Origin of the sequence: Polyangium sp. y55x31 (genome assembly GCF_029946505.1) — a bacterium.
GTDB lineage: Bacteria > Myxococcota_A > Polyangia > Polyangiales > Polyangiaceae > Polyangium.
Genome location: NZ_JARZHG010000058.1, coordinates 1 through 55,052, shown reverse-complemented (window position 1 = coordinate 55,052; position 55,052 = coordinate 1). Strand labels below are relative to the sequence as shown.

Genomic DNA, 55,052 nt, shown 5'->3' with positions numbered 1-55,052 from the left:
CTGCATATGTCGTCAGCAATCAAAAATGTACCGACGACTGGACCGAGCCTCGTTCGATTGATCCTACAAAGTGGGATGTTGGAGCCGATGGACCTACTCGACGGTTTATGAGATGAGTTCTAGTCTTCGACAGCGAAATGCCCAGTGTTCTGATCAACGTCACGCCTGATGAGTGATCCCGATGCGTAATGTGAAAACGCACAACGAACTGCGTCTCCTCTGGGGACGCGACTTGGGTGAGCCAAGCTCCACAACGGACTACACCCTGCTTGCGGACTTGGGACACGCGTACGCAGCATGCTCGCGCGAAGGCTTCCCGACCCTGGTGGTCGAGCTCTCCGACATCCCCGCATTCGCGGCAGGTCGCCGGGCGGCTGGATTCGAGTTGGTGCCGCATCGAGCGCTCCAGTTCGCACACGCGGGGCGTCAGTGGACCGCCCCGGCCGCCGTGTTACTCTGCAAGGATCCCGAGTTGGTTGACGCCTTCACGGTGCTGGCAGCCGATGTGCACAGTCGACTCCTCGCATCGAGGCCGTCCTGGGCCAACATCGTATCAGTCGTGGAGGAATGGCAGTCGCTGATGGCGCCTCGCGGACGCCCGAGCGTCGAGGCCGAGGTCGGGCTCTGGGGGGAGCTTTGGCTCCTCGTGTCAAGCGCTGCGCCGGACCGGCTTCTCGCAGGCTGGCGCGGTCCCGATCGAGACGCATCGGACTTTTTCCTCGATGGCAGGGCGGCCGAAGTGAAGACCTCTCGGCACAGGCGGCAGCACCATGTATCCCTCTCGCAGGTATTGGAGCCCGTCGGTGACAAACGAGCATGGCTTCTATCCCTCTGGGTCGGGATCGATCCGATCCGCGGCCGAACCGTACCCGCGCTCGTCGACAAGATACTCGAGCGGGTTGCGGATCCGGCACTCGCGCTTCGGAGGCTGCTGACCGCCGGTTACTCGCCAGCCGATCGTAATGCCTACGAGGGCAGCTTCGTCGTGCTCGCCGAGCCGGAGTGGTACCGCGTCACCGACGTTCCCCGCGTCCGTGCGGCCGATCCCGAAGTCTCGCGCTTGCGCTACGTCGTCTCACTCGACGAGGGGCGCTGCGTTCCAGCCTCCGAGGCCAAGGAACTGTGGAACCACTTTCTTGGTCACGACTATGGAGCTCGCACATGAAACTGCTCGATCTTCTTGCCAGTAGCGGCACGGATGAACTCGAACGGCTCGCGCATGAGCACGCACGGACCGGGGATCATCTGTCGCGCCCCCATCTTCTGGATACCATCGAGAGCGTGCTTCGTAGCTACCGGTTCCAGCAGGAGTTCCTCCTCAACCGGCAGCCGCCGTCATTCGCGATCTTGACGCTGCTACTCGATGCGCCCGAGTTCGCCTTGCCCATGGAGGGCTTCTCCGATGCGGTGCAGGCGGAGACCACGCGCATTTGCGGGGCCATTGAATCTGGCGAAGTTCTGAAGCGCGACGATCAGTTTCGTGTTTATCGACGGGTGCTCTATCAGGCCCGCAGCAATGACATGCGACTCGACGAGTCCGAGCTTGCGATTCTCGGAGTTCTACGGCAGGAACTCAATGTCGCACAGGTCGAGCACTTCCTGATCGAGCATCACCCGGATCTGCGGGAGTTCTGGCATCGTGACGGCGCGATCGAACGCGAGCTGCGCGCCCTCTCCTCTGCTGGCATCGTGTTCGTGCGCGACAGCCAGGCCCTCATCCCGGAAGACCTTGCCCCGGTCATCCGTCGAGTGCTCGGCATCGACATGTCACGCTCCGGCGCCAAGCGGTTGTTCGGCCACCTCTCGGGGCAGGAGCTGCGTGATGCACTGGCTGATATCGGTGCAGCCACGAGCGGTTCAAAGGACGAGCGCATCGAGCGCTTGATTGCTCACATGGCGCAGCCACGCGTGGTTCTGCGGCGTGTCGGTTTGGATACACTCCGGACCACCTGTCGCGACGTGGGTGCAGCGGTGTCCGGCTCGAAGGACAACCTCGTCGATCGCATCGTGGCTCACGTCGGTGCTGGGCGGGATCTGGTGGGAGAACCCGAGCCCGAGCCGGTCATCGCCGAGCCTCGCCGTCTCGACGAGGTGCGGTTCGCTCTTCTCTTCGGCAAGCTCCGCGGTCACGAGATGGCGGGGATCCTCGGGGAGTTCAACCTGAGGCGCTGGGGGGGCAAGGATCTACAAATTCGCACGCTCTTGGAGTCTCAGCGCTCTGAAACGACTCTCCTCGGCCGTCTGTCGAATCTCGAACTGGAGACGGTTTTGCGGCGAGTGAACTTGAAGCCCGGGGGCTCGAAGGCGGAGCGCATTGAAAGGCTATTGGAGCACTTCGCAACCGTAAACGTGGATGTTCTGCGCGCTGCTGCTCAGGCTGGTTCGACCCCCGAGCCCACCGTGGCTCCCGACTTGGGCTGACGTCCGCTGCACAGCAGGCCCGAGCGCTCCATGGAACCGAGATCCCAGCGGGAAGTCGGTCCGGTATCCCGACCGGATTGATTTGGACAAACCCTGACCCAGGGTGTACGGGGAGTCGGCAGAGGGGCACCCGACCATGCGACCCCAGCTGAAGACGACCCAAGAGACCTCCGAGCGCATGAAGCGGATCCGTCAGGCGAACACCGAGCCTGAACTTCGGGTCCGCAAGTTTCTTGCCGACCACGGAGTACATTACCGCACATGCATGCGAAGCCTTCCTGGACGTCCGGACATCGCGAACCAGTCCAAGGGCTGGACGATCTTCGTTCACGGGTGCTTCTGGCACGGACACGAGGGCGGCTGCTCGCTGGCAACCCGGCCGAAGCGGAACGCGGAGTTCTGGGCCGAGAAGATCCGGCAGAACCAAGCGCGTGATCAACGCAAGGAGCAGGCCCTGCGCGACCGTGGCCTCATGGTCCTGACCATCTGGCAGTGCGAGGCCGAGGACGAGGAGCGGCTTCGGAAGAGGCTGGAGCCGATCCTTGCACTATCGGCCCCCAAGCCGAGGGATGCTGAGTAGCGGGGGGGCACGTCAACCAACAGAGAGCTGCACGACATTCCGACGAGTCGTCGAAGGCGCGCGCTCCATTCGACGAAGGTGCTTCTCGAGTATATCCAAAAACCCAGCTGGGAATCGGAGTGAACTCACTGCTGCACGTGAGAGGAACCCTGCGGTAGCCTTTGCTGAGAGGGGGGCTGGCTCGAACTGGAGCCATTCGTGCAAGGGTACCCCCTTATGCTGCACAGGAAATGCCGAGAGGTTCGCGCCGAACCGCCCTTCCCCGACGTTCCATGCTGCTTTGGGCCATGCGTTCGTCCGGCGTAGCGGACAATGATCTACTTCGCGTCCCACTGGCGACGGATCCCGTAACCTGTTGCCCACCCACTGCGCAACCTCCACGGTGACTGCGTTCCCGACGAGCTTCCAGCGGTGGCTCGCCCGTGTCACGGTGCTGGTTGGCTCGGTCCACGAAGGGTCGAATCCCTGCATCCGTTCGGCATCGCGAATATTCGGAGTCACCACCATCCCGTCAGGGAGAACGATTGCAGGTGGGGAGGGTATGCCAATGGTCGAGCCACCCTTCAATGTAGGCACTGCATCGACGGCCCAACCCAGCCCTCGGATTCCCTCGGTCCAGTAGAAGCCACATGCAAGGCGGCCTAGCACCGGTTCATGCGGCACTTCAGGCTCGCCTTCATCATCCGCAAAAAGTACCTCTCGAGGGTCACCTTCGAGGGAGGCCAGGAAGATCACTCGCTCCCGACGTTGCGGCAGACCGAACGCACGTGAATTGACGACGCGATATGCCCAACGATACCCGAGCCGTTCGAACTCCGAGACGATCACGTCCATGGCGCGGCCTCGCGCCAACTGGAGCATGAAGGGCACGTTCTCCAGAAGTACCCAAGGTATGGGCTGTCCACGCAGCAATCGGAAGACTTCGCCAACCAATCCGGAACGCGTGCCCTCGATTCCTACCGTCTTTCCCGCCTGACTCAGATCCTGGCACGGAAACCCTGCGGCGACCAACTCCGTTCCCGCTGGTAACGCTGGCAGACTGCAAATATCGTCGTGGAGCCGCACCTCGGGGAGGCGTGTCTGCAACACGGCACGAGCGCCCGGCTCGATTTCGCAGAGAAGCGACGCCTCGTGACCCGCCTTGGCGAGACCGAGTTCGAGGCCGCCTATTCCTGCAAATAGGCCGGCTACTCGCATGGGCGGCCCGAGTTTTTCGGCCCGGCCAGGCGATCGGAGGAATCTGGTTGGCTTGGCTACAACCAGCGGAAGTTCCAGATTTTGAGAGGGTCGACGACGCATGGACATCAACACTCCCCACCATGACAAACGTTCAGTGGGTGGTCAATGGCAACCAACAGGTCGCGATCTGGAGAAGCGGCGCAGACGGTGGTCATGACAACGTGTTCTGCAAGTGGTCGAGATCCGTGGACGTGGCGCCTTACGGCAAGGTTCGTGCTTGTCTACACGTGCAGGAAGCGAGTGCCGTAGAGGAGAGCGATCCGACGAATCATCATGTCGTAGCTGTCGATGTCGCTCGCGGTCGGGGCGGGACGCGCGGTGACGAGCTCGATTGCGCTGCCATCATTACGGCAAGAAACTGCCACGATGCCAACGGCATCGAATCCCTCCTCGCCCGTCTTGGCGCGCCGGGGAATTTCACGCACCTTGTCGATGGCTCGCTGGGCACATTCGGGTTGCCGATGACTCGACACCTTGGGCGCATGAGTGTCCAGCGCTACCTTGTTCTCGTCGGGGCTGATGAACGCATCTGCTACGTTCACCATGACGAAGCCCGCTGCTATTGCAGCATCGGTCGAGCCATGGATGGTGAGGTGGCTGGAGTTGAGCTCGTCGTAGAGCCGGGGGAGCGCCTTCAGATGCGCCGTCATGCAAGCCTTCGCTTCCAGTGCAACGAGCACGGCCCCCACCGGGGCCGCAGGGACATCGGGTAGTGAAAGCAACGCCTTTCGCTCAGCGGGTGAGAGGCGGATGCCCCACTTCTCGACGAGGCCGCGAAAAGACAAGGGCAGCTTCGAGGCGCTCGTCGGGGCGTTGCCCGGAGTGCAAAGCACGAGATCCAGCTTCTTCTTGCGGTTCTGTTTGAAGTCGCGCATCTCGTGATTGATGCCGAAAACCACGCGACCTTGTTCGATATGAGTGAGGAGCTGCGGACAATTCTGCATCAGATCGAACAGTATGCCCCAGCAAGCAATCTTCGAGTGGCGATCGCTTCGCGAGTGGTATTGCCAGCGGTTGCCACGTTCATCGGGCTTCCCCGGCTCACTGAGCGAACGGACGAGGATCTTCGGTCCAAACACCGGATCATCTTCGCGCACTTCAGGACATCCGCCAATAGCGCAACACGTCTTACATGTGCATACAGGGCGTACCGTTGTTTGGGTTACGCGTCGTTATTTGGGCCACATTCTCGGCTTGCAGACGGCACTCCGGTGCCGGTTTTTTCGCGTCGGTGGGCACGAAAAGGCTTGACAATCGGTTTGCTAATTCGGACGCGCCGGAGCGTCCCGATCGCGCGACCTCGCACCTCGAGCCGATAGCCGAAGGCAACACCGCGGAGCCTCACGAGGCGACTCACACCGGAACTCGCAGCTCGACGTGGGTGATCCCCTCGCGCAGGATCTCCGCCATCGGGTCCCCCGTCCTGGCCTGCACCAGCGTCACGACGCCCTGTTCTTCGAGGCGTACGAGCGCCGGGAGGATCGTGCGCTCATACGGAAGGTGCGGGAGCTTCTCGCGCAGCCGGGCGACTGAAACCCGGCCGTCCTTGTCAGGGCGCAGCCGTGAGATCGCCAGATGGGTGACGAAGTTCGTATAGGCGGCTTCCCCCTCACGCCGGGCAGCCAAAGCCTCGCGAGCCACCCTGATCGCCGCTCTCTGATACAGCGGGGCCGCGAGCACGACTTCGAGAAGTAGAAACTCGCCGTGCCAGTAATCGGCGATGTTTCCGAACGAGACGCCCGTCACCTCCCGCGAACGCGGCGGAGGAACGGGTGGGAGCCGTTCGGAGACACGCGGCGTGCCGAAGAAGGCATCCGCAACGGCACTCCAGAACGACGCCCATCCCGCCTTCAACCGCAACAACAGCGGCAGCGCCGGGGGCCCGACGACCGTGTCGCGGACAGCCACGACGTGATCGGTGAGCGTCTGCCGCTCGTGGACGACGGCGCCAGTCGGTGTGCTCGCCATCGCAGCCATCCCGGCGCCATCGTCCACGATCGGCGAGCCCTGCCACACGTGCGTCGCCTCGTCCTCATCGTCACCCATCGGAACGGGCGTGGGTCGGTCTTGCAGGGCGAGCATGACGCGATCTCCTTCCGAATGAAGGCTCATCGCCCGAGGACGAGGCGTGCGCGCACCATTCCGCTTCCACGCGGACCTGGCCATTGCCATGACGCAGTCAGGCGCGCGACGGCGCCCCGTCTTCGAGCGACGAACAACAAAAAAACCTCCCCCTCCCGGGCCGGCTCGCGGGTGCCTTTCCTGACTTGGTGCGCGAGCAGTCCGGCGTCGAAACCGGCCCGGGAAGGGTGAGGCTGGGGGCTACATGCCCAGACGCCCCCAGCGAACACGCCTGCACCAAAAGCGCATGCGGGCTCGCTGCGGGCGTCCGGTTGGACCGCCTCTCAGATAGATATTGGCCGCACGCCGATCGTGGTGACAGCGAAGCGCGAGATTTTTCTGGCGAGACCCCGGCGACCTGCTCGGCGCCGTGCGCGGTGGCGGACCACGTCGACCAACGACGCAACTTTTCGCGGGCTTCTGGTCGAACCTTCCCAGGACAAACCCGATGCGCTACCATCACCGGCGTGGACTCTCGCCTCGACACCGCCTCACTGCGCCTGGTGTGGACCGTCTTTCCAGGCGTGGACCTCGTTGCCTACCAACTCGCTGGCGTGACCGCGGTCTTCTACATGCTCGGTCCGCGCGACGTTCCGATCCGGACGTGGAACCTCGCCGAGGTTGTCGCCAAGCGCGACGCCACCGGGCTCGCCCTCACGGTCGGGCAGGCGTAGGGAATCCCGTGCCGTCGGCTCCGGCCCTTGTTCGGCGGCCGTCGGTCGAAGCGCTCATCGCTGAGAGGACGCTCTCCTCGTGAACATCTCCTGATCTCGTCGAGCGCGCTCGAGCTCGTCCTCGGCCTCGCAGAGTGTACCCCTACTCGACGATCCAGTTCGACCTTCGGCAACAGAACGTGATCGCGCTGCTCTTGTTCGGCGACGCCGATCCCTTCGGCGCCCCGCCGGAGCTCGAGCACGTGCCATGGAAGTACGTCACGTCCGTCACCGCCTTGGCTCCGATCGCGCGCCCGGGAGGCAGAATGTCGGTGCACTTCTCCCCGGTGGACGCAAGGCTGGCGTTCTCGAACTCCAACGAGCACGCGCCATCGGAGTAGAGCCGAAGCGATCCCATGCACCCGCTCCCCACGGGCGCCCCGCACTCGCACGCCTCGCAGCCGCGATCATCGATCGGCTCCTCGGGGTACATCTCGTGCCGCTCGAAGTTGTAGTTGTCCGGGCATGGCTCCATCACGCCCTTGCCGTGCACGCAGTAGAGCCACTCGGGGCCAGGATCAGCCACGCAGTACCTCTTGATCGCGCTCTCGCCGCACGTGTCGTCGTTCGTGTTCGCCATGCACGCGAGCGCGCCGAGCTTCCACTCTCTCTCCGTCGTGAACGAGGGCACGGCATTCGTCGGTGCGCAAGACTCACTCGTCGGACCGGGGAGCGCCGAGGCCCGCACCGACTGCGCGCAGAGCTCGCCGCCGCACGAAGCACCTGCCGGAAGCCCGTTCGAACTCGTGCACGATCCGTCCCATCCCGCGGGCCCGCTGAACGGCAGCGACACGGCTGCGCCCTCTGCACACGTCGCCGCGCGGATCTCGATCGTCTGCGGCGGCCCGCCTTCACACGTCCCTTCCGAGGGCTCGCACGCGCACGCGTCGCACTCGGCCGGGGGCGCGACGAGCTTGTCGAAGAGACGAAACTTCTCGTTCGGCACGCTGCCCGGGCAGAACTTGGGGAGCGCCTGCGGTTTGTCGAACCGGACCGAGACCGGAACTTCGCTCCAGTAGCCGGCGCCGCCGCTAGGCACGGGGACGCAAGCGTCCAGGCAGGTGCCCATGGACTGCGGCGTGGGGCCGGGAGCAGCCGCATCGCTTCCACCCCCATCGGCGCCCGCGTCTGCCAGTAGCCCTCGACAATACTCGTCGGGGAGCGGTGCATTAGGGTCGCAGTGGGATTGCACGAACGTGTCTGGCGCCGAACAGGCTGCGAGCGTTGGGAATAGAACCACCACAATGAAATGAATTGACATTCGCATGATTAAAACTCCCACCCTGCACCCGCCCCCACGCCGATCATGACGGGCGGCTGAGAGGAAACCACGGTATTGTCGACGAAAATTTTGACGCCGCTCGACAGGGCAAGGACCTCTGTCGCAGCGTGTACGCTGAGGGATGACGTGAGTCGAAACTTGGCGCCGATGCGGGCACCGCCGCCGGGCTTCACATCCACGACGGTCACCGGCTCGTAGCTCTCACGAGAAAAGGCCACCCTGATCATGCCCATGTGTCCGAGCGCGCACCCGAAGAACCATCGATAGTGGCCGCACGCGCTCACGATGCCGCCTGCGGTCATCGCATCGATCTGGAGCCCCTCGATTCCCGAAGTGAGCCAAGCCGCCCGCGCCTCCAACCCGAGCGACGCGTATTCGTGTACCTGCAAGCTTCCGCCGAGCACCGCCCCCACTGCGGGCGCCCACGTCGCCACGCCGAACAACACGACCGGCCCCGCGTTGATCGAACCGCGGACCCCACTCTTCTTCTCGTCACCGACGACACCACCGCGGATCGGCTCCCGCTTCGGAGGCTCGTCGTCGGGCGGTTCCTCGACATTCGTCGCCGGGTCGATCTGACGCCGCCGGAGAAGCCGCTCCGGCGGATCGATGGGTGCGAACGAGGGTAGCGGACGCAGGGCCAGCGTGTAACGCAAAGTCCCGCCCTTGATCGCTTTGAAATCGATGACCGCGTCCTCGAATCCCTTGAGCGTCGCCCGCAGCTCGTGCTCCCCTGGCGGAACAAAAAGAATGAATCCCGTATGGCCGTCCCGATTCTTGGGCAAACCATCCAATGTGACGCGCGAATGCGGCTCCGAGACGGTCACCTCGACGCGACAAACCTGCGAGATCGCGACGTCGTACGCCGTGAGCCAGGCATGCCGTTCCTCCGGCGACACGTCCGGACCACGTCCGCGCTCGATCGCGTCGAGCAGCAGATCCGCGGCCTGCACGGGATTACGCAGCTCGACGAGCAGAGCGCCGAGGCGACCGCCTACAATCGGATCTTCCTTGATCTTGAAGGCTTCGGCGTACCCCATCGCGGCCTCGGGCAGCCTGCCTGCAGCCCGTTCGCGATCTGCCTTGGCGACCAACGCTGTGAATCGTGCGGTCTCTACGGCCTCGTCCACTGCGGGCGGCGGTGAGGCTTCGGCGAGCGCAGGCGCCCCGAGAACGAGAATAGCGGTGATGACGATGCCGGACCGCAGCATGCGGTCGAGGGTACACGATCCGCGACAAACCGGTCAAGATGGACCAGACAAACCGGACGCCAGGAATGTAACAGCTACCGGTTGCCCTTCGGGAGGAACGAGAGGCCTGAAAGATCGACCACGACCGCGGGGCGGGTAACGGTCGGCGCACGCGGAGCCCGCCCGAGAGCAGACGCTTTCGCAGGCTTGGCCGCGGAATCGTGCACGGGTTCCGCGGGGACTACCGGTGGCGTGGTCGGCTGCTGGGGCGCCTCCTGCACGGTGGCCACGATGGGCGCGCGGTACCGGAGCCCGGCGCGCGCGACGGCTCGCTCGGGCCCTGGGGAGAGCACCAGCAGACCGATGATCACGCCGAGCGCGTTTCCTGCCGGATGGGCGAAGCCGAGGAGCTTGCGGAGCCGTTCGAGGCGAGACGAGTGCCCCTCCCCGACGAGCCACAGAAGGGGCATGAAGGCGCGCAGATCATCGCGCGAAAGACCGCTCTTCTTGAGAAGAAACCTCCGAGCCCGTTCGAGACGCTTCTTCGCCAAGTCCTCCGAGATCCCGAGCTCCTCGGCGACCTCCTTGTGCGACCAGCCCTCGATGCCAACGAGCATGAGCACCTGGAAATACTCGGCAGGCATCTCCTCCATGGCCTTCACGACCTTCCGCTGCACGTCACGCAAGTGCGCGAGGCGCTCGGGGGAAGCAGTCGGCGCGGGCGTGGATTCCTCTTCGCCGTCCTCCGGCGAGAACCGCGCGTCGTAGCGCCGCTTGGCGCGGTCGTCTTCGCGCACGACGTTCGCGGCGATCCCGAGCGTCCAGGCGCGGACATCGCCGGACTCGGGATCGTAGTTGTCGCGGCTCTCGACGGCAGTGGTGAGAACGTTCTGCGCCTTGTCCTCGTTGCCATCGTTGCCGTTGGCTCGTTTTAGGCCCTCGCTCGCGAGGAAGCGCTCGATGTCTGCGCGTACCTCGACGAGCCGGGCGAGGAAGCCTGGACGGTCCCCTGGCTTGTCCTTCGGTTTGTTGCCCATGTCTACTATTGGCCGCTGGGCCGAAGAGGTGACAGACAATTTTCACCGGACGCACGGCGGAGGGACGCGAAGCGTATTTCCCCCTACTCCGACGCCGATTCCACGAGCTCTCGCATCTCCTGATTGACGTGCTCCGTCCCGCTCGCCGCCCGATCCCAAGCGTTCCGCCCGTCGAGTAGCCCCGCGCGTCACGTTTCAGAGTATGCGTCCTGCCAGAGCTGATCCTAGGATGCGCGGCATGAACATCCGTCGCGCTTCTTGCTGTTGTGGTCAGCTCGTCGTCACCTGCAAAGGTGATCCCGTTCGCGTTTCGATGTGTCACTGCTTCGCCTGCCAAAAGCGCACAGGAAGCGTCTTCGGTGCCCAGGCCCGCTTCAAGACGGAGGAGGTCACCGTCGAAGGACGGTCCACCGATTACCTTCGCATCGGCGATGAAGGCAATCGCGTCCATTTCCACTTCTGTCCGGACTGCGGCTCGACGGTCTACTACCGGTTCGAGAGCGCCCCGGAGTTCACCGCGGTCACCGTCGGAGCGTTCGCCGATCCGAAGTTTCCCGCGCCCGTCTTCTCCGTGTACGAAGATCGAAAGCACGCGTGGGTCGTCGTGCCCGAAGGTGCCGAGCACATGGCTTGATCGAGTCGCCGCTACGAGCACGCCCGAGTGCGTGCGTGAGGGCATGCGCGAGACGCTGGGGGCGGCTCGTGCTGAGAGATGCGCGTGACGTGCTCTTCCCGAGCCACGTCTACGGTGCCCCGCCGTGCAAAGGGCGCACGCATTGGGTTCTGCATACCTTGGGGCTACCGAGTTCGCCGGGGCACCGGTTCTACGAGAAGCTGAACGAGCTTCTGCGTGAGAACGGGTTTGACCGGGCCATGGAGGGGGCGTGCGCGAAGTATTTCGAGGCCGACGGGACGGCGGGCAGGCCGTCGATCCCGCCGGGACTTTACTTCCGGATGCTGGGTTTTTTCGAGGGGATCGAGTCCGAGCGCGCTCCCTGGTGAAGCTGCCACTCGTCGAACGTAAGCGGATACATCGCATACACATCGACCAACCTGCCCGACGGGGTCCGAAACGCCGCGTGCTCCCCGAGCTGCTTCGAGGCCGCGACGAGTGGCGGCCCGCCGGGAGGGGGGCCCCTCGGAGATACGAGGGGGCCGCTTTGGGTCACCGCCGTTTCATGGTCCGGAGAAGCTTGGCGACGGCCTGCCCCTCCGAGACGCTCGCGCGCGGCCGTGTCGCCCGGCGCGCGCTGATCAAAAAACGCAAGGCTGATCGATAAACGCAAGGATTTCGCCCTGGCTCCGAGACGGACATCGCCGGAGCGAGCGCTCTTGGGTATCGATTCGTCCCCCATGACACACGTCTCTCCATCGCCGGGACCCCGGAACCCTCCGCGAGGGGCAACTTGTACCGATTGACCTTGCAATGGAGCGGCGTGTGAGCGTGGCACGGCTGAACCTTACAGCGTCAACTGCACGCCACATACCTCGGTGCTACCGGGGATCATCAACACCACACAATCAACGGAGACTACGATGAACGAAGCGCAATTTTCTACCGGCGAGGACGTAGAGATCACCAACGTCAAATTGACCGCCAGCCCAGCGCCGGTCGTCTTCGACAAGACGCTCTACGTCTTCCACCAGAGCGCAGGCAATAGCGGCAAGCTCCTGTACACCACCACCGATGGGGCGACCTGGACCGACGACCAGGAGATCCGCAACGTTGGCATGAGCGCGAGCCCGTCGGCGGTCGTCTTCAATGGGAAGCTCTACGTCTTCCACCAGGGCTCGGGCAACAGCGGCGCCCTCTGGTACATCACCTCCCCCAATGGTAGGGATTGGACCAACGACCAGGAGATCCGCGACGTTGGTATGAGCGCGAGCCCGTCGGCGGTCGTCTTCAACGGGAAGCTCTACGTCTTCCACCAGGGTAGAGGCGACAGCGGCGAGCTCTGGTATACGAGTTCCTCCAATGGTACGGATTGGGGCCCCGCCCAGCGGGTCGAGGTCGCCGGCATTACCGCGAGCCCGTCGGCGGTCGTCTTCAAGAACAAGCTTTATGTCTTGTACCAGGGCAGTGGCAAGAGCGGCCATCTGTTCTGCAGTGCCTTCGACGGCACGAGCTGGGCTCCCCCCATGCAGGTGCTCAGCAAGGTCATGAGCTGGAGTCCCTCGGCGGTCGCGTGCGGCGAAGACCTGCTCTCCGTCTTCTACCAGCGCGCGGGCGAGGACGGCCAGCTTTGCTACATTACCTTCGATGGCACCAACTGGAGCCCCAATTACAACACCCGTGCCATGCTGACGGATAGTCCAGCGGCGATCTGGTTCATGCACGAACTCAACGTCTATCACCAGGGCGCGGGCAGGAGCGGCCAGTTCTGGGAATACACCCATGACACCCTGGTGGTCGAGGAGGTGATATATCACAATAGCTTCATCGTCACGGACGAGCACCCTGTGCGGATCGACGAGAAAACCATCCGCAACCCCGATGACAATCCGCATGAAGGCGAAGTTGCGCTGAGCGGGACCACGACGCAGACGTCCCACTTCGAGAACAGCACCACCAGCACCATCTCCTTGACGGCCGGGATGGAGTTCAGGGCGAAAGTTCCTATCGTGAAGAAGAAGTTCGATGGGAGTTTCGAGATGACGTTCTCGGGGGAGGAGACGAGAACCTACGGCGAGCTCCAGAGTACCGAGGTGACGATCTCGTCCACCGATAAGACGTACAACCCTCCCTGGACCGAGAGGACGTACACGCTGCTCGTCTTGAAGGGCACCGCGACCGTCCCATACACCATGACCTTGCGGGGGGCGAGCGGCGCCAGGTTCGAGTGTGAGGGCCAATGGTCGGGCGTGGAGAGCCTGCGCCAGTACGTCGAAGCCGGTACAACAGTGAGTATTCCGCACGAGCCTGAAGCGGTTTAGCGCCGGAGCGCATCGAGGCCGCTCCCCTCAGCCTCGGCGCGAAGCCCTCCCCGGTTGCTCCCGGAGACCGCGGTCCCATTACTGCTGTCTGTCTCTCAGCAAGCTCACCGTCCGCTGAACGCATGCCGTATCACCTTGGCGTCGGCACAGGGCGATCAGTATCTTTGTTTCGTCCAAACTTGCCTTCCCCGAAAGGACCCGCGGTTCGAGGGACTTGCGAATCGCTGCTTCGTCTATCGCGCCCTGGGGCCGAGTCTGGACCGCCGATACTGGCGGCGCAGAAGCGATCTGGCGTGTCGCTGCTTCGTTGATCGCGCCCGATGCCTGGAGCGCCGCTGATGCCGCTGATGGCGGCGGCGCAGAAGCGATCGGGGCCGAATCCGCCGCCTCGGCGTCGGACGTCTCCAGCTCCACCGGAACTCTCATCGGCCCTATTCGCATGGCCTCCAAGGGGGCTACGGGCCTTGGAGTCACCACGTAGACGCCAAGGGCGGTCGACATTATGCCCATGAGGGAAAGAATCGTTAGCAGCCCGTGGATCTACGCCACTCCAATCGCGATCCCAACATCCCGCCCATGACCCGGCTGCATCCCGTCCCACGCAGCCCGGGAAAATCGTGCCAATTGCCTCGGCATGCGCCGTACCAGAGCCACCATGGCGGCCCATATCACCAAGATCGCAAGGGCAAAGCCCTTCCGGGCCGCGGCCAGGCCCCGCGGAGTCCCAGAGCCGAGAATTTGGCGTAGCACGAGCCCCAAGTTGAGCGCAGCGACATGGGCCAGGTAGCGTTTTCGCACATTCTCCCGGCCCCTGACCCGCACCCTCCTCATTCCGCCCGTCTCGCATGCATGGGCGAATGTTCGCTCGATGAACTCTCCGCGTTTGCGTTGGAGAGCGCGCCCCTTCGGACGACGTACGCGGTATCGATTTCCGTAAAACGCTTGCTGCATGTCCCAGCCCTTGTCCACCCATTTGCGGACAGGCTGGCTCCTCTCCGGGACATAGGTGCGGTAGCCGGACTCCTTCAACGATAGGAGCAGCTCGGCCTTGTGATACCCCTTGTCCGCCACGACCTCGATCACGGTGCGCTCGGGCTGCGCGTCGCTGCTGCCGCCCTCCGGGGGCGAATCGTCATCCGAATCGCGGTCCTTGTCGCTTTTCGCCTGCTCCACATTCGTGCGCGCCTGCTCCAGGCTTTGCGCCATCGTCGCTGGGTCGGCCTGGTCCGCTGAATAGACCTCTGCGGCGACCACGACGCCGCTGCTCATGTCGACGACATGTTCGGTCTTGTAGGCCAATCGCGTGCGGCCATCCTTGAGCTTCGTGATGCGGGCCTCTTCGTCCGTCGGGCTTTTCCAGTCGGTATTCGACGTCTTCTTTCCCTTGCGCTTGCGGTCGAGTCGCCGAGCGTCCTCCACGGTCGGATTCTCGATGCCTTCCTCCTTCGCCAGCCGCTTGATGAAGTCCGCGTACACCTCACCCGTCTCGCGCCGCACGATCGCCTTCATCGATGCGTCCGCGCGGAGATACGTCGAGTCCACGCCCATGACTTTGCCCTGGAGAAGCCCGGAGCGATGGACGACCCCGAGCACGAAGGCGAACATCGCCTCGAAGACCTCACTGCCGAGGCGCTTGCGCATCTTGGACAGCGTCGAATGATCGGGCACCGTTTCGCCAGGCAACAGTCCGAGAAACTCCCGCAGGGATAGCGAGTCCGAGCACCGCCATTCGAGCCCGCGCTCGGACTCGATCCCCTCGAAAAAACCGACCAGCAGCATCCGGAAGTAGAGTCCCGGCGGGATCGACGGCCTTCCCGCCGTCCCGTCGGCCTCGAAATACTTCGCGCACGCCGCCTCCATGGCCCGGTCAAACCCGTTCTCGCGCAGAAGCTCGTTCAGTTTCTCGTAGAACCGGTGCCCCGGCGACCGCGGCAACGAAGGCGCCGCCACCCAGAGCGGCGCCTGCTTCTCCCGTCTTCGACCCATCGACATGACGCGGACAAACCTACCATCCTCTCCCCGTTCATGTCGATCTTACTTTGGGATAGATCCACGGGCTGTTAGCTATGCCACAAGCACGGCAGAGCGCCACGAAGACTCGAGCCTTGGCGTCGCAATCGCCGAAGCCACGCAGGAGGGTGACCGCCGAGTCTTCGAGGACCTCGCGCTTGGGATCGCGCACGTAGTCGATGGCGTACTGACAGAACCGAAGGATCGCGGCAGGGCGCTCCGCCAGAGGCAGTTTGTTGAACACCGCCGCCCAACGCTGGACCTCGTGCTGCCACACATCCGCCGCGCCCGCCTCGGCCATGTAACGGGCCTTGGCGATATTGGAAGGGAAGTGAACGATGCCCATCCGCACGCTCATGACAACCCTCCTCCTCCGGGCTTGCGCATCAAGGCGCGCAGTATCGGGCGGAGTTCTTCGGGAAGCGTCGCTTCGAACTCCGGGTCAGCCGCAGCCATGGCGATCACTCCTGGCATGGCGACCGTCGAGCCGTCTTCGGGAAGGTCGCCGTCCGCGTCGTCGTCGTCGTCTTCCTCCTCGTCCCGTTCCCGTGGCTCCGCGGCAGCGGCCATAGGCGGAACCCCATAGGGGTTGGGTTGCAGCGTCGACAGGTAGAGCGCAAAGGCGGTGGCCATATCGACGGGCGGTACACTCGGCATGCCCGTCAGCGGACCCTGCAATGCCGGAATCCCCGGAGGCTGCACGAGCGGGGGAGCGACGGCCATTGCGCTGGGATCTTGCGCTAGCGGATTGGGCGGCTGGGAGGCATGCAGATCCGCCAACATCGCCCGGAGCGGGGCGAGCGGGTCGAACTCCTCCTGGGCCACGGCGAACTCGTCGCCGGCCGCGTCGGCCATGGCCGGCTCCTCGTCGGCCACGGCCAGCTCGGCCATGACGGCGTCGGCCACGGCCGGCTCCGCCATGACGGCTGCCGTCGATGAAAGGGCGGCGAGTTCCTCGTCGGCCGCAACGTGCCCGGCAACCTTCGGCGTGGAAGCCGCTGCGGGGGGCGGTGCCGGCGCGGCGGGCGCCTGGTGAGGCGTTGTCGAAGTGGGAGCGGTTTGCGGCACCACCGGGGATGCCGCAGCGGACGGCGGCGCGGAAGGACGCGCCGGAGGCGCCACCGGATGGCTGCCCATCGCTTGCGCATAAGCGGCAGCCCATGCCTGGTATGCTGGATGCATCATCCCATACAGGTGGGCCGGTAGGTACGGCCAGGGCCACGGGGGAAACGCGGCAGGGTAACCTGGCGTCGTCGGCGGAGGTTGGGACTTTCGCTGCTTCCGGGGCCGAGCCGGGGCCGACTGCGTTGCGGGCTGCGGTCCGGCTAAATTGGGCGTTGGTGCCGGCGCAGCGCTCGTCGGCGCAGCGCTCGCCTTTACGGTCATGAAGGTTTTGATCAGGCTCGCAAGTTCGCCGAGGTCATCGGACTTGCTCGTTCCGCCGCCAGTCCCGAGCATTTCTTTGGCGAACTCGACCCCCTGCATGAACTGCTTGGGGTTTCCACCCCCGCTGGTAAGGGATTGCAACAGGGGTACGGCGTCGCGCAGCAATTCGAGCGGATTCTGCGCCTGCCGCTCCAGTAACCGGTCCAGCAACTTACTTACCAGCACGGTCTGGACGTTGGATCCGCCATCCTGTCTACTATCGACCAACAACTTCAGGACCGCAGTCTGCACGGCGGCGTTGCTCTCGAACATGACGCGCATCATGGCGATCATCTCGCTCCCGCCCGCGCCGGAATAGGGCGCTGGCGGCGCGGCATAGTAGCCTTGCGGAGCGTGGGCGTTGCTCGGCGGATGCGGCGGGGGCGCTTCCACGAATGGCTTGGGAGGCGGCCCATCAAAGTACAGTTTCTCGGAGAATGCCGAAAATTGATGGTTCTTTCCATCTTGCGCCACGGCTTGATAGGTGCATTTCGCGCCATACATCTCGACGACCTGCTCCCAGCTGCGGAGCTCGGAGCCCTTCCAAGCCTTTGGGCAAACCTCCATCTTGCCGTCTGCTCCCCAGCGGCGGATCTGGATAAGGTCGAACTTGCGGGTATCGGGCCCCGTCGCCGTTTCCGGGCGCGGAAATAGCGGGTGCCCCCCAGCGTCGGACGCGCCGGGCGCGTCGGAATCCGGGCTGCTCATACTCGCCCCTCCTAGCTTCCCGCGATGGTGAACCTCAGCATCTTGGCATCGCAACGGTTTTTTTGGGGAGGCAGTCGAATTCACCTGACGAACGCAATGGGGCCATTCCAAACCGATCGCTAAGTGCCGAAAGCGGCAATGGATTTCCCGCCGTAGGCGACGGCCGGGCGTACGGACGATCCTTTACTGCGACAACGTTCAGTGTCCGCGCGGACTGCGACACCACACGAGCGCGACGTACAGCTCATCCCATGGATATCGTTATGCTTCTTCACGCGACGGGCTCGCGCGTCGACGCACGCGCTTGTTCTGGGAAGACGAACCGGGTGGGCGCGGTGCAAACCTCGTGAGGTTTGCCGTCGTGCTGGCAGTGGACTCGCCTTAGATCCGCCACGTGGGGCCGGAGAACGGCCGCGTTTTGGGCCACTCTGACCGCACGCTGGCCCCAGCTCGCGCCGCTGATGCGAGGTGGCGACGACGTGGTCCTGAGGTTGGGGGCCTGGCGGGGTCGACAAGCCGCTCACAGGGAGGGCGCCGAGCTTCGTCGGCAAGTCTGTTCGGGGCCACGGAACCGTACGAGCCCGGATCATTCGTGCACCACCCCACGCGGCTGAGTGAAATATGGATCGTTTCCCAGGCTCTCCCTCGGGTCGACCTCTGGAAATGAAAGGGTTGCCGCGCGCCACTCGTGGAGTAGCGCGGCGTTTTTGATGATCGCGGGCGGTGACCTACGCGTCTCGGAGAGAGCCTATTGTGAAAAATCATCCAGGAAACGTACTGGAGCGACGAACGATCCGGCGGGAAGGCGCGCGAACGCGGTCGAGTGGCTCGAGCGACGGGGCGAAATGTGGATCGATTTTCTGGCGGAGCCGGCCTTCGACTCCCAGAAATGAAGGGTCGATTTTCGAGACGTCGCAAAATCGAGGCAGTTTGTGAGATCTGATCGCGCGTGGCCCGCGCTATGCATCCCGGGCGATAACGTGAAGTCCTTCACGCGATTTTCAGCCATGCGGCGCGCCCACCGGTTCGTCCCGGCACCGGGGCCCGAGGTGGGCACCCGGCGAGCCAAATGTGGATCGTTTCCCAGGCCCTTCCTGGATCGATACCCTTTGAAACAAGGGGGGCCCTACACGATCCCGCATCCAATACGATGATTCCAGCAAATGTTCGAGATCGCTTGCGAAATGCCTTGAAACGTCGCACGCGAATGCCTTAGATTCCGCCCCACGGACGCCGAATGGAGGGAGCGCTCGCCGAGAGCTCGAGCCCCCTCGCTCGGTCGTCGATTTCACGCGACGCCGTGTAGCCCGCGCGCGTCGGGGAGGTGGCCATGGGCGGCAGGGGAAGGAGGTACCGGCATGTCGGGAAAGCGGGGAGAAGTGCATCCAGGGGTCGGGGCGTGGGTTCCCCTCGATCGCGCAGCGGCGCACCTCGGCATGAATGCCGGCGCGCTGCGCAAGACGCTGGAGCGCCGCGCCGTGCGTGCGTCCGATGGCAGCACGGAGGCCAGCGTCGACGGCGTGCGGGCGCGCAAGTTCGGCCGGATCTGGCGCGTCCGGTTCTCCGAGGCGTGGGGGGTCCCGTGACGACGGACCGCGTGCTACGGTCCCAGCCTCGCAAAAGTGGCTGGGATGGTCGGAAAGGAATCTGACCATGGCAGTCCGCAAAGTAGAACGATACGGGGAAACCCGTCTGTTGATTGACATCCAGTACAAGAAACGGGACGGCACGCGTGCACGCTTCCGCAAAGACGCCGAGGTCCAAACCTGGACCGCGGCCCGCGCGGAGGAGAAACGGTATCTGCTCAACATTGCGCAGTACGGCGAGCCGAATGAGCCGGCGGCATCGACCAGCGGTATCGCTGCCGGTGCCCCGTCCGGTTCGGGTGCCGAGGCGAAGCCCAAGAAGAAGTTCGCGGAGCTCGTCGCCGAGTACCGCGAGACCTTCATGGTGGCCGAGTTGAAGGTCACGAGTCGAAGGGGCTACGAGTCGGTCCTCCGGAGCACCTTACTCCCGAGGTTCGGCGAGCTCCCCTTGGACAAGGTCGATGGGAAGGCCGCTGCGGATCTCGACCTCGACCTCTCGCGGCGGAAGCTGACCCGCTCGACGCGCAACAACACGCAGATCGTCCTGCGGTCGGTGCTCCGGTTCGCCAAGAGCCGCGGGTACGTGGAGGATCGACCGGCGAACCTACCGAAGCTCAAGCCCATCGGGCAGAGCATCCTCGAGATCCCCTCGGACGATCAGGTTCAGAAGATCCTCGACGACGCTCGCGAGACCCACCGCCCGACCTTCGCCCTGATGTCGGACGCCGGGCTTCGCCCCAACGAGGTCCGCGCGCTCCGCTCCAAGGACGTGCACCTGCGATGGGAGAACGGCGCCGCGGTGGGCGGCTTCCTCAACGTGCGCGAGGGTCGGTCACACGGCGAGATCCACACGCCGAAGACCGGCCAGCGGGAGATCCCGGTCTCCAGGGAGCTCGCGCGGCTCCTCGCTCCGATCGTGAGGAAAGGACCGCGGGAGGCGCACGTCGCCCTGAACGACCACGGCAAGCCGTGGGGTCAGTTCGGGATCGACCAAGCGTTCGAGCGCGTCTGCAGGCGGGCGGGGCTGAGTGGGTGGTCGGTGTACTGCCTCCGACACTACGCGATCACCAGCTGGCTCCGCGCAGGCATCCCTGTCCACGTTGTCCAGCGGATGGCAGGTCACAAGCACCTGGCGACCACGCAGAAGTACGTTCACTTCCTGAAGCAGGACCTGGAAGAGGCTGCCCGGCGCCTGCCGGTGCGTCGGCCTCGGCAGGACGCCAAGACGGACGGTCAGGACGAGGACCAGAGCTGAGGCCACGGAACCGACCATCGTCGGTTGAGGCCACAGTGAGGCCACAGGATTTCTGGCCACCGGACGGGCGATCAACCTCGCGGTCTGTAACCCCGCGGAATCACCCAAGAAACGCCTGGAGCCGCCTTCGAGATTTGAACTCGAGACCTACGGTTTACGAAACCGTTGCTCTACCGCTGAGCTAAGGCGGCGTTCCCGTCGAACGGGCGCGCAGAAAAACCATGTTCCGCATCGGTTGTCAACGACTTTTTTTCGACCCCCTCCAAACGCCCCCCAAACGCCCCCCAAACGCCCCCCAAACGCCCCCCAAACGCCCCACCGATCCCCTCCCCCCAAGCCCCCAAGCCCCTCCCCTCCCCGGCCCCCACCTCCCCGCTCACCCCTTCCCGACCCCCAGCATGCTCAGCCCCATGCACACCACCAGGGCACCGAGCTCCAGCCGTTCCGCTCTCCTCTCATCGAGCACCCGGTCCCGCAGCCACAGCCCGACCATGTTGCCGCCCATCACCGCCACCGTCAGCACGGTCGCCCGCACCACCGTCTCCTCCGTCATCATTCCGCCGAGCCCGTACGCCGCCACCCGCCCCGTATGCAGCGCTACAGCCGCCGCAGCGATCGTCCCCACGAAGCGCTTGCCGGTCAGCCCCGCCGCCATGAACAACGGGCCCACCAAGAGACCCGCTCCACCCGCCGTCGCGCTGATCGCCCCGATCCCCAGGCCCGCCGGCGTCATCGCCGCCGCCCGCGGCTTCCACGTGTACAGCCCGAATGCTCGACCGAGCGCCGCCGCTGTCATCGCCAGCATCAGCCATCGGAGCACGTCCTCCGGCATCCAGGCCGCCATCAGGCCGCCCAGGAAGCTCCCGGGCACGGCGCCCCAGGCGAACGCCTTCGCGGTCGGGCGGTCGAACTCCTCCCGAAGCAGCCATAACCGGTGCAGGTTGCCGAAGAGCATCGCCGGCGCCGTCGACGCCAGCGCCGCCGCCGGGCCCCACACGATCGACAGACCGAGCAGCAGCAGGATGCCCCCGCCGAGCCCCGCCATCGTCGTCAGTACGCCCGCAAGAACACCGAAGACCGGGAGAAGCGCAAGCATCGCTTCACCTCCTCACATCCAGACGTAGGGCCCGAGCCGTCATCGGACCAATCGATTGTTCGGAAGGCCGTGATAACTTCGGCTGATGCTGGATGCCCTTCGGCACTTCGCCCTCATCGCTGAACACGGGACGTTCACGAGGGCCGCGCGGCATGCGCATCTGTCGCAGCCTGCGCTCACGGCGTCCATCCAGCGGCTCGAAGAGGCGTTCGGCGCGCGGCTCCTCCATCGGGATCGCGCCGGGACGAGCCTGACGGCCGCCGGGCGTGTTCTCCTGCCGCGCGCGCTGCAGATCCTCGCGGCCGTGGGGGATGCCATGCGCGCCGTGGCCGAGGTCGAGGGGCTCGAAGCCGGGGAAGTGCGGCTCGGCGCCGGCGCGACGGCGTGCACGTACCTCTTGCCACCCACGCTCTCGGCGTTCCGCGCGACACATCCCGGGGTGCGGTTTCGCCTCCGCGAAGCGACGACCGCCGAGGTGCTCGACGCGCTCGAACGCGGGGAGATCGATCTCGGCGTGGTCACGCATCCCGAGGGAGAACGCTGGATCGACGACCATCTCATCCTCGTCGCCGCGCCGGGCCTGCATCCGGAGGGCGCTCCCTTCGTGACGTTCGGCCGGGGCTCGACGACACGCGCGCTGCTCGACCAGCATTTTCCGGACGCGGACGTGGTCATGGAGCTCGGGAGCATCGCGGCCGTGAAGGGGAACGTGCGCGCGGGGATCGGCGTGGCCCTCGTGAGTCGCTTCGCCGTCGAGCACGACCTCGCCCTCGGTCGGCTCGTCGAGGTCCCGCATCCGGCGACGCCGATCTTGCGGCCCATGCACATCGTGCATCGCGGCGAGGATCGCCTGCCGCCCGCCGCCGCCGCGCTCCGGCACCTCCTGCTCGCGCGCCGCAGCGCGCGGGGGAAACGCTGAAGCTTTATTCGAGGGCGCCCGCGCGCCGGAGGCCGTGCCGCTGGAGCAAGCGGTGCAGGTACATCCGGTCGAGCTGCGCCTTGCGCGCCGCGCGGCTCACGTTGCCGTCGGCCCAGGCGAGCAGCGCGGCGAGGTACGCGCGCTCGAACTGGTCGATCATCGTGTCCTTCGCGGTCTTGAACGGCACCTCGATGTCGACGGCGCCGGCGCTCGGGGCGGGCTTGTCCTGCGAGGAGCTCACGCCCTCCTCCTCGTCACGGAAGCTCGGGGCCTCGGTCTCCAGCACGACGCGGCGCTCCACGTGGTTGCGCAGCTCGCGCACGTTGCCGGGCCAGTCGTACCGCGACATCTCCGAGAGCACCTCGGCCGTGAAGAGGTGCGCCTTGTCCGTCGCCTCCAGCGCGGAGAGGAAGCAGTTCACGAGCAGCGGGATGTCCTCGATGCGCTCGCGCAGGGGCGGGACGCGCACCGTGACCACGCTGAGCCGATAGTAGAGATCCTCGCGGAAACGGCCGAGGTTCACCTCGCGCTCGAGCTTGCGGTTCGTCGCGGCGATCACGCGGACGTCGACCTTGCGGGACTGGTTCTCGCCCATGCGGCGGATGTCCCGCGAGGCGATCGCGCGGAGCAGCTTCGGCTGCATGTCGAGCGGCAGCTCGCCGATCTCGTCGAGGAAAACCGTGCCACCGTCGGCCGCCTCGAACGCCCCGATGCGGTTGCGCTCGGCGCCCGTGAAGGCGCCCCGCACGTGGCCGAACAGCTCGCTCTCGATCAGGTTCGGCGAGATCGCGCCGCAATCGACGATCACGAGCGGCTTGTTCGCGCGGGGGCTCCGGCGCACGATCTCCGTGGCGATGAGCTCCTTGCCCGTGCCGCTCTCGCCCTCGATGAGCACGTTCGCGTCCGTCTTCGCGACGCGCTTCAAGAGCTCGAAGAGGCGACGCATGCCGAGCGAGGCGCCGAAGATCGAACCGAAGCTCGGCGCCGCGGGCACGTCGGCCGCAGCGGTCGCATGCAGCTCGCGCACGCGCACGATCGACTCGCCGAGCTCGATCCGGCACTCGGGCAGCGGCAGATCCGCGTCGCGGACGCGCACGCCGCCGATACGCGAGCCGTTGAGCGAGCCCGTGTCGAGGAGCCGAAAACCCCCGGCGCCACGCGCGATCCGGCAATGGAAGCGCGACACCATCGGGTCGGTGATCACGAGGTCGTTGCTCGCGTGCGAGCCGATCCGGAAGAGCTCACCTTCCAGCACGACGACGCGCTCGGTCGCCTTGCCCGCCTCGCGCTCCACGCAGAGCTCGATCCGCGGGATCATCACGGGGTCCGAGAACTGCGGCGTGGTCTCCGAGTTACGTCCGAGGGGCAACGAGGGATCACTTCCGAACGGGGGCCTGTTCATTGCGCCCGCCTACTCTAGCCCATGCAAGCGCCCGAGGTCTTGCGATGCCGTCAGGCAACCGACAGAAAATGAAGCGCTGAGGTGGCTTACCGACGGCTCGGTCACGTCGTCACGAGCTCGTAGACCTTCGTGGTCGCGCTCCGGCCGGTGAGCGCGCGCTCGCCGAGGGGCGAGAGCTCGAAGGCGCCGCTCGCGACGAGCGCGCGGGTGGTCTCCGCGACGAGCACCTGGTTCGGGCGGGCGATCGCCTCGAGTCGCGCGGCCACGTTCACCACGTCGCCGATCACGGTGTACTCCATCCGCTTGTCCGAGCCGATGTTGCCCACGAGGACCTCGCCCGAGTTGATGCCGATGCCGAGCTCGATCGTCGTGCCGTATCGCTCACGGAACGACTCGTTCGCGGTCTCGAGGAAACGCATCATGTCCTCGGCTGCGGCGAGGGCCCGGGCCGCGTGATCCTCCTGGGCGACGGGCGCGCCCCAGACGGCCATGATGCAGTCGCCGATGAACTTGTCGACGGTGCCGCCGTGCCGGAACACGACCTCCGTGAGCACCGAAAAAAGCTCGTTCAAGAGCGTCACGACCTCCTCGGCGGGCCTCGTCTCCGCGAGCGGCGTGAAGGCGACGACGTCGGCGAAGAGCACGCTGACCGTGGCGCGCCGGCCGCCGAGGGCGAGCTCGTGCCGGCCGCTCACGATCGCCTCGACGAGCTCCTTGCTCAGGAAGCGGCCGAGATCCGCGCGCTGGCGGGCCTGGCGGGCGATCTCGATCTCGCTGCCTTCGAGGTCGTTCGCCATGCGCGAGAGCTCGGTCGTGAGCGTGCCGATCTCGTCGGTGCGTGACGACGCGAGCGAGAGCTCCCGCCAGCGGCGCTCGCCGACGAGGCGCGCTTGCCCCGCGAGGTGCACGATCGGCCGAGCGATCCAGCGCGCCGAAAAGGCCGCCGCCGCGAGCGCGAGCAGGGCCGCGCCGAACGCGACGAGGGCGCCGCGGCGCTGCATCGCCGAGAGCACGGCGAAGGCGTCTTCTTCGCGGCGCGCGAGCGCGACGCCCCAGCCGAGGCCCGGGAGGAAGCGGACCACGCCGATCATGTCCGCCCCGCTCTCCGCGCGGTACGGCGCGACGCGCACCACGCCCACGAGGCCAGGGTTTTCCTTGGAAAAACCCGTCCAGAGCGGGTGATTCGACGTGTCGGCGAACGCCCCGATCTCGGGCATGCCGTGGGATGCGACGCTGCGGCGCGTCGCGTCGATCACGACGAGGCCGACGGCGCCGCCGAAGCGACGTCCCGCGATGTCGTCGATGTCGCGCTGGAGATCGGCGAAGTCGAGCGTGGCCGTGACGTAGCCGTGCGCCTTCGTGGCTGCGCCTTCGACCGCGGGGATCGGCACGACGAGCAGGCCCTTGCCCGGCCCGATCAGCGAGATGCCCATGCCGTGCTCGTCGGCGGCCTTTCGCGTCTCGGGCGTCGAGGCGGGCACGTCGGCGCCTGCACCGGCGTCATCCCCTTTTTGACGCAACACCGTGCTCACGCCGCGCTCGGGAACCTCGAAACGAACGGCATCGATCTCTCGGCGCGCGCCGAGGGTCGCGCGCACCGCGTCGAGGCCATCCCCCGCGCCGGCGGCGGGCTTCGCGCTCGCGGCCTGGTACAACGCGAACGCCACGGCGTCCGCGTCGACGCGCACGTCCTCGACATGACGCATCGTGGCGCGCTCGAGCTCCTCCAGCACGGCGGCCTGGAGCTGCTGCTCGCTCGTCTGCACCGCCTGACGGTTCACGGAGAGCAGGAGCGCCACGACCGCGCCGACGGGCACGAGCCCGACCGCGGCGAAGAGCAAAAGCGCGCGCGCGCCGATCGAACCAAGCTTCACTTCGCCGCGCCTTCCTTCCAGCCGGCCTCGCCGAGCGGCGTGCGGCGGAGGATCTGGAATTCTACGCGACGGTTCTTGGCGCGCCCTTCGGGTTTGTCGTTGCTCGCGACCGGCCGGCGCGGACCGAAGCCACGCGCCTCCAGGCGCCTGGCGTCGACGCCGTGATCCACGAGCCAGCGCACGACGGCGACGGCGCGCCGCTGCGAGAGCGTGACGTTCGCCCGCTCGGCGCCGACGTTGTCCGTGTGGCCGTCGATCGCCACCCGCGCGATTTCTGGGTGCTGCGCGAGCACCGAGGCGACCTGCTCCAGGAGCGCGTAACTCTCGGGCGCGATCACGTCGCTGCCCGTGGCGAAGTTGACCTCCTGCAGGATCACGATCTGCGTGCCCTCGACGCGCACCGACGCGGGGCAGCCGGTGATCTTGGGGTCCGCGTTCGCCTCGCCGCGCTCCTTGGGGCAAGCGTCGACGGCGTCGGCGATCCCGTCGCCGTCCGTGTCGAGCGCGCAGCCGAAACGCGTGGGATCGGCGCTCGCCACGCCGGCTTCGTCGGGGCAGACGTCGTCCGCGTCCGCGATGGCGTCGCCGTCGCGATCGGGCGGACAACCGAGGCGCGCGGCCGTGGGCGTCGCGTCGCCGGCGCGGTCGGGACAAACATCGTTCGCATCCGGAACACCGTCGCCGTCGGCGTCCGGCGCCGCGGCGGCATCGACGCCCGACCCGTTTTTCCCTTTCGGATTTGCCTTCGGATCCCCGGCCGCAGCCCGGGCGCCCCCGCTCGTCGCGTCCTCGGCCCTCGCCTGCGCCTTCCGCGGCACATCGAACGAAGCGCCCACGTTCGCCACGAGCCGAAACGTCGGCGTCCCGACGCCCGCCGTGAGCCCGGGCCCGCCCGCGAGCCCGAACGAGAGCGGACCCACGGTCGCGCGGCCGCCCAGCAAAAGCTCGATGTTCGTCGTGCCGCGCCCGAACGGCGAGGCCTCCACGGTCACCGTCGATCCGTAAAGCTCCGCGTGCGCGGAAAATCGCCCGAAACGCCCGGCGATCGCGCCTCCCGCGACGAGCTCTCCGCCGAGCAGGCCGAGCCCGCCCCGCGTGTCCTGCACGCGCCGCCCGAGCGCGACCGAGTAGGAAAACCGGCCCATGTCGGCCCCCACGACGATCGAAGGCATGTGCCGCACCTCGCCCGTGCCCGCGAACGCCGTCTCGTCGCCCGTCGGCACCCAGACCGCGTAGACGAGGCTCGCCGCGGGGATCGCGCCGCGCTGGGGCAAGAGCACGAGGCGCACGCCGAGCCGCAGATCGTTCATCGCGGCGCCCGTGGGCGAGCCGTACGTGGCTTGCGTGCCCGGCGGCAACGCGGAGACGAGCCCCGTGATCGAAGGCGAATCCCCGCCTTGCGCGAGCGTGACGGGCACGTCGAGATCGAACTTCAAGAACCGTTTGATCTCGATCGCGGCGAGGACGTGCCCGGTGAGCTGATACGAGACCACCTCGCCGGCGTCCTCGGCGGCATCCCCCGACCCCACGCGGAGCGAGAGCGGCGCATCGGCATACGAAAACACGAGCGCGGCCGAGGCGCGGAGGTCGCCGGGCACCTCGGCGCGTGGCACCGCGAAAAAACCGTCGCCTGCGGGGGCGGGTTCGAGCCGCTCCAGCGCCGTCGCCGTCTGCGCGCTCGCCATGGCGGGCGTGAGCCACACGGCGCCCGCGCACGCGAGGGAGCGGAAAAGCCGGGCGACCATGGGGTCCGACGCTATGGCAGAGGGCGCGAGGGGGCAACTCGAAACGAAGCGGCTGGAGGGCCGCCCACGGTAGGACGCACGGGCCTCGCCATGCGCCACGAACCGCGTCTATGCTGGCGACGGCGCCCGCGGTTCGGCGTGGCGCGTCTTCGGAGGAATGGGCATGCGCACGCTAGCGAAAGGAGCCTTGGCCGCCCTGGCCCTCGGGCTCTTCGCGCCGCGCGCCCGCGCCGACGCGCCGCCGCCGCCCGGCTTCCTCGAGCCCATCGTGCACTGGGGCGTGCAGAAGGGCGAGACGTGCGAGGACATCGCGAAGGTGATGTACGGCGCGGCCGAGCACGTGCCGCTCGTGAGCCGCTACAACCGCGTCGACTGCACGAGCCGCAAGCCCTTGCCCGAGGGGATCACGCTGATCCTGCCGAAGGCCGTCACGAGCGTGCCCGACGCCCGTATCAAGTCGAGCCACCCCGACGTGCGCGGAAGGCCCTCGGGAGGCGCGTGGGACGCGGTCGCGACGGGCGCCGCGCTCTACCGCAACCACAACGTCCAGACGATGGACGAAGGGCGCGCGCACATCGAGTTCCTCGACCACACGCACGTCTTCCTCGCGCAGAACACGCTCGTCGTGATCTACGGGACCGCGGGCAAGACGCGCGTCTCGAAGACGCCGCCGACGGTCGAGATCGAGGCGGGCGAGGTGCAGGCGGGTTTGTCCGCTCTGCGCGGCGAGCCGGCCGAGGTCGCCGTGCCCGACGGCGGCGTGGTCCGCGCCGAATCACGCGACACCGTCGTCGAGCGGAAGAAGACGCGCACCACGGTGGCGGTCTTCGACGGCAAGGCCGCGGTCCAGTCGGGCGGCAAGACCGTCGCCGTCCCGAAGAACTACGGCACGCGCTTCGAAGGAAAGGCGCCGCCCGCCCCGCCGCGACCGCTGCCGCCCGCGCCGCGCTGGGAGGACGGAGGATCGCCGTCCGTCGTGCTCGCGCCCCCAGGCACGGCCGTGCTCACCACGAGCTGGAACCCCGTCGAGAAGGCCAAGGCCTACCGCCTCGAAGTCTCGCGCGACGAGGGTTTTCACGACCTCGTCGTGCGCGAAGAGGTCCCCGCCGACGTGCGCTCGTTCCGCGCCGAAAAGATGCCGCCGGGCCTCTACCGCGTCCGGGTCCGCGCGATCGACGTCGAGGAGTACCTCGGCGTCGCCTCGGACGTGCGCACCATCGACGTCGTGGCGGCCGAGCTCCGCGGCGAGGGCGCGCGGTTCGAGGGCAAGACCGTCACGGTGAACCCCTACGGCGTCCTCGCGCTCACGGCGTCGAGCCCGGTCGAGGTCGCCCTCGACGAAGGCCCGTTCGGCCCGCCGCCCGCCGAGATCGACCTCCTCAAGCAAGCGCCGAAGACCCTGCGCTTCCGCACGAAGAGTGGCCTCGAAGAGCGGATCACCCTCGTCCCCACGCCCGTCGCGTCGACGCCCAGCGCGACGTTCGACGAGGCGAAGCGCGAGATCCGCGTGCGCGTCGCCACGAAGGGCCTCGGCGAGATCGACGTCCCGAAGCGCGTCGCGCCGCGCCTCCGCGTCCGCCTCGGAGAGCGCGTGGAGACGGTCCCGCTCGCCGTGGCCGAGGGCGGCGCGCTCCTCGCTTCCATCCCGGTCGGCGACGCGCACGGCGAAGCGCGGCTCGACGTGCTGGATGCCCGCGGAAAGGTCCTCGGCACGACCACGATCCTCGCCCCGGACAAGCCCCCGCCGCCTCCGCCGCGCCGCCCGACGCTCCGCCCGCTCGGTGCGTGGCTGCCGCCCTTCCGCCCGGCCGGGGTCACGGCCGTGCCCTGGACGAGCCCGACGGCGCCGACGGCCGTCGGCCGAGGCCTGAGCGCCGGCAGCACCGCCAACGGCCCGGTCTTCCAGGCCAATGGCCGGGTAAGCGGCTCGTTCGGCCCGCTCGGGCTCGACGCGCTCATCGTCACGACGCCCTTCGAACGCGCCGACGCCGTCGAAGTGCCGGGGAGCGTGCCGACGGAGGACATGGCGTGGCTCGGCGCGCGGTATCGCGTCCTCCAGCGCGGCGCGTCCGAGCTCGAAATCGCGCCGCTCTTCCGCATTGGTTTGCCGCTCGAAAATCGGCGTGATCTGATGTTCGACATCGGCGGCGCCGCGGGCGGCGCGAAAGGCCGCCTGACGTGGGTCGCCAATGCGGGCGCTCGTTTCATGCTGGAAGAACCGTCCGCGCACGTCCCCTGGGTACAGCCGTATCTGCTCGTCGGCGCGACGTACGACCCATTGCGCTGGCTCCGCGCGTACGTCGTCGCCGATGCGCACGTGCTCGCCACGATCGGCGATACCGGCACGGTCGTGGTTCCTTATGGCCTGACGGCCGGCGTCGAGGCGGGCGGGTCGGTCTTCGTCGCGCTGTCCGGCTGGGTCGGGCGGGCGGAGAGCGTCACCTGGCAAGCGGCGGGCACGGTGACGGGATCGCTCGGGTTCCGCCTTTCGGGAGAGAACCGATGAGCGACGACGACGATCGTTCGCCTTCGAAGCCCGTGCGAATCAGCGTTCGCCCGCCCGGGGCCGCCGATCTCGACGAGCTCGAAGCGCAGCACCACACGACGCTGCAAACCTTGCCCTCGCCCCAGGCCGCCCCGAAGGCCCCCCCGATGCCGCGGGAGCGCGGCGGCGCCCACGTCGGTCTCGTCCTCGGCGGGAAATACCGCCTCCTCGCGCGCATCGGCTCCGGCGGCATGGGCGAGGTCTACCGCGCCGAGCACGTGACCTTGCGCATGCCGGTCGCGGTGAAGCTGCTCCATTACAACATCGCGATCGAGCCCGACTACGTGCGGAGGTTCTACCGCGAGGCCCGGGCCGCGACGCTGCTCAACCACCCGAACGTCGTGCGGGTCCTCGATTACGGCGACGACGACGGTCTGCCCTTCCTGGTCATGGAATACCTCGTCGGCGTCACGCTGCACGCGTGGCTCCGCGACCGGGACGCGGCGCCGCCGCTCACCGACGTGAAGGACATCCTCGGGCAGATCCTCGACGCATTCGAAGCAGCACACGAGCGGGGCATCGTGCACCGGGACCTGAAGCCGGAGAACGTCTTCCTCACGGACGTGGGGGGCAAACGCACGATCAAGATCCTCGATTTTGGCCTCGCGCACGTGGAATTGCCCAAGGAGGACGACCAGGGCTCGACGCTCACGAAGCCCGAGGCCGTGGGCGGAACACCCGAATACATGAGCCCCGAGCAATGCCATTCGCTCGCGGTGGGCCCCTCGACGGACATCTATGCAATCGGGTGCGTCCTGACCGCGATGCTCCAAGGCAGGCCGCCGTTCCTCGGAAAAAACTCCATCGAGATCATTTCGGCGCATCTGTTCCTGCCCCCGCCGCCGCTCGCGCGCCCGACCGGATCGGAGCCCGTGCCGCCGCTGCTCGAAAAGTTGCGCCTCGAAATGCTCGCCAAGCAACCGGAGCGCCGGCCGGCGAGCGCGGCCGTCGTGAAAAAGCGGCTGGAAGACGCGCTCGATCCGGAATCGCTCGCGACGCAGCTCGTCACACGCAAAGGAAACGAGCCGCTCGGCGGAAGGGAGTCACGCGCGCCGCAATGGGAGGGGCAACTCGCCCGCGCGAACGATTCGACGGATCCGGGGCACGGGCTCACCGAGGTCGGATGGATCCGCATGGCCGGCGCGTCGGGCGTCGATCCCGCGTGCATCACGGGCCTCGCGTCTCAAGGCATTTACCTCGTTCCGCTCGAAGCGCTCGACGAAGAGGCCCGCGAAAAACTCGGCGTCGTGCTCGTCGACGCAGGCCACGACATCGACGGCGCGGCCGCGAAGATCGCCGAGGTCGCGCGGATCCTGCCGCGGGCGCGGGTCCTCGTATGCGCCGCGTCGCTCACGCCCGACCGCATGACGCGGCTCGTCTCGGCGGGCGCGGCGGACGTGGCAAACGCGCCCGCGGGCCCGGATGCGCTCGGAAAGAAGATTGGGCGGATCTTGCGGCGGGGGCGGTAGGGAGTTCCACAGCGTCGCGCCGGGGTTTCACCCCGGGCCCGACCAGGGGCTCTTCGCCCCTGGACCCGAACCAGGGCGCAGCCCTGGACCGGTGGGCGACGACTGCGCTTCGCGCAGTCGTCGCGGGGAAATTTTGTTTGTAGCTATCCGCCCCCCTTTGCAGGGGCGCAGCCCTGGACCGGTGGTGCATCGACCGCCGCGCGGTCGATACAAGGGATTGGCGTGGAACGGGCTCAGGTCGAGCCCATCTCCGCCTTGAGCCGCGCGATCTCGGCGGGAAAGGTGTAAAGGGAAACGTCGGGGAGCGCGGGACGGGGCGGGAGGCTTCGGAGAGGAGCGCGTCCTCGCGCGGAACTACGCCGGGAGGCTTCGGAGAGGAGCGCGTCCTCGCGCGGAACTACGCGGGGAGGCTTCGGAGGGGAGCGCGTCTTCGCGCGGAACTACACGGGGAGGGTTCGACGCGAGGATCCGGGCGAGGCGCGCCCCGCGGGGAGGGGTCCCCGCCGGAATTTCCCCGCGGGGAGGTCGGGGGGAGAGGGGCTCCCCGCGGGATTTTGTCGCCGAGGGGCGGGCGGCGGAGGGGTCCCCGCGAAGATTTGCAACGCGGTTCCTCGGAGCGGAGGGGTCCCCGGGGGGGAGCGCAGAGCGGAACTCTTCGGGGGGAAGGGTCCCCGGGGTGGGCGCGGGGAAGGCGACCTGATGACGGCAGATCGCAGGTCCCTTCGGTGCAGGGGCTCTCGCACTCGAACTCGCCACCGGCACGCCTGCAGGCGTCCTTGAAGGCGGCGTCGCAGGGTCGATAGAGGTCGCTATTGTCCACGCACTTCACGTCGTCGGCTTGGCAGGCGGTCGCGCTGCACCCCGTTGAGGATCCTCCGGCGAGCGTGCATGCGTTGCTCCAGGTGGAGCCGCAGGCGGGGAAGAGGGGATCGGTGCCGCATTCGGAGATGGGCCCGCCCGCGGCATCGAGACATCGCTGCGAGAAGGGCACCGAGAGCGCTTTTGCGGGCGGCGCGCTTCAGAGCCCCATCTGCTTCGCGATGATCACCTTCATGATCTCGTTCGTCCCGGCAAAGATCCGCTGCACGCGCGCATCCATGTACGCCCGCGTCACCGGGTATTCGAGCATGTATCCATAACCGCCGAAGAACTGCAGGCACTCGTCGACCACCTCGCCGAGCATCTCCGTCTGCCAGAGCTTCGACATCGAGCACTCCTTCACGAGGTACTTCCCCGCGACGTGCTCCGCAATCAGGCGATCGAGGAACGCGCGGCCCACCTCCACCTTCGTCGCACACTCGGCCAGCTTGAATTGCGTGTTCTGGAACTTCGAGATCGGCTTGCCGAACGCCTTGCGCTCCTTGCAATACGCCACCGTATCCTCGAGGATCCGCTCCGCCGCCGCCTGACACCCGATCGACACGACGAGCCGCTCCTGCTGGAGCTTCTGCATCAGCATCAAAAAGCCCCCGCCCTCCTCGCCGAGGCGGTTTTTCACGGGCACGCGGCAATCCTCGAACGCGAGCTCCGACGTATCCTGCGAGGGCAGCCCCATCTTGCGCAGCTTCTTGCCCTTCACGAAGCCCGGCGTCCCCGCCTCCACCACGAACAGGCTGATGCCCCGGTGCGCGTTCTCCGGATTCGTGTCCGTCTTCGCGGCCACGATGCAGATGTCGCAGAGAATGCCGTTCGAGATGAACGTCTTCGCCCCATTGAGCACGTAATGGTCGCCGTCGCGCACGGCCGTCGTCGCGAGCGCCGCGAGATCGCTGCCCGTCCCGGGCTCGGTCATCGCGATCGCCGTCACGATCTCCCCGGACGCGCAGCCGGGCAGCCAGCGCTGCTTCTGCTCCTCCGTGCCGAACGTCGCGATGTACGGCACCACGACGTCCGAGTGCAACGACATCGCGAAGCCGGAGTCGTAGGCCCGCGCCATCTCCTCGATGACGATCACCGAATGGAGAAAATCGCCACCCGCGCCGCCGTAGGCCGGATCGAGCCACGGGCACAAAAAGCCGCCCTCGCCCGCCTTGCGCCAGGCCTCGCGGTCGACGCTCCCCTGCTCCATCCACCGCTCCTGGTGCGGCTTGATCTCCCGGTCGACGAACCTTCGGAACGACGTTCGGAACAGCTCGTGCTCTTCGCGGAAAAGGTTCCTGTCCATTTGAAGGATGGGCTACCAAACCTCCCGGCCCGCGTCCATGCGGAAGCGGAAGCGGTTGACGCACGCCGCTCGCTGGAAGACCCTTTTCCCGAGGCCGAAGCTTGTCCGACGGAGCCCACGCTGCCGAGCCGACCATCGCCGAGCGGCTCTCCACCCGCGAAGAGCGCATCCACGTCTCCATCGGCGCCGTCTGCAACAACAACTGCATCTTCTGCATGGAGGAAGATCGCGACGGCCGCTACGTGAACAACTCGGCCATGACCACCGACCGCGTGCGGTGGATCCTCGAGCAGAACCAGGGCGCCGAGGAAGTCTGCTTCACCTCGGGCGAACCCACGACGCGCCCCGAGCTGCCCGAGCTCGTGTCGATGGCCAAGGGCCTCGGCTACCGCAAGATCAGCGTGATGACGAACGGCCGGCGCCTCTCGCACCTGCCGTACGCCGCGCTGCTCGCGAAAGCCGGGATGAACCGGTTCTACGTCTCGATCCACGGCCACACGAAGAAGCTGCACGAAGGCCTCACGCGCACGCCTGACAGCTTCGAACAGACCGCCGCCGGCCTCGCCTCGATCGCGAAGCTCAAGCGCTTCGGCGTCGAGCTGCACACCTCGACGGTGATCACGGACCGGAACCTCCCGCACATGCTCGACATCTACCGCTTCCTGCGGCAGTCGGGCGTCGATCAGGTCGTCTTCAACGTGATGCAGGCGAACGGCCGCGCCGACACGTATTTCGAGCAGATCTTCCCGCGCTACACGGACATCGCCGCCGCGTTCCGGCGCTTCCTCGCAGAGGTCGGCGAGGCGCGACCGATGGCGTTCCTCGTGGACATCCCGCTCTGCACGACGGAGGGCGTCGCCGATTTCAACCGCGGGTACGTCGAGAAGTACCGGCACTTCGACCTCGGCGAGCAGGCGAACCTCGATGCGGCCCGCGCGCCCGAGCGGGCCGCGGACGGGCGCGGACGGGGGCTCGTGCTCGTCACGCGGCAAGATCTCGACGAGGCCCAGAGGGACAAACGCGAGGCGTGCGGAACGTGCAAATACGGGCCGCAATGCGAGGGCGTCTGGCGCAACTACCTCAAGCGGTACGGCTGGGACGAGTTCGAGCCGATCCTCGGCACCCCAAACGCTCGGTGATCGCAGGGTAGAACGTGTTACCATCGCCCGAGCAGGCATGAGCGACGGCAAGAGCGACGGACGTGGCAGCGGGGGGAGACCGCAGGCAGCGCCTGTAGAGCGCCCCAAAGCGCCCCCCCTCCCGCCTCCCCCACCCCCGCGTCCGATGTTCCAGAGCGCCCCGCACTCGGGCCCGCACAGCATCGGCCCTTCGAGTGTGGTCGTCGGGAGCCGCAAGAGCGACGTGCCGCCGATCCCGCAGGATCCCGAGGCGCACCGCAAGTGGCTCATCGACGAGCTCGAACGCACGCGCGCGCGCCTGCTCCAGGCCGACAGGCTCGCCACGCTCGGCACCATCGCCGCGAGCGTCGGGCACGAGCTCAACAACGTCGCCGCCGTCCTGACCCACACCGCGACCTTCATCCGCATGCGCGCCGACGCAGGAAAGCCGCCGGAGCCCGACGATCTCGTGGCCCTCGAGCGTGGCGTCGCGCACCTGGCCGAGCACGCGCGAAACCTCCTGCACCTCGGCACGCCGATCCAGGATCGGCAGGAGGTCCTCGACGTGACGACCGTGATCGGCGACGTCCTCTCGATGCTCCACGTCTCGGGCCGCACGAAGCGCGTCAGCATCATGACGCACGCGCCGCCTTCGCCCGTGCGTGTGGCCATGAGCCGCACGAAGCTCGAACAGATCTTCGTCAACCTCGTCACGAACGCCGCGGACGCCGTGATGGAGCAGCCGCCGGAGGGGCGGCTCATCCGCATCGAGGTGAGCGAGAACCGCGAGACGGGCCGCGCGCACTGCCTCGTCGAAGACGCGGGCACGGGCATGTCGCCCGACGTGCTCGCGCGTGTCTTCGAGACGTACTTCACGACCAAACCTTCGGGCAAGGGCACGGGCCTCGGGCTGTCCGTCGTCAAGAGCCTCATCGAGGCCGTGGGCGGGGACATCGAGATCGAGAGCGAGCTCGGCAAGGGAACGGCCGTGCGCTTCGATCTCCCGCTGTGCACGTGAGAGAACGTCCTTGCCGACGGACGGCCGTGGGCCGCATCATGGACGGAGGTCCGTGACGTCGCATGCGTCTCCCACTGGCTCGCCGGCAGCCGCCGTCGTACCGGGCACCCTCCTCGCACAGAAGTACCGCGTCGAGCGTGTCCTCGGGCAAGGCGGCATGGGGTACGTGGTCGAGGCCCGGCACGTCGCGCTCGACGAGCGGGTCGCGCTGAAATTCCTCCTGCCCGAATACGCGCAGCACCCCGAGGCCTCGGCGCGCTTCCAGCGCGAGGCGCGCGCCGCCGTGAAGATCAAGAGCGAGCACGTCGCCCGCGTCCTCGACGTGGCCACGCTCGAAAACGGCGCGCCGTACATGGTCATGGAGTTCCTCGATGGCCGCGATCTCGCGCACCGGATCAAGGACGGCGTCCTCGACGTGCCCGACGCGATCGACTACGTCCTGCAGGCCTGCGAGGCCATCGCCGAGGCGCACTCGCACGGCATCGTGCACCGCGATCTGAAGCCCGCGAACCTCTTCCTCGCGAGCCGCCGCGACGGCTCGCCGCTCGTGAAGCTGCTCGACTTCGGCATCTCGAAGATGCAAGCCGCGCCGGGTGATCACGCGCTCACGCGCACGTCGACCGCGATGGGCTCGGCGCTCTACATGTCGCCCGAGCAGATGCAGGAGACGCGCGGCGTCGATCACCGCACGGACATCTACTCGCTCGGCATCACGCTCTTCGAGCTGCTCGCGGGCACGCAGCCGTTCTATGCGGAGACCTTGCACAGGCTCTGCGCCGAGGTGCTCACCGGCACGCCGCGCGCGCTTCGTGAATTCCGCCCGGACATCCCGGCGGATCTCGCCACGCGGATCGAGCGCGCCTACGAGCGCGACAAGAACCGCCGTTACCAGTCGATCGGCGAGTTCGCCGTCGCGCTCGCGCCCTACGCGCCGCCGCGCTCGCAGAGCACGCTGGATCGGATCGCGCGCATGGCCGGCCTGCCGACGCCCATCGCCTCCGGCGCGCCCGGCACCGAGCCCCCGCGCCAGCCGTCCCAGCCGACGTTGCCCGCGATCACGCCCGTCGACGCGCCCGTGACCACCGAATGGAGCGAAGGCCCGAGCACCGTACCGCTCGGCAACACGGGGCGGCGCAACTCGGTCATCAGCTCGACCCTGGCCTCCGCCCCGCCGCCCGCGGAGATCGCCGCCGCCGCGCAGACCGCGCACAAAACGATGCCGCTTCCGGTGCAGATCGCGTCCGCGCCGGAGCTGCCGACTTCGGCCACGACGACCGGGCCGAGCGTCCTCACGCTCGGCCCCACCCCGCCGATCGACGTGATCGAGCCCGATCTGAGCCGCATCGAGGCCGATCTCTACACCGGCCCGCGCAGCGCCCACGCGGCCGCCGCGTTCGCCAGCGCCGCGCGGACGCGGCCTCCGTCGTCCGATGGAGGTCGCTCGTTCCTGTTCGTCGCGCTCGGCCTCGGCGCGCTCATCGGGATCCTCGGCGGCGTGCTCGTGTTCTTGTTCCGTTCGAGCGTCGAAGCATCGTCCACGACGCCGATCGCCACGGGCGCGCCGCAGGAACCCCCGGCGATCACCGCGCCCACGGTCACGGCTGCACCGACGTCCACCACGCCCGTGGTCACCCCCGAATCCACACCCCCGCCGCCGAGCTCGGCCTCCGCATCGCCGGCGATGGCCGCGTCCACGAGCGCGCCCTCGACGCCCCCGCCGAGCCCGAAGCCCACGAACAAGGCGGCGCCGGCCCCGACGAGCACGACGAAGAAAGATGCAAACCCCGCTTTCAACCGCCGCTAGCTCGCCGAGGCCCCGCGCCCGCCTGCGGATCCTCGCTGCCGTGCTCACGGTCGCGGTGGCGAGCCTACTCGCGCCTGCCCGCGCGGACGCGCAGAGCGGAGACAACAAGGCCATCGCCGAGGCGGCCTTCCTGCGTGGTCGCGAGCTCATGGACCAGGGCAAACCCGCGGAGGCGTGCCCCAAGTTCGAGGAGAGCGCGCGGCTCGATCCCTCGGTGGGCGCGCTCCTCAACCTGGCGCTCTGCAACGAGCAGCTCGGCCGCACCGCCACGGCGTGGGCGCGGTACAAGGAAGCCGCGACCTTGGCCCACGCCACGGGCGACACCGATCGCCTGAAGATCGCCGAGGAGTTCGCGGACAAACTCGCGCCGAAGCTCTCGCGCCTGCGCATCGAGGCGGACAAACCAGCGGCGGGCCTCGTGATCAAGCGCAACGGCGAGCCCCTCGGGGCCACGCTCCTCGGCGACCCCATCCCCGTCGATCCCGGCGAGCACACGATCGAAGCAACCGCGCCCGGCTTTTTGCCGTGGTCCACGAAGATCGTCGTCGGCAAGGACGCCGACCAGAAGACGGTCTCGGTGCCCGCGCTCGTGGCGGATCCGAACGCGAAGCCGGTCGAGAAGGTCGACGCGCCTCCGGCCGCATCCGGCGCGAAGGGCCTACGCACCGCGGCGTTCGTCGCGGGCGGCTTGGGCATCGCCGCGCTCGGCGTCGGCGTGGTGTTCGGCGGGCTCGCGTCGAGCGACGTGGGCAAGGCCGATCCCCTTTGCCCTGAGAAGAAGTGCAACGCCGAGGGATTCGCCCTCATCGAGGGCGCGCAGACGAAGGCCGTCGTCTCGACGATCGGCTTCGCCATGGGCGGCGCGGCCCTCGCCTCGGGCGTCGTGCTGTTTTTCGTCTCGCGCGCCGCGGCAAAGGAGCCCGGCTCCGAGCCGCCGCGCGCGTGGCTCGTCCCTTCGTTCGGACCACACGGCGGAGGCGCCTCGATCCTGGGCACGTTCTGAGCCCGTAGCGACAACACCCCGTTTCCCCCATCTGCCATGGACTTCGACCTCACCGAAGAGCAAAAGCGTTTCCAGGAAGCCGCGCGCGCGCTCGCCGCGCGTGAGCTCGCGCCGCGGGCCGCCGAGATCGATCACGACGCGCGCCTCCCCGAAGCCCACGCACGCCAGCTCGGCGACGCCGGCCTGCTCGGCCTCACGATCCCCGCGGCGCACGGCGGATCGGGCGGCGACCTCGTCTCGCTCGCGCTCGTCATCGAGGAGATCGCCGCGGCATGCGCGAGCTCGGCCGCGATCGTGGGCACGCACGTGGCGCTCGTGGCGCGCACGCTCGTCCGCGCGGGAAGCGACGATCAAAAGCAGAAATACCTCGCCCCCCTCGCGCGCGGCGCCTCGCTCGGCGCGGCCGCGATGCCCGATCCCGTGGAGCCCCCTTCCCTCTTCGCCGAGCCCAGCGCCGCCGGCGGCTTCGTCCTCGACGGCGAGACCGGCCCTGTGATCCTCGGCCCCGCAGCCGACGTGTTCCTCGTGTTTGCCGCGACGAACCGCGCCCCGAACGACCCGCGCCTCGTCGCGCTGCTCGTCCCGAAGAGCGCCCCCGGCCTCACGATCGTGCCCGCGGAGACCAGCGTGGGCCGGCGCGCGGCGGGCGCGGCCTTGCTGCGCGCGCGCGACGTTCGTGTGGATGCAGCCGACGTGATCGGCGTGGCCGGCGAAGGCGCATCGATCGCCGCGGCCGCGCTCGAAGACGCGCGCATCGCCGTCGGGGCGGAGGCCATCGGCATCGCACGCGCGGCCTTCGAGAAGGCGGCGGCGCACGTGAAGCGCACGCAGGACCGCGTGAAGACGCCCGGCCTCCTCGGCATGCAGGCGCAGCTCGCCGACATGGCCGTCGACATCGAGGCCGCGCGCCTGCTCGTCCTGCGCGCCGCGCACCTCGCGGATCGCGGCGCGCCTTCCTCGGCCGAGCGATCCATCGGAAAACTCTTCGCCTCCGAGATGTCGACCCGCGTCGCGCACCGAGCCATGGACATCCTCGGCGCGCGCGGCGGAGGCGCGAGCGAAGGCCTCGGACGTCATTTCCGCGACGCGCGCACCACCGAGCTCGTCGAGGAGAGCAGCGGAACGCAGCGATCGATCATCGCGCAAACCATGTTGAAGGGATGATGAAGAGCAACGAAATCAGCCTTGGGTTTGGTTCTCCTCGGATCCTCGTCGTCGCCCTCGCGGCGCTCGCCTCGCTCGCGGGTTGCGGAGGCGAGGTGACGACGAACAAGCCGCCGGACACCGGCGGCACGGACTCCTCGACGAGCGGCGGGAGCGGCGGCGCCAACTTCGAAGCCGAGATCGGAGCGCTCGATCAAGACAAGGTGCAGTCGACCCTGCAGCGCACCTCGGACAAGCTCAGCGCGTGCTTCCACAACGGCGTCCGCCGCATCCCCTTCATGGGCGGCGAGATCAAGTTCGCGCTCCGGATCGCGCAGGGCGGAACGGCCACCGTCGCATACCTCAAGGAGTCGACGCTCGGCGATCGCGAGACCGAGTCGTGCATGCTGGGCGCGCTGCGCGGCGCGAGCTGGCCTTCTCCCGTGGGCGGCAAGGAAGGCCTCGCCGAGGGCGGCTTCTCCTTTGATCCGAGCGCCGACGAGCGCCCGCCCGTCGCGCTCGAACCCGATCGCCTCGGCAAGGAGCTCTCGAAGGCCAAGCAAGCGCTCGCGACCTGCCGCGCGAGCCAAGGCGCGGGCCCGATCAAAGCCACGATGTACCTCGACACCGCCGGGAAACCCCTCGCCATCGGCGTCTCGAGCGCCGATGCCAAGGGCGACGCCGCGGCGTCGTGTGTCGTCGACGCGCTGCGTGGCATGAGCTTCCCCTCGCCTGGAAGTTACGCCGGCAAGGTATCCCTCGTCGCGGAGTGAGCCCTCCGGGGCTACGTGAAGAAGTGTTCGGCCAAGAGGCGCCGCGCGAAGAGCCGCGCTAGGATCTCCGCGTGTGGAAGCTCATCCGTGAAGTCCTCGGCCTCCTCTGGAAGCTCGTCAAGACGGTCCTCAAGAACAAGCTCCGCGCCATCCTGAAGCGTGTCCTGATCTATGCGCTGCTCTTCGGGGCCGTGATCGCGGTCGTCGTCTTCGTCCTGACCCGGATCTTCGTCTGACGGGCAAACCCGTTGGAGCTCGAGCGGGTTCGCCCTCCACCGTTCAGCGCGTCGCGCTTCGAGCGATCACGATGCGCTGGATCTCGCTCGTCCCCTCGTAGATGGTCGTCACGCGCGCGTCGCGCAGGTGCCGCTCCACCGCGAAGTCGCGCACGTAGCCGTAACCGCCGTGGATCTGCAGCGCCCGCTGGCAGATCCGGTTCGCCGCCTCGCTCGCGTAGAGCTTCGCCATCGCCGCCTCGGCCGAGAAGGGGCGCCCCTTCTCCTTGAGCCACGCCGCGCGCAGCGTGAGCGCCCGCGCCGCTTCGAGCTCCGTCCTGCAATCGGCGAGCGACCACTGGATCGCCTCGTAGTCGCCGATCGACCGGCCGAACTGCTTGCGCTCCCGCGCGTACTGCGTGGCCTCCTCGAGCGCCGCCGTCGCGATGCCCACGGCCTGCGACGCGATCCCGATGCGCCCGCCGTCGAGCGCCATCATCGCGATCTTGAAGCCCTCGCCCTCGCTGCCGAGCAGCGCGTCCGCCGGCACCTTGCAGTCGTCGAGCTCGATCGGCACGGTGTTCGACGCGCGCAGGCCCAGTTTGTCCTCGGGCCGGCCGCACCGGAGCCCCGGCGTCCCGCCCTCCACGAGGAACGCCGAAAGCCCACGCGTCCCCGGCCCGCCCGTGCGCGCCCAGACCACGAACACGCCCGCCCACGCGCCGTTCGTGATCCACTGCTTTTGCCCGCGCAGCACCCAGCCGTCCTCGGTCCGCTCGGCCACGGTCCGCATCGAGCCGGGATCACTGCCCGCCTCCGGCTCGCTCAGCGCGAACGATCCGGCCGCGTACTCGCCCGCGCAGATCTTCGGCACGTGCTTGTCGCGCTGCGCCTCCGTGCCGAACCGCGCGATCACCTCCGCGACCATGTTCGTCACGCTCATCGTCACGGCCGTCGATGCGCAAGCGCGCGCGATCTCCATCATCGCCAGCGCATACGCCACGACGCCCGCCTCGGCCCCGCCGAGCGCCGCGGGCACGTTCACGCCCATCAGGCCGAGCTCGGCGAGCCCTCGCAGGATGTCTCGCGGGATGTCCTTGTCTCGGTCGAGATCGGCCGCGACGGGCCGGATCACGCGCTCGGCGTAGTCCCGCGCCGTGCGCTGGACGAGCGCCTCGGTCTCGTTAGGCTCGAGGTCCATGGGTCCGCGTTACTGGCACTTCTGCGTGAAATCGCAAGGATCACCGCCCTTCGCGGTCACGAGCAGGTTGTACTGCGTGCACGTCCCGGTGGCGCCGAGCTTGCGACGGACGCGCACGTAGTACTTCGTCGAGTTGTTGTTGCAGTGCACGGGCGCCCACCCGTTGTTCGCACACGTCCCCTCGCCCTCGAGCCCGTCGGCCGACTTGCCGTCGACGCACCAGTCGTACGCCGTGATCGCCACGGCGCCGCCCGTCGGCGTGTCCGTGCACGCGTCGCCGCGAATCACGTCGAACACGAACTCGTCGTTCGGCATCGGCGCCACGAGGTCGATGCTCACGTGGTACGAGTTCGTCGTGACCTCGTCCGTGTCGACGGTGTCGAACGACCACACGTCGACGTCGCCCGAGCCGCCGAGCGTGCCCGAGATCGTGATGCTGCTCCCGTCCGTGTCGCTGACGCTGCCCGCGGGCGTCGCGTTCGCGCAAAGGTCGTTCGGCTCGCCCATCTCGACCGGGCACGTGCAGCCCTGCGAGACGGGGCCGGCCGGATAGTTCACCCACCCCGGCTCGCAGGCCCCGAGCCCGCACGTGCCTTGCGGCGTGCAGGCCCACGACGCGTGCGGCGGCACCGGGCCCTCCGAGCTGCAGAGCTCGTTCGGATCGCCCTCGTCGCTCATGCCGTCGCAGTCGTCGTCCTCGGCGTTGCACGTCTCGGCCGCGGGGACCTTCGCCGTGCATTCCTCGAATTTGCCCGACGCGCCGTTGCACGTCTCCAACCCCGAGCACGTGCCGTACTGGTTCGAGTTCGAGCAGTCCTTCTCGACCCCGTCGCGCTTTTCGTTGCACGGACAGGAGAACGGGACGTTTGGCACGCAGAACTTGTAGGCCTGCCCCTGCGGAGGCTTGGGCGGCCCGGCATCCGTGCCCCCGTCATCCGGCCCTGCGTCGCCCGCATCTCCCGAGCCGCCCGCGTCGTCCGGAGGCCCGGCGTCCGGCATCTCGCCGCCGCCGCCACCGCCCTGCGTCGGCGGATACTTCGCGCCCTCGAGGCACGTGAAGCCGTTCGGGCACTGGCCGTCGGTCGTGCAATCCCGCGCGCAGAAGCGATCCCCCGCGGGCGCGGTCAAGCAAGCGTCCGAGGGGTTCAAGCATTGCAGCACCGTCGTGCACGGCAGGCACTGGCTGCCGAGATCGGGCACGCAGATCGAGTCGCCGTTGATGAGCGCGCAGTACGTGCCGTCGGGGCAGCCGGGCGGACACCGCACGGTGCAGTACTTGTTCGCGCCGACGACCGTGCACTCCCCCTGCTCGCAAGGCGTGTCGTCGCTGCAAAGGCCGCCGATCTGGCCCGGCGGAATGCCCCCGCCGCCCTCGCCGCCCGCACCGGCGCTGCCCCCCGTTTGTCCGGGTTGCGTCCCCGTCGCGCACGCCGCGAAGAGCGCCGCGACGAACGATCCGATCAAGACGATCCGCCCATGGTAACGGTACCCCAAGCTCATCGGACGGCGCCTCCTCGACGACACGAACGGCCCGGGCGCAGGCTGCCGAAAATGGCTCTTCCTTCCCGCGCAGAGGCCTTCGTCAGGTTAAATGTTTTGCACACCGGGCGTCAAACGCGTAACTGGGGAGTCGTTCGCGGCCCGCGCCGCTCCCCGCCATGCCTCGCGCCCCAGCTCCCAGGCCCTCCGCGTTCGTCCCCGGTGCGTCGTGTGCGAGCCTCGCCACCCTCGCCCTCGCCACGCTCGCAGGCTGCACGAGCGCAAAAACCGAGGCCGCGCCCAGCCCGAGCCCAGCCGCGGAGGTCATGCCCCCGGCCCTGCCCGCGGCCGCGCCTCCCGCAGCCGCCGCGCCCGCCGCCGCGCCCGCACCCGCGCCCACACCTGCTCCCGCGGCCACGCCCGCGGCACCACGCATCTGGTCGAAGGGGCGTTTCGCCTGGATCCACCCCCAGCCCGGCGCGAGCCACGCCTGGATCGGATACCTCGCGCTCGGCAGCTCCGCGCCGCTCAAAGGCGGCAGCATCGAAGCCGCGCGGATCCAAGGTTATGCCGGCTGCGACGCCTGGTACGCCGTCGAGCCACGCGGCTACGTCTGCGCAGGCGCGACCGCGACGATCGACGAAAAAGACCCCGCGATCGTCATCCTGCGCCGCGACGCCGCCGACGTGAGCTCGCCCTGGCCCTACCAGTACGGCGAATCCATTGGCGCTCCGCGTTATGACCACATCCCCACGCGCGCCGAGCAACGCGAAGCGGAATGGGACCTCGAAAAACACGAGGCCAAGGTCGAAAAAGCACGCGCCGCCGCAGGAGATCCCGCCGCCGTCGCCGCCATCGACAAGGCCCTCGTCGGCGTGGACCTCGCCCCCTCCGGCGAAGGCCCGCCCGAGCTTTTGCCATTCGGCCCGCTCGTCCGGGAAAACCGCAAGTTCGTCCAGCTCGGCTCGACGATCGCCTTCGTCCGCGCCTTCGAGTCCGGCGGCCGCACCTTCGTCCTGACAGCCGACCAGGCGATCATCCCGAAAGACCGCATCAAGCTCTACCCGCGCTCCGAATTCCACGGCGTCACGCTCGGCGACGAAGCAAAGCTCCCACTCGCCTTCTTCCGCCAAAAACCACGCCCGAAATGGAAGCGCGGCGAAGACGGCAAGCTCGCAAAGACCGACGAGACCTTCCCACGCCTCGGCTGGGTCGGCCTCACGGGCACGCGCATCGAGCAAGACGGCCAAACCTTCGTCGAGACGAAGGAAAGCGGCATCTACGTGCTCGCCGAAGACGCACAGATCGTCGAAGCGGTCACCGAAGCGCCATGGCTCGCCGACAAGGACCCGAACAAGAGCAAATGGGTCGACGTGCGCGTGCTGAACGGCACCCTCGTGGCCTACGAAGGCCTGCGCCCAGTCTACGCGACGATGATCTCCCCAGGCCGCGGCGGCGTCCCCTACCCAGGCATCGAGCCGCTAAAAACAGCCTCGACGCCAGTCGGCCTCTTCCGCGTGGACGGCAAATTCCGAACAGCGACGATGGTGTCGAGCTCCGACGAGAACCTCGTGCACGCCGAGGTGAACTGGGTGCTGAACTTCAGCGGCCCCCACGCACTCCACGGCGCCTACTGGCACGACGCCTGGGGCGAGCCCAAAAGCGGAGGCTGCGTGAACCTCGCGCCCATCGACGCCAAATGGGTCTTCGACTGGACCGACCCCAACGTCCCCGAAGGCTGGCACGGCATGCGCGCCGTGAAAGAGTTCGGTCAAAGCACGATCGTGCGGATCCGGCGGTAGCCCGGGTGGTGGCGTAGCGCCGGGGTTTCACCCCGGACCCGTCTGGTCAACGATGGGGCTACGCTCGGCAAGCCGAGCTACGCCCCAAACCCCAGGGTTGTCCACCCCTGGACCCGGACCAGCGCAAGCGCTGGACCGCTGGTGCATCGACCGCGATGCGGTCGATGCAAAGATCAGCGGGGGATTTCGAGGAACGCCTTGGCGAGTTGCATGGCGCGCTCGGGGTCGACCATGTTCAGGTAGGCGATCTTCCCCTGCAGATAGGCCTCGAAGTGGGGGATGTTCTCGCGGTTCTGCGCGGCGAGCCCTGTCTTTTTCGCGGCGTGGAGGATCGCGCGTAGCTTGCGGACCTCCTCGCGCGGCATCCCGAGCTTGTCGTTCACCACGATCCCGGTGACCTCCTGCCGCCCGCCTGCGTGCTGGATCCGCCCCTTCTTCGGATTGATGGCGAACCCCTCCTCCTGAACGATGTGCCGCACCCGCGCGAGCAACATCCCGAGGTCGCCCCGGCCCTTCTTCTGGCCGCCCTTGCCATCGTCCACGAGCTCGTTCTGCGCAGAGAACGTGAGATCGTCCGCGTACCGCGTGTACGTCCAGCCCATCTTGCGCGTCATGCCCGAAAGCCGCCGATCGAGCTTGCGCGCGACCAGGTTCGAGATCGCCGGACTCGTACACGCGCCCTGCGGCAAACCACGCTCCCCCACGGCCACCCAGTACGTCGTGCCGTCATAGACGACCTTCCGCCGCGGCGACTCCGTGCAGATGAGCGCGAAGATCGTAGCCACCGCGGGCGAGTACCCGATCGACTCGAACAGCCCACGCACACGCCCGAACGTGATCGTCGGAAAGAAGTCCGAAAGGTCGAGGTTCACCACGGTCCCGCGACCGAGGTGCTCCCGCGCATTCGTCACCGTGGAGCGCCCCTTCACGAACCCGTGTGCCTCGCCCTCCACCGAGAGCTTCGCGAGCACGTTCTGAAGGATCCAGTGCTGCGCCTTCGAAAGCGCCTCGTGCGGCGCCGAGAGCAAGCGCGTGCCCCCCGAGCGCTTCGGCACCTCGAAGTACACGTAATGCGGCTTCTCGACCGCGTCGTTGTGGTAGCAGAGCCAGCGCAGCCGCGGGATCGGCACGGAGAGCGCCTTCGCGACCTCCGCAGGCGTCGACAGCAAGGGCAAACCCTGCTTCTGCAGCGCCTCGACGTTCGCGCGCCGATCCCCGAGGCTGCCCGACACACCACGGCCGAGGAAGATGATGTCCTCGGCGCGACGCTTGGCGACGGCCTCCGCGTGCTTCTTCTTGCGCTCGGCCGCGAGCCGCTTCTTCTCCGCCTTGCGCTCGGCCTTCTGGCGACGAAGCTCCTCGATCGCCGCGTCCGCCTTCTTGCGGGCCACGACGGTCGCCATGCTCGCGGCCTCGTGGTGCTTGAGCCAGAGATCACCGACGCGATGGATCTCCTCGATCTGCTGCTCGGTGAGCAAACCTCGCAGGATGAGACCCCGATCGATCAGCGCCGTGCGCTCGTCGCTCTGCGGCGGGATCGTATCCACGCGCCCGATCCACGCCGTCTGATACGGGTTGATCTTGAGCGCACGCTTGCGCATCTCGTCCGCCGACAAACCGAGGATCCCCGACGTGTCGTACGGGTCCTTCGGCTTCGGTTTGTCCTTCTTCTTGTCGGGCGTCGCAGCGGCGGGCGCGGCCGCGGGGCTCGCCGTGAACGTCGAGACCGCGGGGTTTTTCCCGCTCGCGGCGCTCGTCGTCGAGGTCGAGGACGTCTTCGCCGACGTCGACGCGCCGGCTTGCGGTTTGTCCCCCTGCTCGTTTTTCCCGGGCTCGCCCTCGCCGGGTTTGCCGGTGCCGATGAAGGACTTGACTTTGTCCCAGAAGCCCACGGCAACTCCCGTTAGATCGAGGTTGCGACGCGCGTCGCCCGAAAGCTCGGGCGAGCGATCCTTGATGCACCGTTCGACGCGCCGTCCAGCCCTCCAAGGAAGCCCGTCCGCCCGACTACTCGCCTAGGACCACGTCCGATCACCGAGGCCCTAGGCCCCCTACCGGCATCCAGACCCATGGGTCCGCTGAGTGGATGCTGGTAGGGGGCTTTAGGGCCAAAAGAACATCGGGCGCGGGGACGCATGGGGGAACGAACTCCGCCACGGCGGAACGCCGCAGCATGGTGGGCTCGGGCGGACGGACCTCCTTGCAAGGCTGGACGCGAGCGCGTCGAACGAGACGACAAGACCATTCCTACAACGACTTCCTACCCAGAAGCCAGGCCAGACAGAGGACGGATGCGCGCTCGGCGCGGAACCGATCCGCGACGCGCTTCACCTCGGCGAGCACGTCGGGCGGGAGCGCAAGCCGCTCCTCCACGGCGTCCGCCGGGCTGCGGGTCGTGAGCGAGCGCGCGAGCGTGGCGTCCGCGAGCGCGAGCGCCGTGGTCCACGATCGCTCCGCCTGAATCCGCGGCATCGCCACGTCCCAAGCCTCCTCCAGCACCCGCGAAACCGTGGTGTTTTTCCGGTTCGCCACCCGACGAATGTCGTCGAGGATCACGCGCGGAATCGGAAAACTCTCGCCCGACGACCACTTCGACGCCTTCGGCGGCTCCGGCGCGGGCTCGGGCTTCGGCGGCTGCGGCAGCGCGCGGCTCGAGAGCACCATCTTGAGCGCGAGCAAATGCCGGCAAGGCCCGGCCCGGAGGCCACTCTTGTAGAAGTACGAGCACGAGCACTTCGCCTTCTTGATCGCGAGATCCTCGTCGAAGATCGCCTCGCAGCTCGTGCCCTTCGCCTTGCCGACGACGGCGCGCCGACCATCCGAGAGCAGCTCGTCCCGATCGATCGTCACGGCATTGCCCCGCGCCATCGCGCGGCCCTCGACGAGCTCCGGATGCTCCGGCCCGATGAGCGCCTCGCTCAGCACGGCGGGCATGACCTGCCGGTAGCGATACACGCGATCGGCGTGGTCGTAGATGAGCTGCCCGCGCTTCGCGAGCGTGTGCAGCGCGGGCACGAGGCTCTCCTCGGACGCACCCGTCGCCGCGGCGATCGCAGGCAAGGTCGCGCGTTGCTCGTTCTGGAGGAACCGATCCGCCTGCAGGATCGTGCGCGCATCCGGGTCGTGCGCGCCCGCGAGCAGGTCGAGCCCCGAGCCGCTCGTCCAATCGTTGGTGGTCCAACCGCTCAGCGCGAGCACGAGCCGCATGTCGCCCATGTGCGCGATCCAGATGCTCGGCAAACCCGAGCCGAGCAGCCGCACCTCGACGCGCTCCGTGAGCGGCAGGACGCGCGCGAGCGCGAAGAGCCGCCGCCGGCCCCAGATCTTGACCTCCTCGGTGATCTCGCGGCCCATGGCCGGCGCCGAGCGATACGGGCCCAGCTTGCCGCCCGCGCCGCTGCCGCCGATCTCGAGCCCGCCGTCGTAGACCGGCCCGCGCGACAGGATCTCGATCCCCCACGGATCGAGGATGATCTTCGGCGCCTTGCCCGGCGTGAGCACGAACCGGATGCTGCGCGGCCCGCTCTTCTCACGATGGCGCTTCAAGTGCGCGAGGATCGCGTACACGACCTCGACGGGCAGATCCACGCGGCGGCTCGGCAAGCACGTCGAGGCCTGGATCTGGCCGAATCCGCGCAGCCACGAGGGCGGCAGATCGATCTTCTCCTCGCGGTAGTCCGCCATGCCCTCGACCTTCACGTCGAAGCCGGCCGGATCCACGGACAGGCGCGTCTTCCTGTAGCTCCGCAGCGTCTGGAAGTGCTCGTAAAGCGCGATCGAGTAGTCGACGTTCGTCGTGCCGAGCCCCGCCTCCTGCGAGCCCACGAACGAGTCGCGGTCCACGGACAAACAGCCGTAGCTCGACTCGTCCTTGGAAAAACACTCGAAAAAGACCACGTCGGGCGCGACGGTGACGACCGGATCACACGGCACGAGGTGGCGGAAAAGCTCCGGATCGTTCCGCGCGAGCTCGTTCGCCCACTTGACGCGCGCGTCCCAGTAGAGGCGATGCATCTTGCGGAAGTCGCTGTCGAGGTTCGGCGGGATCGGCTCCTTCGCGAGCCGCGCGAGCTCGGCGCGCTTGGCCTGATCGAAGAGCTGCGCCTTGATCTCGGCTTCGCGCTCTTCTTCGGCCTTTTTCCACGCCTGGTACGCGGTCTTGTCCTTCTTGCGGAACTTGAGATCGCCGACGACCACGTCGTGCAGCGCGCTCATCGCCTCGCGGAAGCGGATCGCGTCCTTGAGCTCGGCGTCGAAGAAGGTCTTCGGCCGCGCGAGGTTCGGGGAAAAACGCACGAGCAGGCTCTGCGCCGCCCCGAGCACGCCGCTCTTGCCCAGATAACGGAGATCGACGTTCACGCCCTCTCCTCCTGGAAGAGCGAAAGCTCCGGCAATTTGCGCCCGATCGCGCTGCGAAGCGCGGGAGCCTGGAAAGCCGCGCGCGAGACGGCCGCGAGCGCCGCGCGCCGCTCCGGCGGCCGCACGCTGCGAAGCGCATACCCGAAGAGCCCCACGAGCGACTCGGCCTCGGCCGGTTGCGCCACGATACGCGCCGCGATCTGCGAGAGCGCCGTGCGCTTCTGCTTCGAACCGCGGTGCACCGCGAGGATCGTCGTCGCCCAGATCCGCTCGAGCGTCGCCGGCCCGAGCGCCTTCTCGCGCTGCACGAGGTGCGCGAGCAGGAACGCGCGCACGTCGTCGTACGGGCTCTCCGCGAGCGCCGACCAGAGCGCCGGATCGTCCTTGAAGCGCACGTCACGCTCGAAGAGCTGGAGGGCCTCGCGCCGCACGTCGTCGAACCGCGCGTCCACGAGATCCCGGACGTGCGTCATGCGCGCATCCTTGGAGGTCGAAAGGATCGACACGATCCACTTCGCCGCGGCCTCGCGCACGCGCGGCGCGCGCGCCGAGGCGAGCCGCAGGATCGACTCGATCGTCTTGATCCCGGTCGCCTTCTTCGTCATGGCCCAGTCGAGCCCGAGCTCGGCGACGGGCGCGACCGGCGAGCACGCGAGGTCCACGCACTGATCGAGCGTGAGCCGCGCCGGCGAGACGTGCTTCTTGATCGCCTCGCAGAGGAAGCCGAGCGCCGTGGGGTTGTCGATCTGGAGCAGCTCCAGCCACTCGGCCACGGTGAGGCTCGAGATGCCCTCGGCCGTGCGCAGGAGGTCCGCCGCGAAGATCTGCACCTCCTCGTTCGGGCTCGCGATGAGCGGGCGCAGGCGCGCCATCGTGAGCTTGCCGAGCTCGCGCGTGTAGTTCGCCTTGAGCATCTCCACCGCGAACACGCGCACCGTGCGGCTCTTCGCGGTCGTCACGAGCGCGAGCACGCCCTCGAAGCAGCCCTTCCACGCCTCGGGCCAGAGCGGCGCGGGCTCGAGCTCCGCGAGCGAATGGCCCTTCGCCACGCGGATGCCGTCCGCCTGCCGATCGAGCGCGGGCGAGCCGTGGTAGAGCACGTGGAGCAGGCTCCAGGCGTCGAGCAGGCGCTCCGGTTTGTCCAGGTGATCGTCGCGGTAGAGCACGAGCGCCTTGCGGATCGCCTCGCCGTACCGGACGGGATCCTTGCGCCCGACGTCGCGGAAGTAGCGCAGGACGCGGCGGCGCAGGTAGTTGCGCGTGGCCTTCGAGAAGTGCGGCGCGCTGTCGTTGCGGCCCCAGAAGCGGGACGGGTGTTTGCCCGTGCCCACGAGCGTGCGCACCTTCAGGCTCTGCCGGCTCGACCAGTCGTAGCGCTGCTTCTCCACGAGCTTGCGCTCGACGAGCCTGTCGAAGGCGACCATGAAGTGGCCGACGAGCTCGTCGTCGTGCGCCTTCTCGGCGAGCTTGAAGAGGCTCTTCACGAGCGGCCGGTGGTGCGGCCTGTCGCAGCCGTCGGCGATGTACGCGACGAGCGTGCGGCGCGCGAAGGGACGGCTGTCCTTCATCCACCGATCGGCGAGAGATTTGAGCTTCTTGCCGGCCGTGAGCGAGAGGACCTCGTCGACGTAACGGTCGTCGCCCGCCTCCCAGTGCTCGTCGAGGAGAAGGTTCGATCCGGCCCGCGTGCGCGCGTTCGCCATGCGAAGGTCGAGACGATAGGCAAGAGGGACGCGCGTGGTCAAGGGGCACGTCTTTCGCACCCCCACGCCCTTCGACGACCTCCGACCATTTCCACCCCCGCTTCCAATCTTTCACCCGAACGGTTCGTCCACGATCCGCGTTGAGCGCGCGCGACCGATCCTTTACGGTGTCTCCATGAGAGCGCTTCGATTCTCGCCTGGTACGCTTGCCATTCCCCTCGTCTCGCTCCTCGCCGCGGCTGGCTGCGGTGGCGGGGGTGATACCGATCAACTCTTCACGAGCACGTCGAGCTCGAGCAGCGGCACGTCGGTCGGCGGCGGAGGCGGCGCCGGCGGTGACGGCGGCGCCAGTGCCGGCGGAATGGGCGGCACGGGCGGGGACGGCGGAATGGGCGGCGCGGGCGGCGCCGGGGCCGGCGGAAATGGCGGCGCCGGCGGCTCCGGAAATGGCGGCTCCGGCGGTGGCGGGCCCGCGTGCGCGCCCGAGGGGCCGTTCGACGGCGAGCCCGTGGATGCGCAGGCCGGGCAATGGACGTGGGTGCCGGTCCCCGAGGCGAAATGCCGGAACGGCAGCTCCACGGGCTTCGGCGTCCGCATCAACCCGGAATCGACGAAGCTCGTCATCTTCCTCGAGGGCGGCGGCGCGTGCTTCAACGGCACGACGTGCAACTTGAACCCGAGCTCCTACGGGCAGAACAACTTCGACAACTGGAAGAACAACGGCGGGAAAAACGGCATCTTCAGCGCAGACGCCGCGAATTCCGTGAAGGACTGGAGCTTCGTCTACGTCCCCTATTGCACGGGCGACGTGCACGCCGGCAACAACCCGGGCGCCGACGTGCCGGGCGGGCTGTCCCCGAAGGGCCAGCAGTTCGTCGGGTACGCGAACATCGGCCATTACCTGAAGCGCATCATCCCCACGTTCAAGGGCGTGACCGAGGTCCTGCTCACGGGCGTGAGCGCGGGCGGATTCGGCGCTTTCTACAATTACGATCGCGTGGCGCAGGCCTTCTGCCCCACGCCCGTCGCGCTGATCGACGACTCGGGCCCCCCGATGAGCGACACCTACATGACGCCTTGCCTCCAGCAGCGCTGGCGCGAGCTCTACAACTTCCCCGCCACGCTGCCCGCCGACTGCGTCGAATGCACGCTCCCGAACGGCGGCGGCCTCGCCAATGCATGGAAGCTCCTCGGAGAAAAATACCCCGACGCCTCGCTCGGGCTGCTCTCGTCCGACAAGGATGGCACGATCTCGCAGTTCTACGGCTACGGGAAAAACAACTGCCAGAACATCGACGGCCTCTTCCCGACGTCGCTCAGCGGCACCGAATACGCGGCGGGCCTCGAAGAGATCCGCGAGAGCTTCCTCAAGCAATCGCCCGCGTGGAGCAGCTATTTCGTGAGTTCCACGACCCACACCTACCTCGGCGGCAATGGTTATTACAACACCAACGTCGAGGGGACGGCATTGACCGGCTGGGTGAAGGGCATCGTCGACGGCGCGGGCGCCACCCACATCGGACCGTAACGAAACGGCAGGCGGATCAACTTTCCGCTCTTACCGAATTTTCCGGGTGCCAGGCGCGGCGCCCTGGACTATGTTCCGCGCATGAACAGCACGCGCACCCATTTCCGCCGCGTCGCGGTCTACTGCGGGTCCTCCGGCGGCGTCGGGACTCATTACCTCGACGCCGCCCGCGCGGCCGGCGCTTTCCTCGCCGAGCGCGGCATCGATCTCGTCTACGGCGGCGGCCGCGTCGGCATGATGGGCGCCGTCGCCGAAGGCGCGCTCATGAAAGGCGGCAGGGTCTACGGCGTCATCCCCGAGAAGCTCAAGACCCGCGAGCTCGCGCACGAGGGCCTCACGGAGCTCTTCGTCGTCGACAGCATGCACGCCCGCAAGACCATGATGGCCTCGATGGCCGACGCCTTCGTCGCCCTCCCCGGCGGCTGGGGCACGCTCGAAGAGGTCTTCGAGGTCGTGACCTGGTCGCAGCTCAACTACCACAAAAAGCCCGTCGGCCTGCTCAACGTGCGCGGCTACTACGACCACCTCGTCGCGTTCCTCGATCACGCGATGACCGAGGGCTTCATCCGCCCCATTCACCGCCCGCTCTGCGCGTCGGCCGATTCGATGGACGCGCTCCTCGACCGCCTCTCGAAGCTCCAGATCCCCGATATCGGTCGGTGGATCGACAAACCTTGAACCGAGCCCGCTCAATCCCCACATCCCCGCCCCGATGACCGACGAACGCAAGATCCCGGAAGGACGCCTCGGAAGGCTCGCGCGGCTGGCCGCGGTCGGGGCGCGCACGGGCGCGAGCCTGATCCGCGGCACGTCGGCGGCGGACACGGCCGCGAACAAGGCCGCGGAGATGCTCGGCACGTTGCGCGGGCTCGCCGCGAAAGCCGGCCAGATGGCGAGCTACGTCGACGGCATGGTCCCCGAGGCGCAACGCGAGGCCTACGAGACGGCCATGCGCAAGCTGCGCAATGCGGCGCCGACCTCGTCCCCAGCGGCCATCCGCGCCCGGGTCGAGGAGGAGCTCGGGGCGCCGATCGACGCGCTCTTCGCCGAATGGGACGAGCAGCCGTTCGCGAGCGCCTCGATCGGCCAGGTGCATCGCGCGCGGCTCGAAAGCGGCCGCGAGGTCGCCGTGAAGGTGCAGCACCCCGGCATCGAGAAGGCCGTCGAGAGCGACCTCGAGAATGCCGACGCCCTCGGCGGCATGGTCGCCATGCTCGGGCCGAAGCGCCTCGAACCGAAGGCCGTGCTCGCCGAGCTGCGGGCGCGCTTCACCGAGGAGCTCGATTACGAGCTCGAAGCCCGGAGGCAGCGGGCGTTCACGGCGCTGCACCGCGACGACCCGGCGATCCGCATTCCGGAGGTCATCACCGAGCGGTCGAGCAAGCGCGTGCTCACGAGCGAGCTCGTGCGGGGAAAAACCCTGGAAGAGGCCTGCGAGGCGGACCTCGCAATCCGGGAGAAATACGCCGACACGCTCTGGCGGTTCGTCTTCAAGGGCAACCTCGTCGGCGGCATGTTCAACGCCGACCCGCACCCCGGCAATTACCTCTTCCAGGACGACGGCTCGATCATCTTCCTCGATTTCGGCTGCGTGCAGCCCATCGAGGGAGATCGGCTCACGCTCGCGCGGGAGCTCCACCTCGCCGCATTGCGCCGCGACGAACCGGCCTTCGGCGAGATCGCCGCGAAGATCCTCCTCACCGAGGGCGGGGTCTACGAGCGAATGGCGGTCGCGTACTCGCGGCGCTGCTTCGAGCCGATCTTCGCCTCGCCGTTCCGCATCACGCGGTCGTACGCGGCGAGCTTGGTCGACGGCATCCGGGACATGAAAAACGAGGTGCTGCTCAAGAAGGACGGCAATTTCGTGCAGCTCCCGCCCGGCATGCTCTTCATGAACCGGCTGCAGTTCGGCTTCTATTCGGTCCTCGCCCGCCTCGACGTGGCGATCGATTACGCGGCCGTGGAGGAGGCGTTCCTGCGGGAGGCAGGGCTCGCCTGAAGCTGAGCATTGGTCTCATCGCAAGCCGCCGCGCCGGGGCGCCGCCCCGGACCCCGCGGGGGCTGTTCGCCCCTCGACCCGAACCAGCGCAAGCGCTGGACCTTTTGGGGAAGAACTGCGCGATGCGCAGTTCTTCCCACAGGCCGGTGGCAAGACCAAAGACGGCGTTGCCAGGTGAAGTGGTCTTGGCTG

General features: G+C 67.7%; 42 protein-coding genes and 1 tRNA gene. 23 read left to right on the top strand and 20 right to left on the bottom strand.

Annotated features, from left to right (window positions below):
* Positions 1–181: 181 nt before the first annotated feature.
* From QHF84_RS47570 to QHF84_RS47560, 3 genes are all read left to right on the top strand, one after another.
* A complete protein-coding gene (locus QHF84_RS47570; protein ID WP_281320293.1) occupies positions 182–1,165 on the top strand; it encodes a PD-(D/E)XK motif protein in 984 nt (327 codons plus the stop codon).
* Positions 1,162–2,421 carry a hypothetical protein gene (locus QHF84_RS47565; protein ID WP_281320292.1) on the top strand — a complete coding sequence of 420 codons (1,260 nt, stop codon included), beginning with the start codon at positions 1,162–1,164 and terminating at the stop codon, positions 2,419–2,421. Before QHF84_RS47570 ends, QHF84_RS47565 begins: the two co-directional genes overlap by 4 nt.
* 136 nt (positions 2,422–2,557) lie before the next feature.
* A complete protein-coding gene (locus QHF84_RS47560) occupies positions 2,558–3,001 on the top strand; it encodes a very short patch repair endonuclease (protein WP_281320291.1) in 444 nt (147 codons plus the stop codon).
* 12 nt (positions 3,002–3,013) lie between these two features.
* On the opposite strand, the gene dcm is transcribed toward QHF84_RS47560, so the two are convergent.
* The 3 genes from dcm to QHF84_RS47550 all read right to left on the bottom strand — a co-directional run bounded on the left by dcm (position 3,014) and on the right by QHF84_RS47550 (position 6,322).
* The gene (gene dcm / locus QHF84_RS50345) at positions 3,014–4,198 is read right to left on the bottom strand and encodes a DNA (cytosine-5-)-methyltransferase (protein WP_348652942.1); all 1,185 of its coding nucleotides are present in this window, start codon (positions 4,196–4,198) and stop codon (positions 3,014–3,016) included.
* Positions 4,199–4,461: 263 nt separating this feature from the next.
* Positions 4,462–5,337, bottom strand: coding sequence for a hypothetical protein (locus QHF84_RS47555; protein WP_281320290.1), 876 nt, complete (start codon positions 5,335–5,337; stop codon positions 4,462–4,464).
* 256 nt (positions 5,338–5,593) lie between these two features.
* A complete protein-coding gene (locus QHF84_RS47550) occupies positions 5,594–6,322 on the bottom strand; it encodes a hypothetical protein (RefSeq protein ID WP_281320289.1) in 729 nt (242 codons plus the stop codon).
* A gap of 506 nt (positions 6,323–6,828) precedes the next feature.
* Between QHF84_RS47550 and QHF84_RS47545 the strand changes: the two genes are divergently transcribed.
* The gene (locus QHF84_RS47545) at positions 6,829–7,035 is read left to right on the top strand and encodes a hypothetical protein (protein ID WP_281320288.1); all 207 of its coding nucleotides are present in this window, start codon (positions 6,829–6,831) and stop codon (positions 7,033–7,035) included.
* A gap of 142 nt (positions 7,036–7,177) precedes the next feature.
* Here QHF84_RS47545 and QHF84_RS47540 read toward each other — a convergent pair whose 3' ends face one another.
* The 3 genes from QHF84_RS47540 to QHF84_RS47530 form a co-directional block, all read right to left on the bottom strand.
* Complete coding sequence (locus QHF84_RS47540) at positions 7,178–8,113, bottom strand: hypothetical protein (RefSeq protein WP_281320287.1); 936 nt, start codon at positions 8,111–8,113, stop codon at positions 7,178–7,180.
* Positions 8,114–8,343: 230 nt separating this feature from the next.
* On the bottom strand, positions 8,344–9,567 hold the full coding sequence (locus QHF84_RS47535; RefSeq protein WP_281320286.1) for a hypothetical protein: 1,224 nt from the start codon (positions 9,565–9,567) through the stop codon (positions 8,344–8,346).
* A 74-nt stretch (positions 9,568–9,641) separates the two neighbouring features.
* Positions 9,642–10,622, bottom strand: coding sequence for a sigma-70 family RNA polymerase sigma factor (locus QHF84_RS47530; RefSeq protein ID WP_281320285.1), 981 nt, complete (start codon positions 10,620–10,622; stop codon positions 9,642–9,644).
* A gap of 199 nt (positions 10,623–10,821) precedes the next feature.
* Here QHF84_RS47530 and QHF84_RS47525 point away from each other — a divergent pair, with 199 nt between their 5' ends.
* From QHF84_RS47525 to QHF84_RS47515, 3 genes are all read left to right on the top strand, one after another.
* Complete coding sequence (locus QHF84_RS47525; RefSeq protein WP_281320284.1) at positions 10,822–11,217, top strand: GFA family protein; 396 nt, start codon at positions 10,822–10,824, stop codon at positions 11,215–11,217.
* Positions 11,218–11,375: 158 nt separating this feature from the next.
* A complete protein-coding gene (locus QHF84_RS47520) occupies positions 11,376–11,585 on the top strand; it encodes a hypothetical protein (protein WP_281320283.1) in 210 nt (69 codons plus the stop codon).
* Between the two features lie 534 nt (positions 11,586–12,119).
* A complete protein-coding gene (locus QHF84_RS47515) occupies positions 12,120–13,517 on the top strand; it encodes a hypothetical protein (RefSeq protein WP_281320282.1) in 1,398 nt (465 codons plus the stop codon).
* A gap of 540 nt (positions 13,518–14,057) precedes the next feature.
* Here QHF84_RS47515 and QHF84_RS47510 read toward each other — a convergent pair.
* Genes QHF84_RS47510 through QHF84_RS47500 form a run of 3 tightly spaced genes read right to left on the bottom strand, consistent with a single transcriptional unit; the run spans position 14,058 to position 17,660 of the window.
* Entirely contained in the window at positions 14,058–15,509 is a 1,452-nt protein-coding gene (locus tag QHF84_RS47510; RefSeq protein WP_281320281.1) for a transposase, read from the bottom strand.
* A gap of 31 nt (positions 15,510–15,540) precedes the next feature.
* A complete protein-coding gene (locus QHF84_RS47505) occupies positions 15,541–15,885 on the bottom strand; it encodes a transglutaminase domain-containing protein (protein WP_281320280.1) in 345 nt (114 codons plus the stop codon).
* Positions 15,882–17,660, bottom strand: coding sequence for a hypothetical protein (locus tag QHF84_RS47500; RefSeq protein WP_281320279.1), 1,779 nt, complete (start codon positions 17,658–17,660; stop codon positions 15,882–15,884). The genes QHF84_RS47505 and QHF84_RS47500 overlap by 4 nt, the downstream gene beginning before the upstream one ends.
* 1,358 nt (positions 17,661–19,018) lie before the next feature.
* Between QHF84_RS47500 and QHF84_RS47495 the strand changes: the two genes are divergently transcribed.
* Positions 19,019–19,246: a hypothetical protein gene (locus QHF84_RS47495; protein WP_281320278.1), complete on the top strand. Its 228-nt coding sequence runs from the start codon at positions 19,019–19,021 to the stop codon at positions 19,244–19,246.
* A 109-nt stretch (positions 19,247–19,355) separates the two neighbouring features.
* Complete coding sequence (locus QHF84_RS47490) at positions 19,356–20,501, top strand: site-specific integrase (RefSeq protein ID WP_281320277.1); 1,146 nt, start codon at positions 19,356–19,358, stop codon at positions 20,499–20,501.
* Positions 20,502–20,617: 116 nt separating this feature from the next.
* Here the strand turns inward: QHF84_RS47490 and QHF84_RS47485 are convergent.
* Positions 20,618–20,692, bottom strand: a tRNA-Thr gene (locus QHF84_RS47485).
* A 185-nt stretch (positions 20,693–20,877) separates the two neighbouring features.
* Positions 20,878–21,597 (bottom strand): TSUP family transporter, encoded by a 720-nt coding sequence (locus tag QHF84_RS47480; RefSeq protein WP_281320276.1) that lies wholly within the window; start codon positions 21,595–21,597, stop codon positions 20,878–20,880.
* A gap of 85 nt (positions 21,598–21,682) precedes the next feature.
* On the opposite strand from QHF84_RS47480, the gene QHF84_RS47475 reads away from it, so the two are divergent.
* Positions 21,683–22,516, top strand: a complete 834-nt coding sequence (locus tag QHF84_RS47475; protein ID WP_281320275.1) for a LysR substrate-binding domain-containing protein — start codon at positions 21,683–21,685, stop codon at positions 22,514–22,516.
* Positions 22,517–22,520: 4 nt separating this feature from the next.
* Here the strand turns inward: QHF84_RS47475 and QHF84_RS47470 are convergent, their stop codons facing one another.
* The 3 genes from QHF84_RS47470 to QHF84_RS47460 all read right to left on the bottom strand — a co-directional run bounded on the left by QHF84_RS47470 (position 22,521) and on the right by QHF84_RS47460 (position 27,537).
* Entirely contained in the window at positions 22,521–23,918 is a 1,398-nt protein-coding gene (locus QHF84_RS47470; RefSeq protein WP_281320274.1) for a sigma 54-interacting transcriptional regulator, read from the bottom strand.
* Between the two features lie 101 nt (positions 23,919–24,019).
* On the bottom strand, positions 24,020–25,792 hold the full coding sequence (locus QHF84_RS47465) for an adenylate/guanylate cyclase domain-containing protein (RefSeq protein ID WP_281320273.1): 1,773 nt from the start codon (positions 25,790–25,792) through the stop codon (positions 24,020–24,022).
* Positions 25,789–27,537, bottom strand: a complete 1,749-nt coding sequence (locus tag QHF84_RS47460) for an OmpA family protein (protein WP_281320272.1) — start codon at positions 27,535–27,537, stop codon at positions 25,789–25,791. The genes QHF84_RS47465 and QHF84_RS47460 overlap by 4 nt, the downstream gene beginning before the upstream one ends.
* A 163-nt stretch (positions 27,538–27,700) precedes the next feature.
* Between QHF84_RS47460 and QHF84_RS47455 the strand changes: the two genes are divergently transcribed.
* Entirely contained in the window at positions 27,701–30,043 is a 2,343-nt protein-coding gene (locus QHF84_RS47455) for a FecR domain-containing protein (RefSeq protein ID WP_281320271.1), read from the top strand.
* Complete coding sequence (locus QHF84_RS47450) at positions 30,040–31,551, top strand: serine/threonine-protein kinase (RefSeq protein ID WP_281320270.1); 1,512 nt, start codon at positions 30,040–30,042, stop codon at positions 31,549–31,551. Before QHF84_RS47455 ends, QHF84_RS47450 begins: the two co-directional genes overlap by 4 nt.
* A 1,018-nt stretch (positions 31,552–32,569) precedes the next feature.
* Here QHF84_RS47450 and QHF84_RS47445 read toward each other — a convergent pair.
* Positions 32,570–33,715, bottom strand: coding sequence for an acyl-CoA dehydrogenase family protein (locus tag QHF84_RS47445; protein WP_281320269.1), 1,146 nt, complete (start codon positions 33,713–33,715; stop codon positions 32,570–32,572).
* Between the two features lie 101 nt (positions 33,716–33,816).
* Here QHF84_RS47445 and hxsC4 point away from each other — a divergent pair, with 101 nt between their 5' ends.
* The 7 genes from hxsC4 to QHF84_RS47410 all read left to right on the top strand — a co-directional run bounded on the left by hxsC4 (position 33,817) and on the right by QHF84_RS47410 (position 40,810).
* Positions 33,817–34,854 carry a radical SAM protein HxsC4 gene (gene hxsC4 / locus QHF84_RS47440; protein WP_281320268.1) on the top strand — a complete coding sequence of 346 codons (1,038 nt, stop codon included), beginning with the start codon at positions 33,817–33,819 and terminating at the stop codon, positions 34,852–34,854.
* 145 nt (positions 34,855–34,999) lie between these two features.
* Complete coding sequence (locus tag QHF84_RS47435; RefSeq protein WP_281320267.1) at positions 35,000–35,851, top strand: ATP-binding protein; 852 nt, start codon at positions 35,000–35,002, stop codon at positions 35,849–35,851.
* 52 nt (positions 35,852–35,903) lie between these two features.
* Complete coding sequence (locus QHF84_RS47430; protein WP_281320266.1) at positions 35,904–37,655, top strand: serine/threonine-protein kinase; 1,752 nt, start codon at positions 35,904–35,906, stop codon at positions 37,653–37,655.
* A gap of 40 nt (positions 37,656–37,695) precedes the next feature.
* Entirely contained in the window at positions 37,696–38,658 is a 963-nt protein-coding gene (locus QHF84_RS47425; protein ID WP_281320265.1) for a hypothetical protein, read from the top strand.
* Positions 38,659–38,694: 36 nt separating this feature from the next.
* On the top strand, positions 38,695–39,822 hold the full coding sequence (locus tag QHF84_RS47420) for an acyl-CoA dehydrogenase family protein (RefSeq protein ID WP_281320264.1): 1,128 nt from the start codon (positions 38,695–38,697) through the stop codon (positions 39,820–39,822).
* Positions 39,819–40,574: an AgmX/PglI C-terminal domain-containing protein gene (locus tag QHF84_RS47415; RefSeq protein ID WP_281320263.1), complete on the top strand. Its 756-nt coding sequence runs from the start codon at positions 39,819–39,821 to the stop codon at positions 40,572–40,574. Before QHF84_RS47420 ends, QHF84_RS47415 begins: the two co-directional genes overlap by 4 nt.
* A 71-nt stretch (positions 40,575–40,645) precedes the next feature.
* Entirely contained in the window at positions 40,646–40,810 is a 165-nt protein-coding gene (locus tag QHF84_RS47410) for a hypothetical protein (protein WP_281320262.1), read from the top strand.
* Positions 40,811–40,853: 43 nt separating this feature from the next.
* On the opposite strand, the gene QHF84_RS47405 is transcribed toward QHF84_RS47410, so the two are convergent.
* Complete coding sequence (locus QHF84_RS47405; RefSeq protein ID WP_281320261.1) at positions 40,854–41,990, bottom strand: acyl-CoA dehydrogenase family protein; 1,137 nt, start codon at positions 41,988–41,990, stop codon at positions 40,854–40,856.
* Positions 41,991–41,999: 9 nt separating this feature from the next.
* The gene (locus tag QHF84_RS47400) at positions 42,000–43,490 is read right to left on the bottom strand and encodes a hypothetical protein (protein ID WP_281320260.1); all 1,491 of its coding nucleotides are present in this window, start codon (positions 43,488–43,490) and stop codon (positions 42,000–42,002) included.
* Positions 43,491–43,648: 158 nt separating this feature from the next.
* Between QHF84_RS47400 and QHF84_RS47395 the strand changes: the two genes are divergently transcribed.
* Positions 43,649–45,271, top strand: coding sequence for a L,D-transpeptidase (locus QHF84_RS47395; RefSeq protein ID WP_281320259.1), 1,623 nt, complete (start codon positions 43,649–43,651; stop codon positions 45,269–45,271).
* A 173-nt stretch (positions 45,272–45,444) separates the two neighbouring features.
* Here the strand turns inward: QHF84_RS47395 and QHF84_RS47390 are convergent, their stop codons facing one another.
* The 3 genes from QHF84_RS47390 to QHF84_RS47380 form a co-directional block, all read right to left on the bottom strand.
* Positions 45,445–47,163, bottom strand: a complete 1,719-nt coding sequence (locus tag QHF84_RS47390) for a reverse transcriptase domain-containing protein (RefSeq protein ID WP_281320258.1) — start codon at positions 47,161–47,163, stop codon at positions 45,445–45,447.
* 355 nt (positions 47,164–47,518) lie between these two features.
* Positions 47,519–49,630, bottom strand: coding sequence for an SWIM zinc finger family protein (locus QHF84_RS47385; protein ID WP_281320257.1), 2,112 nt, complete (start codon positions 49,628–49,630; stop codon positions 47,519–47,521).
* On the bottom strand, positions 49,627–51,333 hold the full coding sequence (locus tag QHF84_RS47380) for a hypothetical protein (protein WP_281320256.1): 1,707 nt from the start codon (positions 51,331–51,333) through the stop codon (positions 49,627–49,629). The genes QHF84_RS47385 and QHF84_RS47380 overlap by 4 nt, the downstream gene beginning before the upstream one ends.
* A 175-nt stretch (positions 51,334–51,508) precedes the next feature.
* On the opposite strand from QHF84_RS47380, the gene QHF84_RS47375 reads away from it, so the two are divergent.
* The 3 genes from QHF84_RS47375 (at position 51,509) to QHF84_RS47365 (ending at position 54,860) form a co-directional block, all read left to right on the top strand.
* Entirely contained in the window at positions 51,509–52,861 is a 1,353-nt protein-coding gene (locus QHF84_RS47375) for a pectin acetylesterase-family hydrolase (RefSeq protein WP_281320255.1), read from the top strand.
* Positions 52,862–52,942: 81 nt separating this feature from the next.
* Positions 52,943–53,539 carry a TIGR00730 family Rossman fold protein gene (locus QHF84_RS47370; protein WP_281320254.1) on the top strand — a complete coding sequence of 199 codons (597 nt, stop codon included), beginning with the start codon at positions 52,943–52,945 and terminating at the stop codon, positions 53,537–53,539.
* Between the two features lie 34 nt (positions 53,540–53,573).
* A complete protein-coding gene (locus QHF84_RS47365; protein ID WP_281320253.1) occupies positions 53,574–54,860 on the top strand; it encodes an AarF/ABC1/UbiB kinase family protein in 1,287 nt (428 codons plus the stop codon).
* Positions 54,861–55,052 lie beyond the last annotated feature (192 nt).

What these genes read in the sequence shown, in the direction of transcription:
- QHF84_RS47570 (WP_281320293.1), top strand. Translation starts at nt 182, where the DNA reads ATGCGTAATGTGAAAACGCACAACGAACTGCGTCTCCTCTGGGGACGC.
- QHF84_RS47565 (WP_281320292.1), top strand. Translation starts at nt 1,162, where the DNA reads ATGAAACTGCTCGATCTTCTTGCCAGTAGCGGCACGGATGAACTCGAA.
- QHF84_RS47560 (WP_281320291.1), top strand. Translation starts at nt 2,558, where the DNA reads ATGCGACCCCAGCTGAAGACGACCCAAGAGACCTCCGAGCGCATGAAG.
- dcm (WP_348652942.1), bottom strand. Translation starts at nt 4,198, where the DNA reads ATGCGAGTAGCCGGCCTATTTGCAGGAATAGGCGGCCTCGAACTCGGT.
- QHF84_RS47550 (WP_281320289.1), bottom strand. Translation starts at nt 6,322, where the DNA reads ATGCTCGCCCTGCAAGACCGACCCACGCCCGTTCCGATGGGTGACGAT.
- QHF84_RS47535 (WP_281320286.1), bottom strand. Translation starts at nt 9,567, where the DNA reads ATGCTGCGGTCCGGCATCGTCATCACCGCTATTCTCGTTCTCGGGGCG.
- QHF84_RS47525 (WP_281320284.1), top strand. Translation starts at nt 10,822, where the DNA reads ATGAACATCCGTCGCGCTTCTTGCTGTTGTGGTCAGCTCGTCGTCACC.
- QHF84_RS47515 (WP_281320282.1), top strand. Translation starts at nt 12,120, where the DNA reads ATGAACGAAGCGCAATTTTCTACCGGCGAGGACGTAGAGATCACCAAC.
- QHF84_RS47510 (WP_281320281.1), bottom strand. Translation starts at nt 15,509, where the DNA reads ATGTCGATGGGTCGAAGACGGGAGAAGCAGGCGCCGCTCTGGGTGGCG.
- QHF84_RS47505 (WP_281320280.1), bottom strand. Translation starts at nt 15,885, where the DNA reads ATGAGCGTGCGGATGGGCATCGTTCACTTCCCTTCCAATATCGCCAAG.
- QHF84_RS47500 (WP_281320279.1), bottom strand. Translation starts at nt 17,660, where the DNA reads ATGAGCAGCCCGGATTCCGACGCGCCCGGCGCGTCCGACGCTGGGGGG.
- QHF84_RS47495 (WP_281320278.1), top strand. Translation starts at nt 19,019, where the DNA reads ATGTCGGGAAAGCGGGGAGAAGTGCATCCAGGGGTCGGGGCGTGGGTT.
- QHF84_RS47480 (WP_281320276.1), bottom strand. Translation starts at nt 21,597, where the DNA reads ATGCTTGCGCTTCTCCCGGTCTTCGGTGTTCTTGCGGGCGTACTGACG.
- QHF84_RS47475 (WP_281320275.1), top strand. Translation starts at nt 21,683, where the DNA reads ATGCTGGATGCCCTTCGGCACTTCGCCCTCATCGCTGAACACGGGACG.
- QHF84_RS47470 (WP_281320274.1), bottom strand. Translation starts at nt 23,918, where the DNA reads ATGAACAGGCCCCCGTTCGGAAGTGATCCCTCGTTGCCCCTCGGACGT.
- QHF84_RS47460 (WP_281320272.1), bottom strand. Translation starts at nt 27,537, where the DNA reads ATGGTCGCCCGGCTTTTCCGCTCCCTCGCGTGCGCGGGCGCCGTGTGG.
- QHF84_RS47455 (WP_281320271.1), top strand. Translation starts at nt 27,701, where the DNA reads ATGCGCACGCTAGCGAAAGGAGCCTTGGCCGCCCTGGCCCTCGGGCTC.
- QHF84_RS47450 (WP_281320270.1), top strand. Translation starts at nt 30,040, where the DNA reads ATGAGCGACGACGACGATCGTTCGCCTTCGAAGCCCGTGCGAATCAGC.
- QHF84_RS47445 (WP_281320269.1), bottom strand. Translation starts at nt 33,715, where the DNA reads ATGGACAGGAACCTTTTCCGCGAAGAGCACGAGCTGTTCCGAACGTCG.
- QHF84_RS47435 (WP_281320267.1), top strand. Translation starts at nt 35,000, where the DNA reads ATGTTCCAGAGCGCCCCGCACTCGGGCCCGCACAGCATCGGCCCTTCG.
- QHF84_RS47420 (WP_281320264.1), top strand. Translation starts at nt 38,695, where the DNA reads ATGGACTTCGACCTCACCGAAGAGCAAAAGCGTTTCCAGGAAGCCGCG.
- QHF84_RS47415 (WP_281320263.1), top strand. Translation starts at nt 39,819, where the DNA reads ATGATGAAGAGCAACGAAATCAGCCTTGGGTTTGGTTCTCCTCGGATC.
- QHF84_RS47405 (WP_281320261.1), bottom strand. Translation starts at nt 41,990, where the DNA reads ATGGACCTCGAGCCTAACGAGACCGAGGCGCTCGTCCAGCGCACGGCG.
- QHF84_RS47400 (WP_281320260.1), bottom strand. Translation starts at nt 43,490, where the DNA reads ATGAGCTTGGGGTACCGTTACCATGGGCGGATCGTCTTGATCGGATCG.
- QHF84_RS47395 (WP_281320259.1), top strand. Translation starts at nt 43,649, where the DNA reads ATGCCTCGCGCCCCAGCTCCCAGGCCCTCCGCGTTCGTCCCCGGTGCG.
- QHF84_RS47380 (WP_281320256.1), bottom strand. Translation starts at nt 51,333, where the DNA reads ATGGCGAACGCGCGCACGCGGGCCGGATCGAACCTTCTCCTCGACGAG.
- QHF84_RS47375 (WP_281320255.1), top strand. Translation starts at nt 51,509, where the DNA reads ATGAGAGCGCTTCGATTCTCGCCTGGTACGCTTGCCATTCCCCTCGTC.
- QHF84_RS47370 (WP_281320254.1), top strand. Translation starts at nt 52,943, where the DNA reads ATGAACAGCACGCGCACCCATTTCCGCCGCGTCGCGGTCTACTGCGGG.
- QHF84_RS47365 (WP_281320253.1), top strand. Translation starts at nt 53,574, where the DNA reads ATGACCGACGAACGCAAGATCCCGGAAGGACGCCTCGGAAGGCTCGCG.